Genomic DNA, 55,677 nt, shown 5'->3' with positions numbered 1-55,677 from the left:
CTCCTCGCTCTTTATCGACATCGGGACCACCACAGAGGCGGTCGCGCGCGCCCTGCTCGGGCACCGGGATCTGCGCATCGTCACCAACAACCTCAACGTGGCCAGCATCCTGACCGCCAAGGATGATTTCACCGTCATCATTGCCGGTGGCGAGATCCGCAACCGGGACGGTGGCATCGTCGGGGAGGCGACCCGGGACTTCATCGGCCAGTTTCGCATGGACTATGGGGTCATCGGCATCTCGGGGATCGATCTCGACGGCTCTTTGCTCGATTTCGACTACCACGAGGTAAAGATCGCTCAGGCCATCATCCAATACTCCCGCGAGGTGCTGCTCGCCGCCGACCACACCAAGTTTGGCCGCAACGCCATGGTGAACCTCGGCAATATCAGTCAGGTACATGCCCTCTTTACCGATCAACCCCCGCCTGACAAGCTGGCCCGCATCCTCGCCAGCCATCAGGTCGAGTGCCATCTCTGCTGATCCTCTCTGCCGGGGGCCAGGCCCCTGGCTCTCTCTTCCTCTGATTTTCTCTCCTCATCATCATTGGGTTGACAGGCTGTTGCAGCCTGGCAAACACCGCCCCCATTTCGATCACATTTTTGCGCAATAATGTTCGTTTGATTTTCCTTTGTGCTCTAATATGAGCGAAATCAAACGCTGCTATGCGTTGAATCATAAAAACGAAATGAAGGTGAACATGAACGAGCACTATGATCTGGTCGTCGTCGGCGGCGGCATCAACGGGGTCGGCATCGCCGCCGATGCCGCAGGGAGGGGGCTCAAGGTAGCCCTGTTCGAGGCACACGATCTCGCCTCGGCCACCTCGTCCAACTCGAGCAAGCTGATCCACGGCGGTCTGCGCTATCTCGAGCATTATGAGTTTCGTCTGGTCAAGGAGGCGTTGGCCGAGCGGGAGGTGCTACTCGGCATGGCGCCCCATATCGCCCGCCCAATGCGTTTTCGCCTGCCCCACCGCCCGCACCTGCGTCCGGCCTGGATGATCCGCGCCGGCCTCTTTCTCTACGACAATCTGGCCAAGCGCGATCGCCTCAAGGGGAGTACAGGGCTGCGTTTTGTCCCTGGTGATGGGCTCAAGAGCGAGATCCGCAAGGGATTCGAGTACTCCGATGCCTGGGTCGACGATGCCCGTCTGGTGGTGCTCAACGCCATGCTGGCCCGGGACAAGGGCGCCCGCATCGAGACCCGCACTACCTGCGTCGACGCCCAGCGCCAGGGGCGTGAATGGCGGGTGACGCTGGAGCGGGAAGGGGGGGAGCGCTTCACCGTGACCGCGCGCGCCCTGGTCAATGCCGCCGGCCCCTGGGTCAAGCAGTTCTATGACGATGGACTCCATGAGAAGTCCCCGCGCGGGATCCGTCTCATCAAGGGGAGCCACATGGTGGTCCCGCGGATTCACGAGCGCGACGAGGCCTATATCCTGCAAAACGAGGACAAGCGTATCGTCTTCGTCATCCCCTACCAGCAGGATTTTTCGCTTATCGGCACCACGGATGTGGAGCACAAGGGGAGCCCGCGCGAGGCGCGTATGAGCGATGAGGAGAGCCGTTATCTGTGCGACGTGGTCAATGCCCACTTCACCCGTCAGGTTGCGCCCAAGGACGTGGTCTGGACCTATGCCGGTGTGCGTCCCCTGTGCGATGACGAGTCCGATTCACCCCAGGCGGTCACCCGTGACTACACCCTGGAGGTGAGCGGTGACGAGCAGGAGGCACCGCTCTTGTCGGTGTTTGGTGGCAAGCTCACCACCTATCGCAAACTGGCCCAGGCCGCCTGCCACAAGCTGCAGCCCTGGTTCCCCCGGATGAGCGATGACTGGACCGCGACTACCCGCCTGCCGGGCGGCGAGTTCGACTGCCCGGTGCGCGAACTGGCCCGTGCCTTTGCCCTGGAGTTTGACTGGCTCGACGACCGCAGCGCCCTGCGCATCGCCGAGGCCTATGGCGCCAATGCCCGTCTCTGGCTGGGCCAGCCGCGCGGCGAGGAGTTTGGTGCCGGCCTGTGCGAGGCCGAGGTGCGTTACCTCATCGAGCGAGAGTGGGCCCGCACCCTGGAGGACATCCTCTGGCGCCGCAGCAAGCTGGGCTTGCGTCTCGATGCCAGCCAGCAGGCCCGTCTCGCCCGGTGGCTGGAGGAACATCTCCACGCCTTGCCACGGGCAAGTTAACCCGGGTGGCGGCCGCATGGCCGTCACATTTCCTCTGTACCCTGCAAGCAACCACAACAAGAAGAGTCATAACAATGAAGAAAACATGGATAGCCCTCGCGCTGGGCACTGCGCTTACCTTCCCCGCCCTGGCTGCCGATGAGGGCAAGATTGTCATCGCCCACCGGGGCGCCTCCGGTTACCTGCCCGAGCACACCCTGGAGTCCAAGGCCATGGCCTATGCCATGGGGGTGGATTATCTGGAGCAGGATCTGGTGATGACCAAGGATGACCAGCTGGTGGTGATGCACGATCACTTCCTCGACGGCATCACCGATGTGGCCGAGCGTTTCCCGAAGCGTGCCCGTCCTGACGGCCGCTTCTATGTGGTCGACTTCACCCTGGACGAGATCCGCTCCCTGCGCATGACAGAGCCGTTCCAGGTGGTCGATGGCAAGCAGGTTCCCGTCTACCCGGCGCGCTTCCCCCTCTGGAAGTCCAGCTTCAAGATCCACACCTTCCAGGAAGAGATCGAGATGATTCAGGGGATGAACAAGAGCACCGGCAAGAATGTCGGTATCTATCCCGAGATCAAGGCGCCCTGGCTGTTCCGCCACGAGGGCAAGGATATCTCCAGGGCGGTGCTCAAGGTGCTCAAGGAGTACGGCTACACCGGTAAGGACGACAAGGTCTACCTGCAGTGTTTTGACGCCGACGAGCTCAAGCGCATCAACGGTGAGTTGATGCCGGCCATGGGCATGGATCTCAAGTTGGTACAGCTGATGGCCGAGACCGATTGGAACGAGACCATGGTCTATGACGCCAAGGGCAAGGCGACGCCCTATAACTATGACTGGATGTTCAAACCCGGTGCCATGAAAGAGATAGCCACCTATGCCGAAGGGGTGGGTCCGTGGAAACCCATGATAGTGCCCGAGCCGGGTACCCCGGGTAAGCCCACCTTCACCAACCTGGTCAAGGAGGCCCATGCCAGCGGTCTGAAGGTCCACCCCTATACCTTCCGTCAGGATCAGGGGCAGGTGCCGGCCTATGCCAATGACTTCACCGATCTGCTCAACATCTTCCTCTATCAGGCCGATGTGGACGGTGTGTTTAGCGACTTCCCCGACAAGGCGGTCGAGGTGATTCGAGCCCACAACGGCAAGTAAGCGGCGAGTCACGGATCACGAGGGGCCCGAGGGCCCCTTTTTTGACTGTAAATTTAAGTATACAAAAGTGGTGTTTTGAATTCTGTGAAGAGATTATTTCTGGTCTTGGTAGCGTAAAAAAGAAGCTGTTGAACCATTTTATTGAATTTGATCTTGCCATTCATCGCTTGGTTGTTAATGTGGACTCCGGTTGCGTCGTCGCGAGTGAACGATTGTAATTTAATGTTTACGGTTTTTCGCGGTGGTTTACATGAAAAAGAGAGTCCACTCATGCAAAAAGATCCCCTCAATAACGTCCATATCCACTCCGAGCAGGTGATGATCACCCCGGCCGAGCTTAAGCGCAGGCTGCCCATCTCCGAGCACGCCCTGGCCTTCGTGCAGGGGGCGCGCCAGACCATCTCTGACATCATCCATCGCCGGGATCACCGCCTGCTGGTCATCTGCGGTCCCTGCTCAATTCACGATATGGAGGCCGCCAAGGAGTACGCAACCCGACTCAAGGCCTTGCATGATGCCTATCGTGACTCTCTCTATATTGTGATGCGGGTCTACTTCGAGAAGCCGCGAACCACCGTGGGCTGGAAGGGGTTTATCAATGATCCCAACCTGGATGGTACCTTCGACGTGGAGCTGGGATTGCATCGTGCCCGTGAGCTGCTCTGCTGGCTGGCCGAGCTGGAGCTGCCGCTGGCCACCGAGGCGCTCGACCCCATCAGTCCCCAATACCTGGCCGAACTCTTCTCCTGGTCGGCCATCGGGGCCCGCACCACCGAGTCCCAGACCCACAGGGAGATGGCCTCCGGTCTCTCCATGCCGGTGGGGTTCAAAAATGGCACCGATGGCAATCTCGGCACCGCCATCAACGCCATGCGCTCTGCCGCGACGCCCCACGCCTTCATGGGGATCAACCAGCAGGGGCAGGTGGCCCTGCTGCAGACCCAGGGCAACCCGGATGGCCATGTGATCCTGCGCGGGGGCAAGCATCCCAACTACGACTCGGTCAATGTCTCCCTGGCCGAGGAGGCGATGGCTCAGGCCGGACTGACCCCCGGGCTGGTGGTCGACTGCAGCCATGGCAACTCCAACAAGGATTACCGCTTGCAACCCAGGGTGGCCGATAACGTCATCCATCAGATCCAGGAGGGGAACCGCTCCATCATCGGCCTGATGCTCGAGTCCCATCTCGAGGAGGGGAGCCAATCCTCCGAGCAGCCGCGCGAGTGCATGCGCTACGGAGTCTCGATTACCGATGCCTGCATCGGCTGGGCGACCACCGACGAGCTGCTGGCACGCGCCTACCACGAGCTGGGGGAGGCCCTTAAGTCTCGACGTCAGCCGGTCTGACATTGAATAATGGCCGGGTCGCCACGGGGCGACCTGCTTGCTGATAGAGAAGGGATCATGGCCAAAGAACTGGATGTCCTGCGGGACAAGATTGACGAGGTGGACAGGGAGCTGGTGACCCTGCTGGCCCGCCGCCTGGCGCTGGTGGGGGAGGTAGGAGAGGTCAAGAGCCGCCACGGTCTGCCCATCTATGCCCCGGATCGGGAGGCGGCCATGCTGGCGCGCCGCCGGGAGGAGGCCGAGGCCCACGGGGTGCCCGGGGATCTTGTCGAGGATGTGCTGCGGCGCATCATGCGCGAGTCGTACGCCAGCGAGAAGGAGACCGGTTTCAAGTGCATCAAGCCCGATCTGCGCCACGTGGTGGTGGTGGGAGGGGGCGGCGCCCTGGGCGGGCTGTTTGTACACATGCTGCGTCTCTCTGGCTACCGGGTCGAGGTGCTGGAGAAAGAGGATTGGGCAGATAGCGAAAGCCGGCTTGCCAACGCCGGCATGGTCATGGTCGCGGTGCCCATCGATGTGACAGAGGCGGTGATCGGGCAGCTTGGGCGCCTGCCGGAAGATTGCCTGCTGGTGGATCTCACCAGCGTCAAGCAGGGGCCCATGGCCGCCATGCTGGCGGCCCACCCGGGGCCTGTGCTCGGCCTGCACCCCATGTTTGGTCCCGATGTGGCGAGTCTGGCCAAGCAGGTGATCGTCTGCTGCGCCGGACGTGATCCTCTGGCAAGCGAGTGGCTCTGCCAGCAGATGACTATCTGGGGGGCGCGTCTGGTGGCGGTGAGCGCCGCCGAGCACGACCAGGCCATGACCCTGATCCAGGCCCTGCGCCACTTCGCCACTTTCGCCTATGGCCGTCATCTGGCCGAGGAGGGGGCGGATCTGGAGCAGCTGCTGCGCCTGAGCTCCCCCATCTACCGGTTGGAGCTGGCCATGGTGGGGCGGCTGTTTGCGCAAGACCCGGCACTCTATGCGGACATCATCCTCTCGTCACCGCAAAATCTGGCCATGATCCGTCGCTACTACGAAGAGTTTGGCCGTTCCCTGGCCCTGCTCGAGCAGGGGCAACGGGAGGGATTTGTGGAGGCGTTCAACCGGGTGGCTGATTACTTCGGCGAGCACGCCAGCCAGTTCCTGCGCGAGAGCAAGCAGCTGCTGGCCCAGGCCAACGACAGGCGCCACCTAGGCTAATGGGTTAATCCTGACCCGGGTTGTCCCTCACGGGGAGCCGGATCTCGTAATGCAGCCCCTCGCCGGGGCTGAATACCTGCAGCGATCCCCCGAGATTACTCTCCGCCAGGTTATGAATGCGGCAGGCACTCAGGCCACAGTGGCTCGGATCCCCGCGCTTGGTGGTGAAGAAGGGTTCGAACAGATGGGGCAGCTCCCCGGCCGACATGCCGACACCGTTGTCCCAGTAGTGCAGCCGTAGCTGGTTGTTCTCTTCATCCAGCGTCAACCCAAGCCGCAGCGGGGTGACGGCGGCGTGGGCCAGGCTGTTGCTGATCAGTTCCTGCAGAAGATCGAGAAAGAGCCCCTGAGGGCAGGTGAGCCGGGTGGCGTTGCCCGACACCTGCATCTCGACCTCCTGGTGGTGAAACTCCTCGGCGAACCCGGCAACCAGCATGGCGGCGGCCTCTTGGGGATCGAAGCGGATGCTCTTGGGGGGATCCTGATCCTGGGCCAGCGCCTTGAAGCGATTGATGAGTGTCACCACCCGCTGCAGGCTGTTTTCAACCAGTTGTGCCCCCTCCCGGATCTCGTCGAGCTGTTGTTTGAGCATCTTCTGACCCAGTTTGCCCCCCTCCATGGCCTGGGAGATCTGATCCCCCGCACCATGGATAAAGCTCGAGGCGGTGATACAGATCCCCAGGGGGGTATTGATCTCGTGAGCGATGCCGGCGGTCAGTTGGAACAGGCTCTGGTAGAGCTGAATGCGGGCCTGCTGGCGGTTGAACTCCTTGAGGCGCAGTTGATTGCGGACCCTGGCCATCACCTCGAGTGGGTGAAAGGGCTTGCTGATATAGTCACAGCCGCCGGACTGAAAGGCGGTGTCGAGGGACTCGATATCGCTGCTGGCACTGATGAAGATGACCGGGGTGCCCCACAGGTCGGGACGGCTCTTTATCCGTCGACAGGCCTCGAAGCCATCCATCTCCGGCATGTTGATGTCCATGATGACCAGATCGGGCAGTGACTGCTCCATGCTGCGGATCGCCTGTCGGCCATTGCTGGCGACCCGCACCCCATACCCCTCCTGCTCGAGCAGGTGATGAAGAATGTCGAGATTGATGGGGGCGTCATCAACGATAAGGATGGTACTCATGGATTCTCGTCCTCGGCCAGCCAGTGGGTGAGCCACAGGCTGGCCTGCTCGAAGTCATAGTGGTGGATCAGGCTCTCCAGAGGGGCAAGCTCGGCGGGCCACTCGGCACTGCGCTGTTTGAGTGCCTCTAGCCTTGTCTTGGCGCTGGCGTCCCCGCTTGTCAGCAAGGGAAGCAGTGCCTTAAGTGCCTCCCTGAGGGAGTGGCTGCATTCGCCTGTGCCCTGCGGGGCTCTGGTGGGCAGGATGTGGCGCAGGTCGGCAAGCTCGGCCTCCAGTCGGGGGTAGGCGTCGACGTCGGGGGGGGCATCACTGCGACTTAGCTCTTCCACCTCACCGGCCCAGAGCGCGAGGCGGGTGGCCCCCAGATTGGCGGCCGCGCCCTTGATGCCGTGGGCATAACGGGCCAGGGCCATCCGATCGTCTCCTTCCAGCAGCGCTCTCGCCTGCCCGCTCTCCTGCTCCAGCTGGTCGACAAAACGCTCCAGGCTCTGCAGCCAGCGCCCCTTGTCTCCGCAGAAGCGGGAGAGCGCCTCTTCCTCGGCCAGCAAGGGCAGCGCCATGATCTTGTCGGCCGCCTTAGGTAGCCACTTGGCTATTTTGGCCAGCATCTCCTTCACATCGATGGGCTTGCCGATGTGGTCATTCATGCCGCATTCGAGGCAGCGCTCCACATCCTGGCGCATGGCATTGGCGGTCATGGCGATGATGGGCAGGCTGCGCCAGGCGGGATTGTCCCTGATCCGGCGTGTCGCACTGACCCCGTCAAGCACCGGCATCTGCATATCCATGAGCACCAGATCGAATGTCTCGCGCCCCAGCCAGGCCAGCGCCTCCTCACCATGATTGGCGATCTGCACGCGGGCTCCGTGTGGCTCGAGCAATCCCACGGCGATCTCCTGGTTGGTTGGGTTGTCTTCCACCAATAACAGTCGGGCACCGGCCAGGGTGGGGAGGGGCTGGCTCTCGCTCCCGCTGGGGAGAGGCTGAGGATGGTGAAAGAGATCGGCAAGGCAGTTGAAGAGCACCGAGGGGTTGACCGGTTTGATGATGAGGGCATCGATCTCGTTGTGGCTCTGCAGTGCCAGCTCGCGGCTGTGGGCGGTGACCAGCACCAGTTTGCAGTCGGGGGCGAGGGGGCGGATCTGCTGGCAGGCCTCCAGCCCGTCCATGCCAGGCAGCTGCCAATCCATGAAGACCACCGCAAAGGGCCGACTGCGCACCTGACGAATGGCGCCGTCGCCATCCTCGGCCAGGGTGACAGTCAACCCCATGGCTTGCAGCAGGCTCTGCATGATCTCTCTGGCCAGGGGGTTGTCATCGACCACCAGGGCATGCATGCCGTTGAGTTCATTGAGACTGGTGACATATTGGCGGGCCTTGGCACTTTGCAATCCAAGCCTGAGATCGAAGGAAAAGCAGGAGCCCACTTCGGGAGTGCTGGTGACGCGGATCTCGCCGCCCATCAGCTCGACCAGGTGCTTGGCAATGGTGAGCCCCAGTCCGGTGCCCCCATAGCGGCGGGTGATGCTGCCATCGGCCTGGGAGAAGGACTGGAAGAGGCGGCCGAGCTGCTCCGGGGTCATGCCGATGCCACTGTCACGGATCTCGAAGTGGACCCGAACGTGCTCTTCATCCTGCTCCCTGGGTTGGATACGCAGCACGACATCACCGCGCTCGGTGAACTTGACCGCATTGCCGCAGAGGTTGATCAGGATCTGCCCCAGCCGCAGGGGATCGCCGATCAACGCCTGGGGCATGGTGGGGTCGATATCAAACAGCAGCTCGATCCCCTTCTCCTGTGCCCTCTGTCCCAACATGTTCCCGAGGTTGTCGAGCACCTCGTCGAGCTGGAAGTCGGTCTGCTCCAGTTGGAGGCGCCCGGCCTCGACCTTGGAGAAGTCCAGCACGTCGTTGATGATGCCGAGCAGGGACTTGGCCGCCTGATCTATCTTGCCCACGTAGTGCTGCTGTTTGGGATTGAGATCGCTCATCATCGCCAGCTGGGCCATGCCGATGATGGCATTCATGGGGGTGCGGATCTCGTGGCTCATGTTGGCCAGGAACTCTCCCTTGGCCTGCGAGGCCTCGTCGGCCACATCCTTGGCCTGGCGCAGGGCCTGCTCGAGCGCCTTCTGCTCGGTGATATCGACCAGCAGGCCCACTATCCCCTCTGGCTGATTGTCACTGCCCAGATAGGTGGCTTCATAAATGCTCATCTGATGGGGCTCGCCGGCCGGATCCGGCAGGGTCAGCTCATAGTGGATGGCGGCGGCTTCCTGTAACAGGGGGATGTGGTTGTCGAGGAAGGCATCCCCCACGGGGAAGAGGGCACCCAGTGGCATGCCGATGAGGCTCTCCTGGGCTTGGCCACAGAAGTCGGCGAAGGCGGTATTGACGCCGAGCAGCTGTTGTTGCCGATCCAGATAGTACATGGGGTTGGGGATGGCGTTGAGTACCTGCTGAGTGAAACGAAGTTGCTCTGAGACCCGCTGCTCGGCCCTCATCTGTTGTTGCTGGTTAAGAGTCAGCTTGAGACCCACTTCGAGATCCTTGCAGAGCAGGGTCAGCCACTGTTGGCGCTCTTCGTCCAGGGCTCCCAGCATGCCGAGCTCGAGTAACCCGAGGGGCCTGTCATTACTCCAGAGCGGAAAGAAATGGATCTCGCTCAAGGTGAGGGTTCCCCCCAGCATGGGAAGGGTGCAGTGCTCCTGCAGATCGGTGAGGCGATAGGGGGTGCGATTGTGCAGCAGCCTCAGTTGCAGGCTACCCTCGACCATCTGTTGCTCGGCTCCCCCTCCATAGCCGATGCCGGCACAGCGCACCAGTCGCTCCTGCTCCCACAGGTAGAGACCGGCCAGGGGGACATTGAAGCGGGCAAGCAGGAACTGGATCACCCGGTTACCAAACTCGGCGGCACTCTCACAGCCCCGGCTGGCGTCGGAGAACTCCTTGAGCAGACGGTTGTTATCCAGCTGCCGCCCCACCTCACGCAGGAGCTGGTTCTGGGCCTGGGCCAGGGCGCCCAGCTCCCCCTGATGCCAGCTCTCCTCTTCGGCATGATAGTCATGGGCACTGACTCGCCGGATGAGGCGCTCCTGCATCCTGGCCAGGGGGGAGAGGTACCAGCGCCAGATGATGGCAAAAGCACACAGGGTGGCCAGCAGAAGCAGCAACAGTCCCGCCTGCTGCTGCCGGGCAAAGCTGGCCAGTTGTTGCTCCGCCTGCTGCTGGCGCTGCAGATTGCGTTCGGTCAAGGCCGTATAAAACTCACCGAGAGGCTGCATGATGCGCCACTTCTCGTTGAAGTACTCATCGGAGAAGAGCAGGCGGGTGGCCGTTTGCAGATCCGGTTTGCCATCCGGTGTTCCAATCCCCTGTACGGCATCGAAGGCTCGCCGCTCCATGCCCACCAGGGCATCCGAGGTGTTCAGCGACTGTTTGAGCAGCAGCAATTCCAGGGTCGACAGGCCGGTGCTGTCGAGCGCTTTCTGCAGGCTGGGATAGGCGCGCTCAGCACTTGGGGGCGGGAGGGTAAACCCGGGGATGGCCGCCTGATCCCAGAAGCCAAAACTGTGCCCTTCCTGACGGGGCATCTGACCGTTGCGCACCGCCAGCACATAGTTAAAGAGCTGCCGGAAGCGCACCTCACCGGTGACGGCATAGGCCCTTGCAAATTTGCTCAGATGATCGGAGCTGCTGCGGATCTCCTGGGCCAGCGCCAGTCGGTCGGCCGACTGATAGTAGATCTGGTTCAGGGTGCGCTGCTGATGGTCCAACCGCCACGACAACAAGAGAAGGTAAATGAGCAGGGCACTGATGAGGATGAAGAGCAGAAGTGAAACCGCCTTGATGGAACGCATGGATACTTCTCCGGTGAGGTCCATCAGAGTATAGAAGGGGTCTGTTCGGGCAGTGGGACGGCACGCACTGTTGGGGGCACCGGCGCTTTCGGGCCGGGGAGTCGGAGAAAGGAGTAATGAAGAAAAGGGCGCCTGACGGCGCCCTTTCCTGGTTTAGGCCCGGGTATCGATCAGGTAGGGCTCGGGGCGCCCCTGATAGAGGTCGATGATGCGTTCACCAAGGCTCGATTGGGCCGCGCTGACCGCCTGACTCAGGCGCTCCTGGCGCTGCAACTGCCGGCTGGCCTGATAGATGTCGGCAGGCTCGGGCGCAGGCGACGGGGTGCTGGCGTTGCCGCTCGCTTCCAGATAGCGCTCCATGGCCGCCTTGTTCTGGCGCTGCTCCGTGTAGTCTACCGCCAGGGTGCGCTTGGCTTCTTGCTTGGCGCTGGCCGCAGCCTGTTGCTCGGCCCGCTTGTCGAGGGCCTGATTTTCGGCGCGGTTGCGCTGCTCGGGCGTCAGAGAGGGAACCGGCTGGGGGAGAGGGGTGATCTGCATGGATGTCTCCTTGTGAGGCGTCCATTGTACGATTATTGAGCGCGACAGCCAGCACCAACCCACCCGCCAGCAAGGCCGGGTTCAGCTTGCCAGAAGAAAAAGGGCGCCGTCAGGCGCCCTTGTTGCGTCCATGGCCTTAGTCGAAGAACCAGTAGCCACGGTTGACCAGGCGGGTGAAGAGGGTCAGGAAGCCGGCCTGATCCTCGAGAGTCACCATGTCGCTCTGGGTCACCACATCCCGATCGCACAAGAGGGAAATGGCGGCCGGGTCTTCGCTCGGCAGGCGCCAGGCCTCGCCGTCGATGTAGCAGGTGTCGGTGGCGCCGCTAAACCAGACGCAGCGCAGACCCGGCACCCGGATGGCCGGCTCGCCGGCAGCCAGCAGGTTGGCCACCTCCTCTTCGCTGTAGTCCGGGTCGACCGGCACCACGTCGAGATCGTGCTTGGCGTCGGAGATCATGGCGCCGAACCACTCTTTGAGCAGGGCGTCGTCGTCCAGGGCGTGCTGCATCAGCTCGCGCAGGCGGTGCAGCTCATGGGGCTGGATCTCCCCATGGCGCTCGCGGGCCTTGAGGTCCGGGTCTGTGTAGCGCTCGGTGGCGACCTCGTTGTCGATCAGGTGATCGGCAAACAGGGAGAGCAGATCGCGTGCATCGGGGGCGCGAAAGCCCACCGAGTAGTTCATGGAGGGCTCGACCGCATAGCCCTCATGGGGGAACCCGGGCGGGATGTAGAGGATGTCGCCCGGCTCCAGCACCGCATCGATGATGGCGTCGAACGCCTCGCAGTGGCGCAGGGCGCCGTGGGCGGCGAACTCGCTCAGGGCCAGGGCGTCACCGACCCGCCAGTGGCGGCGGCCCACCCCCTGGGTGATAAAGACGTCGTAGTTGTCGATGTGGGGGCCGACACCGCCCCCCGGGGTGGAGAAGCTCACCATGACGTCGTCAAAGCGCCAACCGGGAATGAACTGGAACGGAATGGCCAGCTCGTTCACCTCGGGGGCCCAGTGGTTGCACGCCTGCACCAGCACGGTCCAGTTCTCCTCGCCCAGGTGGTCATAGGCTTCGAAGGGGCCGTGGGAGGCATCCCACTTGCCGTCGAAGCGGGTCACCAGGCGGGATTCCACCTCCTGCTCCATGGCCAGGCCTGCCAGCTCGTCCGGGGTGATGGGATCGGCAAAGTCCTTGAAACCGCCCTTGATAAGGAGCGGGCGCTTCTGCCAGTAGTGCTCGAGAAAGTGGGCGATGTCGAGATTGAGTTCGTACATGGTGTCTCTTCGGATTGGTCTATGGCAAAGGGGCCCGGCGGGCCCCTTTAGGATAATGGACGCTTACTTGAGCTCGTCCACCAGACGCTGGGCGGCGCCTATGTAGTTGGCCGGGGTCAGCTTCTTGAGCTCCACCTTCACCGCGTCGGGCAGCTCGAGGGTGTCGATAAAGGTGCGCATTCCCTCGGCGTCGACGCGGCGGCCACGGGTCAGCTCTTTGAGCTTCTCGTAGGGTTTCTCGATGCCGTAGCGGCGCATCACGGTCTGGATCGGCTCGGCCAGCACTTCCCAGTTGGCGTCCAGGTCGGCGGCCATGGCGGCGCCGTTGGCTTCCAGCTTGGAGATCCCCTTGAGGGTCGCCTGGTAGGCAATCAGGGAGTAGCCCACGGCCACGCCCAGGTTGCGCAGTACGGTCGAGTCGGTGAGATCGCGTTGCCAGCGGGAGATGGGCAGCTTGGAGGCCAGATGCTGGAACACGGCGTTGGCCAGGCCCAGATTGCCCTCGGAGTTCTCGAAGTCGATCGGGTTGACCTTGTGCGGCATGGTGGAGGAGCCGATCTCGCCCGCCACGGTGCGCTGCTTGAAGTGGCCCAGGGAGATGTAGCCCCACACGTCGCGATCGAAGTCGATGAGGATGGTATTAAAGCGTGCCAGGGCGTCAAACAGCTCGGCGATGTAGTCGTGGGGCTCGATCTGGGTGGTGTAGGGGTTCCAGGTCAGGCCCAGAGAAGTAACGAACTCCTCGGAGAACTGGTGCCAGTCAACGAGCGGATAGGCACTGATGTGGGCGTTGTAGTTACCCACGGCGCCGTTGATCTTGCCGAGGAGCTCGACCGCCATGATCTGCTTGAGCTGGCGCTCCAGGCGATAGGCGACGTTGGCCATTTCCTTGCCCATGGTGCTCGGGGTGGCCGGCTGACCGTGGGTGCGCGACAGCAGCGGCAGGTCACGGTATTCGTGTGCCAGGCGCTTGATCTCGCCAATCAGCTTCTCGCAATAGGGCTTGATGACGGTCTCGCGGGCGGTCTTGAGCATCAGGCCGTGGGAGTTGTTGTTGATGTCTTCGGAGGTGCAGGCGAAGTGGATGAACTCGGAGACCGCCTCCAGCTCCGGCAGCTGCGACACTTTTTCCTTCAGGAAGTACTCGACCGCCTTCACATCGTGATTGGTGGTGCGCTCGATCTCCTTGATGCGGGCGGCATCAGCCTCACAAAAGCCACTGACGATCCCGTCGAGCAGTGCGTTGGCATCGCGGCTGAAGGCGGGTACTTCCGGAATCCCGGCGTGACTGGCCAGCTTCTGCAGCCAGCGCACTTCCACTTCAACGCGAAAACGCAGCAGGCCGTATTCGGAGAAGAGGGGGCGCAGCTCGGCCGCCTTGTCGCCGTAACGGCCATCGATGGGGGAAACAGCAGTCAGCGCTGACAGTTCCATGTGGTGAACTCCTGATGGTTTGTGTGGGGGGAAATCAGTATCGCTTGGCGAGCTCCACCATCTTCTTGCGGGCGAAGATGATCTGGCTGCGGCTACCGCCGACCTGGCGCCACAGCACCACGGCGCGGATACCGGCCAGCAGCAGGGCGCGCACCTTGTGCTGCACCATGGGCTGCTGCAGATACAGCGGGGTGCCTGCCACCTGGATGCGCGGGCCTATCGGGCTGATAAGGTCACTGTAGATGCTCGCCATGTTGGAGACGATCTGCTCGTCGAGCAGATCGAAATGTTGCAGCTGTCGGTCGATCTGGCCGATCCGCTCGCTCAGCATACCCAGCAGATCCTTGCGTTTGGCCAGCTTGCGCTCCAGGGCGATCAGGCTGACCACGTAACGGGTCAGCTCGGCATTCTTCTGGCTGCCGTCGGCGCCGAGTTGCTCGACCAGGGCGCGGTAGCCGTCGCGAATGGCCAGATGGGTGTTGTTATAGACCTCGAGTGGCTGGCTCGGATTGGTCACCAGAATGCTGGAGAGGCTCTCGCGCAGGGAGGCCTCGTCGCAGGCGCCGTTACGGGCCACCTGTTGCACCAGGGCGGCCGCCTGGCAGATGCCGGCGAACGCCATGGTTCTATCTTGATACTTGTCGCTCACGTGTCGTCCCTTGTGGTGATGTGGTCAGGGGTGGCGGAAACGCTGCTCGATGACGCCGCCACCGAGACACTCTTCCCCGTCGTAGAAGACGGCAGACTGGCCCGGGGTGACGGCGGCCACCGGCTCATCGAAGGTGACGCGGATGGTCAGATCGTCGATGGGCTCGATGAGGCAGGGGATGTCCTGCTGGCGATAGCGGGTCTTGACGGTGGCACGGCGGGGCTCGCGGATCGGGGTGCGATCGACCCAGTGCAACTGGCTCGCGATGAGGCCGTCGGAGTAGAGGCGCGGGTGCTCCCCTTGCGCCACCACCAGCGTGTTGCGCGCCACCTCTTTGTCGACCACGTACCAGGGCTCGTCGCCGGCGTCTTTCAGGCCGCCGATGCCCAATCCCTTGCGCTGACCCAGGGTATGGTACATGAGCCCCTGATGCTCGCCGATGATCTTGCCATCCACGGTTTCAATGGGGCCCGGCCTGGCCGGCAGATACTGGGCCAGGAAGTCCTTGAACTTGCGCTCGCCGATGAAGCAGATCCCGGTGGAATCCTTCTTCTTGGCGGTGACCAATCCCAGCTCTTCGGCGATGCGGCGCACCTCGGGCTTTTCCAGGTCGCCGACCGGGAACAGGCTCTGGCCGACCTGGGCCTCGCTCAAGGTGTAGAGGAAGTAGCTCTGATCCTTGTTGCCGTCGAGGCCGCGCAGCAGGCGCGGGCGGCCTGTGCTGTCGTCACGGCGCACATAGTGGCCGGTGGCGATGTAGGTGGCCCCCAGCTCTTCGGCGGCAAACTCCAGGAACGCCTTGAACTTAATCTCCTTGTTGCACAGGATGTCCGGGTTCGGCGTGCGACCGGCCTTGTACTCCTCGAGGAAGTGCTCGAAAACGTTGTCCCAGTATTCGGCGGCGAAGTTGATGGTGTGCAGTTCGATGCCGAGCTTGTCGCAGACGGCCTTGGCATCAGCCAAATCCTGGGCGGCAGAGCAGTACTCGTCCGTGTCGTCCTCTTCCCAGTTCTTCATGAACAGGCCTTCGACCTGGTAGCCCTGCTGCTTGAGCAGGTAGGCCGAGACGGAAGAGTCCACGCCGCCGGACATGCCGACGATCACCTTGATTTGGCTGTTGTCTGTCATCAGTAATGGAAATCCTTGAAATTAACGGGGCGCATTCTATCAGAATTTGACGCCCCGGGTCATATCGCGCTGAGTTTCGCTGCCGGGCTACAGATGAGCCTGTAGCGCCTGCAGGGGCAGGCGGGTGCCGGCCAGATAGTTCTCGACGGTCTGCCACACCAGAGGGCTGCGCAGGGCTCCGCGGTGGGCGGCGAGCTCGCCGATACTCCACCAGTGACAGGCGAGCACATCCCCGTCGGGATCCTCTGGATGGTGGTTGCCGGGCGGGTTTTCAAGCTCGAAGATAAATGCAAAGCGCACGAAGGTGGCGGCGCCGTCGCGGGGACGAAACAGGCTGGCCCCGAGCCAGGCGCCCGGGCTGGCCACCAGGCCGCTCTCCTCGCGCAGCTCCCGGCACACTGCCTCTATCAGGGTCTCTCCCTCTTCCACATGACCGGCGGGCTGGTTGAAGCGGCGCTCGCCTTCTATCTCTTCCTCTACCATCAGAAAGCGCCCCTGCCAGTGGACCAGGGCGGCGACCGTGAGCCGGGTCTCCATGGCTTACTCTCCTTGCTTGTGGCGAGCCGGGCGACGGGCCGTGCCACGCCCTTTGCCGGCCGGACGGTTTGCCCGGCTCGCCGGGTGGTGCTCGCGGGTCCTGGTCTTGGTCGGCTGCCGTGGCGCTGTGGCGCGCGGGGGTAATTCGGGGGCCGGCAGGGTGCGATATTCACCCGGCGCCAGATTGTCCAGGGTCCACTGACCGATGGCGTAGCGGATGAGGCGTAAGGTCGGATGGCCGATGTGGGCGGTCATGCGCCGCACCTGGCGGTTGCGCCCCTCGACGATGGTGATCTCGAGCCAGCTGGTGGGGATCGCCTTGCGCTCGCGGATGGGGGGCGTGCGCTCCCACACGGCGGGTGGCGCCATGCGGCGCACCCGGGCCGGCAGGGTGGGGCCGTCGTTGAGGGTCACCCCGGCGCACAGGGCCTGGATCGCCTCGTCCGTGGGCTCCCCCTCCACCTGCACCCAGTAGGTCTTGGGCTGCTTCTCCCCCGGTTGGGTGAGGCGTGCCTGCAGGAGGCCGTCGCTTGTGAGCAGCAAGAGCCCCTCGCTGTCTCTGTCGAGCCGGCCGGCGGCATAGATGCCGGGCTCCTTGATGTAATCCTTGAGGGTCTCGCGACCCGCCTCGTCGGTGAACTGGCACAGCACCATGTAGGGCTTGTTGAAGAGCACTATGCTACGCGCCTCGGGGGAGGGGCGTGGCCTGGTGTCATCGGGACGGCGAGACCGGGGAGGGCGCAAGGGGGTCATAAAAGCGATTACCTGCGGGCGGTAGTTGGATGGCGCGCAGTGTAGCAGATGCCCTTTCCCCACGGCCAATGGCGGCTAATCCGATGAGTCATAAAGCCCTGGTGAGCCATTTCTTTTCAGGGTGGGACGGGCTAAGATGGCCCCGCTCTACTTACACAATGATAACAATCGGATGTTAGGAGATGCCGATGGAAAGCAAAGTAGTTATCCCCTCCCAGGGCCAGAAGATCACCGTCGCCGCCGGCGGCAAGCTGAATGTGCCGAACAACCCCATCATCCCCTACATCGAGGGTGACGGCATCGGTGTCGATGTGACCCCGGCCATGCTCAAGGTGGTCGATGCCGCCGTCGAGAAGGCCTACCAGGGCGAGCGCAAAATCGCCTGGATGGAGATCTTCACCGGTGAGAAATCCACCCACGTCTATGGCGAAGGCGTCTGGCTGCCGGCCGAGACCCTGGAGTTCATCCGCGAATACTGCGTGGCCATCAAGGGCCCCCTGACCACCCCGGTCGGCGGCGGCATTCGCTCCCTCAACGTGGCCCTGCGCCAGGAGCTGGATCTCTACGTCTGCCTGCGTCCGGTTCGTTACTACGAAGGGACCCCGAGCCCGGTCAAGCGTCCGGATCTGACCGACATGGTGATCTTCCGCGAGAACGCCGAAGACATCTACGCCGGTATCGAGTGGAAGGCCGACAGCGACGAAGCCAAGAAGGTGATTGCCTTCCTGCAAAACGAGATGGGCGTGAAGAAGATTCGCTTCCCCGAGTCCTGCGGCATCGGCATCAAGCCCATGTCCAAGGCCGGTACCGAGCGCCTGGTCCGTGCCGCCATCGAGTACGCCATCGACAATGATCGCGACTCCGTGACCCTGGTACACAAGGGCAACATCATGAAGTTCACCGAAGGTGCCTTCAAGGATTGGGGCTACGCCCTGGCCCAGAAAGAGTACGATGCCCAGCTTATCGACGGCGGCCCCTGGTGCTCCTTCAAGAACCCGAAAACCGGCAAGACCATCGTCGTCAAGGATGTCATCGCCGACGCCTTCCTGCAGCAGATCCTGCTGCGTCCGGCCGAGTATGACGTCATCGCCTGTATGAACCTCAACGGTGACTACATCTCCGACGCCCTGGCGGCCCAGGTCGGCGGCATCGGCATCGCCCCGGGTGCCAACATCGGTGACGGTGTGGCCCTGTTCGAAGCGACCCACGGCACCGCGCCGAAATACGCAGGTCAAGACAAGGTCAACCCGGGCTCGCTCATCCTCTCTGCCGAGATGATGCTGCGCCACCTGGGCTGGGTTGAGGCGGCCGACCTCATCGTCAAGGGGATGGAAGCGGCGATCCGCAACAAGACCGTCACCTATGACTTCGAGCGTCTGATGGAAGGGGCCACGTTGCGCTCCTGCTCCCAGTTCGCCCAGGACATGATCGACCAGATGTAAGTCTGTGAAGATGCAAAAGGCCAGCCCCACGGGGCTGGCCTTTTTTATGGGCGCCTGGCGTCAGACGCTGCGCGCGCTCAGGTCGCCGGGGCGAAGCGGCCGAGCAGGGCGGCGCTGGCGTCGCTCACGCCTGTCAGTTGCACCTCGGTGCCGGCAGCCTCGAAGCGGCGGCGCACCGTGGCCAGGGCCTCGGCGGCGCTGAGATCCCAGAAGTGGGCATCACTGACATCGATCACCACCCGCTCCAGGGATTCACCGGTGTCAAAGCCGGCGCAGAACTGCTCTGTGCTGGCGAAGAAGACCTGGCCGTGCACCCGATAGGTGCGGGTGGCGCCGTGGCGCTCGCTGTCGCTGTGTACCAGCAGGGTGCGCGCCACCTTGTGGGCGAAGAAGAGGCAGGCCAGCAGCACCCCGGTCAGCACCCCGAGGGCCAGGTTGTGGGTCACCACCACCACGGCCACCGTGCTCAGCATCACCAGGTTGGTGGCCAGGGGCGTCTTGTGCATGCGCAGCACCGAGCCCCAGGAGAAGGTGCCGATGGATACCATGATCATCACCGCCACCAGGGCCGCCATGGGGATCTGGCGGATCCACTCGTCCAGGAACACCACCATGACGATGAGCAGGGCTCCTGCCACCAGGGTAGAGAGGCGGCCGCGGCCACCGGATTTCACGTTGATGACCGACTGGCCGATCATGGCGCAGCCCGCCATGCCACCCATCAGGCCGGCGGCGATGTTGGCCAGCCCCTGGCCCTTGCACTCGCGGTGGCGATCGCTGCGGGTGGCGGTCATCTCGTCGACGATGGCAGCGGTCATCAGGGATTCGAGCAGCCCCACCACGGCCAGGGCGGCGGAGTAGGGGAAGATGATGGCCAGGGTCTCGAGATTGAGGGGCACCTCGGGCCACATGAAGACCGGCAGGGTGTCCGGCAGGGCGCCCATGTCACCGACCGTGCGCACCTCGAGGCCGAGACCGACGCTCACCGCGGTGAGCAGCACGATGCACAGCAGCGGCGAGGGGAGCAGGGTACCGATGCGCGGCAGGCGCGGGAACAGGTAGATGATGCCAAGCCCGGCTGCGGTCATGGCGTAGACCTGCCAGCTGACGTTGGTCAGTTCCGGCAACTGGGCCATGAAGATGAGGATGGCCAGGGCGTTGACAAAACCGGTCACCACAGAGCGCGAGACGAAGCGCATCAGGGCGGCGAGGCGCAGGTAGCCGGCCAGGATCTGCAGCAGGCCGGTGAGCAGGGTGGCGGCCATCAGGTATTGCAGGCCGTGCTCGCGCACCAGGGTCACCATCAGCAGGGCCATGGCGCCGGTGGCGGCGGAGATCATGGCCGGGCGGCCGCCGGTGAAGGCGATGATGACGGCGATGCAGAAGGAGGCGTAGAGCCCCACCTTGGGATCGACGCCGGCGATGATGGAGAAGGCGATGGCCTCCGGGATCAGGGCCAGGGCCACGACCGTACCCGACAGCAGATCCCCCCTGACATTACCGAACCACTCTTGTTTGATGCGCTCACGCATGGGTTGTGTAGCTCCTTGTGGCGCCCTTGGCGCTCGTTATTGTGATGGTGCGCTGGCCGCGCGGCGCGCGACTCTAACAAAGGGGAGGGGCAGGGGCAAGGCGACAGGCGAATGTGGTGATGGTGGATTGATCGTTTCAATATTTCTTGTATAGTTGAATGGTTGACGCGAATCGAGGATCTCACATGTCACAACCCATGCCTTCCGAGAGCGCCGTCAGGGTGCTCGAATCCCTCGCCTCGCCGGTGCGGCTGGCCGCCTGGCGAGAGCTGGTGCGGGCCGGCCTCGATGGCATGGTGGCCGGAGAGTTGGCCACGGCGCTCGAGGTGGCCCCCAACACCCTCTCGTTTCACTTGAAGGCCATGCTGGGCGCCAACTTGCTGAGCGTCGAGCAGGAGGGGCGGTTCTTGCGTTATCGCGCCAACATCCCCCTGATGCTCGGGCTCATCGGTTATCTCACCGAGGAGTGCTGCGCCGGTCACCCCGAGGCGTGCGAGGCCTTGCGCGCCGATGCCGGCTGCTCCCCGGCCGTGCTGCCCCCCACCTGTTGCAACAAGGAGTGATCTGATGGCGATCCAACTCTTCGATCCGGCGCTCTGCTGCGCCAGTGGCGTCTGCGGCACCGAGGTCGACCCGGCCCTGGTCACCTTCGCCGCCGATCTGGCCTGGCTGCGCGAGCAAGGGGTGGCCTTTGAGCGCTACAACCTGGCCCAGCAGCCCATGATGTTTGCCGACACCCCGGCGGTGAGCGCCTTCCTGGCCCTGGCGGGCGAGGAGGGGCTGCCGCTCACTCTGGTCGATGGTCAGGTGGTGCTGACCGGTCGCTACCCGAGCCGGCGCGAGCTGGCCCGCTTCGCCGGCCTGGCCGCCCCTTCCCCGATCAAGGGGATCGTCAAACCCTGTCAGCCCGGCAGCGGCTGCTGCTAAGGAGAGACCATGTCGGCCTTTTTGCACGATGCGCCCCCCTATCTCTTCTTCACCGGCAAGGGCGGGGTGGGCAAGACCTCGCTTGCCTGTGCCAGCGCCATCGCCCTGGCCGGGCGCGGGCGGCGGGTGCTGCTGGTGAGCACGGATCCCGCCAGCAACGTGGCGCAGGTGTTCGAGACCCCCATCGGCAACCGGATCACGACCATAGGAGTGGTGCCGGGGCTGTGCGCCCTCGAGATCGATCCCCAGGCCGCCGCGCGCGACTATCGCGAGCGGATCGTCGGCCCGGTGCGCGGTCGTCTGCCCGAGGCGGTGGTGCACCGCATCGAGGAGCAGCTCTCCGGCGCCTGCACCACCGAGATCGCCGCCTTCGATGAGTTCACCGCCCTGCTCACCGACCCGGCCCTGCGCGCCGAGTACGACCACATACTGTTTGACACGGCGCCGACCGGCCACACCCTGCGCCTGCTGCAACTGCCCGGCGCCTGGAGCGAGTTTCTCGAGCAGGGCAAGGGGGATGCCTCCTGCCTAGGCCCCCTGGCCGGCCTCGACAAGCAGCGCCATCGCTACCGCGCCGCCGTGGAAGCCCTGTGTGACGGAATGCAGACACGCCTGGTGCTGGTGGCCCGCGCCCAGGGGGCGACCCTGCGCGAGGTGGCCCGCACCGGCAAGGAGCTGGCGGCCCTGGGTATCACCCATCCCCATCTGGTGCTCAACGGCCTCTTCCCCGAGGCGGCCATCGCCGGGGATCCCCTGGCCGCGGCCCTGTGGCGGCGCGAGCAAGAGGCCCTCGCCCAGCTGCCGGGGGATCTCGCCACCCTGCCCCAGAGCCGGCTGCCGCTGCTCGACACCAACCTGGTCGGGGTCGATGCCCTGCGCGCCCTGCTGGCAGGGCAGGGGAGTGGCGCGTCGGCAGCGGTCGAGGTGGCGCCCTCACCCCTGCCGCCCTTGAGCTCGCTGGTGGACTCCCTCGAGGGGGAGGGGCATGGCCTCATCATGCTGATGGGCAAGGGCGGGGTGGGCAAGACCACCCTGGCCGCCGCCGTCGCCCTGGAGCTGGCGCGCCGTGGCCATCGGGTGCACCTGTCGACCTCGGATCCGGCGGCGCACCTGAGCGAGACCCTGGCCGAGGCGTCACAGACGCTGACGGTCAGCCGAATCGATCCCGAGGCAGAGACGATCCGTTATCGCGAGCAGGTATTGGCGAGCAAGGGGGGCGGTCTCGATGCCGCCGGCCGCGCCCTGCTGGAAGAGGATTTGCGCTCCCCCTGCACCGCCGAGATCGCCGTGTTCCAGGCGTTTTCACGCATCATCCGCGAGGCGGGGCGCCAGCTCGTGGTGATGGACACGGCCCCGACCGGCCATACCCTGCTGCTGCTTGACGCCACCGGTGCCTACCACAGGGAGGTGGCCCGCCAGATGGGCAGCAAGGGGCTGCACTTCACCACTCCCATGATGCAGTTGCAGGACCCGGCGCGCACCAAGGTGCTGATCGTGACCCTGCCCGAGCCCACCCCTGTGCTGGAGGCGGCCGCCCTGCAGGCCGACCTGCGCCGCGCCGGCATCGAGCCCTGGGGCTGGCTGGTCAATCAGGTGCTACCGGACACGGTGAGCGCGCCCCTGCTGCGGCTGCGTGCATGCGCCCAGCGGCCGCAACTGGCGGCGGTCACGGCCCAGAGCCTGCGCGCGGCCAGCGTGCCGCTGCAGGTGGTCGAGCCGGTTGGCAGCGCAGCCCTGCTTGCCCTTACTCAACCCTAAGTCCAAGGGTGGCCCGGGTGGCCACCCCCCAATCCGGAGTCTCTATGTTTCACCCCTCTGCCAGCCCCATCGGCTTCTTCGAACGCTACCTTACCGCCTGGGTAGCCCTCTGCATCCTGGTCGGCATCGCCCTGGGCCAGGGGCTGCCCGGTCTCTTCAAGACCATCGGTGCCCTCGAGGTGGCCCGGGTCAACCTGCCGGTCGGCCTGCTCATCTGGGTGATGATCATCCCCATGCTCATCAAGATCGACTTCGCGGCCCTGCACCAGGTGCGCGAGCACGTGAGGGGGATCGGGGTGACGCTCGTCATCAACTGGCTGGTCAAGCCCTTCTCCATGGCCTTGCTGGGCTGGATCTTCATTCGCGGCCTGTTTGCCGATCTGCTGCCGGCGGATCAACTGGACAGCTATGTGGCGGGGCTGATTCTGCTTGCCGCCGCCCCCTGCACCGCCATGGTGTTTGTCTGGAGCCGGCTGGTGAACGGCAACCCCTACTTCACCCTCTCCCAGGTGGCGCTCAACGATCTCATCATGGTGGTGGCCTTTGCCCCTCTGGTGGCGCTGCTGCTCGGTGTCTCCAGCATCACTGTGCCGTGGGATACCCTGCTCACCTCTGTGCTGCTCTATATCGTGGTGCCGGTGATCCTGGCCCAGTGGCTGCGCCGGCGCGCCCTGGCCCGTGGCACCCTCGAGCCTCTGCTGAGCCGGATCCAGCCCTGGAGCATGGCTGCCCTGCTGCTCACCCTGGTGCTGTTGTTTGCCTTCCAGGGGGAGCAGATCCTGGCCCAGCCCCTGGTGATTGCGCTGCTGGCCGTGCCTATCCTAATTCAGGTCTTCTTCAATGCAGGGCTCGCCTACTGGCTTAACCGCGCCGTCGGTGAGCAGCACGCGGTGGCCGGCCCCTCGGCCCTCATCGGGGCGTCGAACTTCTTCGAGCTGGCGGTGGCTGCGGCCATCAGCCTGTTTGGTTTCCACTCCGGGGCGGCGCTCGCCACCGTGGTCGGCGTCCTCATCGAGGTGCCGGTCATGCTGCTGGTGGTGCGCATCGTCAACCGGAGTCAATCCTGGTATCAACAATCACAAGGAGCTCATTGATGAGCATCACCATCTATCACAACCCCGAGTGCGGCACCTCCCGCAACACCCTCGAGATGATCCGCAACAGCGGCGTCGAGCCGACCGTCATCCACTATCTGGAGACCCCGCCCGATCGTGCCACCCTGGTGGGGCTGATCGCCGCCATGGGGATCCCGGTGCGTGCCCTGCTGCGCCAGAACGTCCCCCCCTTCGAGGCGCTCGGGCTGGCCGAGGATCGTTTCAGCGATGACGAGTTGATCGACGCCATGCTGGCCCACCCCCTCCTCATCAACCGCCCGATCGTGGTCACTGCGCTCGGGACGCGTCTGTGCCGCCCCTCCGAGCGGGTGCTCGATATTCTGCCCTCTCAGCAAAAAGGGGCCTTCGCCAAGGAGGACGGGGAGCAGGTGGTCGATGCGCACGGCAAGCGGATCGTAGAGGGGGAATGATCAGCCACCGTTCATGGGTTTGGGGGTAAGATGGAGCCATCTGTCAACCGAGGACAACGACGATGAGAAGAGGGAGTCTGGCCCTGCTGGTGGCCGCCATGCTGGCTCAGCCGGCCCACGCCGACTGGGACAAGATCAAATCCGCCGCCGCCGATCTGGGCAGTGCCCTGAGCGAGACCGGCAAGGAGACATGGCAGAGCGTTTCGGACTTTTCCAAACAGACCTGGGACTCCCTCTCTGCCTGGGGCTCAGATGCCTATAACCAGGCCGGGGAGTGGACCGCCCAGAGTGCCGCCAAGGGCAAGGAGTGGCTGACGGTGGCGGACAAGAAGCTCGACGAGATGCTCGAGCCCACCACGCCCGAGCAGGCTCGTACGGCCCTCGACACCATGGCCGACACCGCCCTGGTGCGCCTCTTTAACGAGCAGCCCTCGGCCAAGCTCCTGTTTGACAGCGCCTACGGCTATGCGGTCTTCGACTCGCGCAAGTTCTCCCTGATGTTGCACACCAATCAGGGGGCCGGGGTGGCGGTCAACCGCAAGAGCGGCCAGCACACCTATATGAAGATGTTCGGCGCCGGGCTCGCCGCCGGCTTTGGCGGCAAGTTCTACCAGCAGGTGATCCTGTTCGAGAGCCGCGAGACCTTCGAGCGTTTCGTCACCCAGGGGTGGGAGGCGACCTCCGAGGTGGGGGTGGTGGCCGGCAAGGAGAGTGCCGAACTCAAGGCCAAGTACAACGGCGGCATGGCCATCTACCAGATCGGGGAGAAGGGGTTGCTGCTCGATGCCAACATCTCGGGCTCCAAATATTGGGTGGACAAGGATCTCACCCCCTAAGCAGGAGGGCGGCCATGGCCGCCCTCCCTTTTTGCACCGAGCCTGTTGCCATCGCCCTCGACGCTACTGCATCAGCGCCTCCAGGGCATCGGCCAGGGGGGTGACCAGCGTGAGGGGCAGGGAGGGTCTGACCGGACGGCGCAGCAGCCGCTCCTCGAGTTGGAACAGCCCCGAGATGGCACCGTAGCCGAGCCAGGGGATGGGCTCGGCTTCCCAGCGTCTGAGGTGGGTGGTGAGAGAGCCGCGATAGGCCCAGGGCTGGGTGGCAAGCGAGCCGTCGCCGCCCAGGATCAGCTCGCTCAAGGTGTCGGCGAAGAGCAGGCTGGCGCCCACCCCTTCTCCCCCGTAGCCGCCGAGGGTGGCGAGCCCGAGGCGGGGGTCGAACAGAGCGTGGGGGCGAAAGCGCCGTGCCATCCCCAGGGTTCCCCCCCAGCCATGGGTGATGGCCACCCCGGCGAGATGGGGGAAGAGGGCGAGCAGCAGATCCGCGCGCAGATCGAACTCATCCCCCTTGGGCGCATCCCCCAGGTGCCGAGGCGTGAAGGGAAAGCGGGTCCTGACTCGGCCCCCGAAACGGTAACCGCCACGGGCACCAAACACCAGGCGCCCATCGGCGCTGCGCTGGCCATAGGTGACAAGGCGTGAGGCGTCGGCAAAGGTCTCATGGCGGTGCAGGCCAATGCGTTGCCACTGGGACTCGCTCAGGGGCTCGGTGGCGAGCAGCAGGCTCTGCACCGGCAGGGTGGCCCCTTGATCGAGCCCAAGCAGCCGCTGGTATCCCTCCAGTGCCGAGACGATCACCCCGGCGCGTACCGTATGTTCCTTGAGATGCACGCTCCCCGGAGAGAGGCGTAGCACCGGACTCTGCTCATAGAGGGAGATGCCGGCCGCCTCCACCGCCCTTGCCAGGCCCCGCACCAGCTTGAGGGGATGGACCCGGGCGCAGTGAGGGGTGTAGAGGGCGAGATCCCCGTCCGGCAGCTCGAGCGCCTCTCGCGCCTGAGCCCCCTCGAGGCGCCGCACATCCTCCTCCCCGAAACCGGCCTGGCGCAGGGTGGCCAGCTCCTCCTCGAGGCGCAGTCGCTGCTCGGGGTAGCGGGCGGCCATATGCAGGTTGCCCCCGTGCTCGAGGTCGCACGCGATCCCGAGCCCTGCGAGCTCGGTCGCCGCCCTGGCCACGGTACCTGTGATGAGACGCCGGGTCTGTTCACGCCGCTCTCCATCGAGCATGGCCAGATAATTCAGATCGCCCGAGAAGCCGCCCATGAGCCAGCCCCCGTTGCGCCCCGAGGCGCCTTCGCCGGCAATCCCGGCCTCCAGCAGGGCGATGCGCAGGGAGGGATCCCGTCGTTTAAGGAGCAGGGCGCTCCACAGGCCCGAGTAACCGGCACCCAGGATGGCGATATCCACGTCGAGATCCCGGGTGAGAGGGGGACGAGGGGTGAGGGGCTCCCCCAGGGTGTGGGCCCAGAGGGTGTCTGTCAGGGTATGGGGCATGCAGCGAACTCCGTTTCGACTGTTTGCATCAGCCTACTGGGAGGGGAGACCCGGACCAAGTAAAAAAAAGCAGGTCCGCACCGTGCGGACCTGCTTGGCACACTTGGATGGTGCTTACAGCACCTTGGCGATGGCGTCGCAGAGGGGATCGATGTTGGCGCGGGTGATGCCGGCCACGCTGATCCGGCCGGAGCCGACGATGTAGATGGCAAACTCTTCCTTCAGGCGAGCCACCTGCTCCTTGGAGAGACCGGAGAAGGAGAACATGCCGTTCTGACGAGCGATGAAGGAGAAGTCCTCGCTCACGCCGCGCTCGGCCAGCTTGGCCACCAGCAGTTCGCGCATCTCGCGGATGCGCTCGCGCATCTCGGCCACTTCGCTGACCCACAGCGCGTAGAGGGCGGGATCATTGACCACGGCGGTCACCACGGCGGCACCGTGAGAGGGCGGGTTGGAGTAGTTGGCGCGGATGACGGTCTTGACCTGGGTGAAGGCGGTGTCGGCCACGGCCTTGTTGGCGGCAACCAGGGTGAAGGCGCCGACCCGCTCGTTGTAGAGACCGAAGTTCTTGGAGAAGGAGCTGGCCACCAGCAGCTCGCCGTGGGAGCGGGCGAAGATGCACAGCCCCTCGGCGTCCTCTTCGATGCCGCGGGCGAAGCCCTGGTAGGCGAAGTCGAACAGGGGCAGCCAGCCGGCGGCGGCGCTCTGCTCGGCCAGGGCCTCCCACTGGGCGGTGGTGGGATCGATGCCGGTCGGGTTGTGGCAGCAGCCGTGCAGCAGCACCACGTCACCGCGCTCGACCTCGCGCAGGGAGGCCTGCATGGCGGCAAAGTCGAGATCCTTGCTGGCGGGGTCGTAGTACTTGTACCACTTCACCTCGAGCCCGGCGGCCTGGAACACGCTGACGTGGTTGGCCCAGGTGGGGTCGGAGATCCAGACCGTCTTGGCGAGCTGGTTGCGCGCGATGAACTCGGCGGCGATGCGCAGGGCACCGGTGCCGCCCGGTGCCTGGGCTGTCTTGGCGCGGCCCGAGGTGATGAGCTCGGCCCCCTTGCCAAACAGCAGTCCCTGCACGATGCGGGCGTACTCCTGGTTGCCCTCGATGCCGAGGTAGTTTTTGGTCTTCTCGTCGGTCAGCAGTTTCTGCTCGGCCTGCTTGACGCACTTGAGGATGGGGGTGGCTCCCGATTCGTCCTTGTAGATGCCGACACCCAGATTGATCTTGTGCTCACGCTCGTCGCTGCGAAACGCTTCGGTGAGGCCAAGAATGGGGTCTGCGGGGGCGGCTACAACCTTTTCAAACATGATGATCCCTGTAATTCCGTTGTGGTAGTGGGGGCGGTCCTTGGAGGCAAACAGAGGCGCCCGCCCCAACTGCCGTGCGGACGCCTCGGTCGCTTCTTTATACCACTGCCGAAGTAGGGGGAAAAGCGCTGTACGGCGCCCGTGCGTGGGGCGCCTTGAAACTAATCCCGTTTAGCCGACGGCGTCCCAGTGACGGGCCAGGGCGAGCAGCTCGGCAGGCAGGGTGAGCCCCTGCTCGATGAGGGGGGTGAGTCGCGCCAGCAGGGGGCGTGGCAGGCGGCTGGGCTCCCAGCTGGCGCCCTCCAGCGGCTTGCCGTAGTGGCGCAGGTGTGCGCTCAGATCGGTGGGTAGCCAGCAGGTCAGTGGACGGCCGGTGCGTTCGGCCAGGGTGCGGGTGCGCTCGATCCCGGCCGGATCGAGATCGGTGAGGTGGCTCCAGCTCACGGCGGCGGGCAGGGCGGCGCACAGGTGTTCCATCAGATCCTGTCCAGCCGGAGGCAACCAGGCGAGCAGGGTGGCCGGCGGCAGGGGCAGGGTGGTGAAGACGCCGGTTCTGTCCGTGGTGATGAGGCGCGCCATGGGCTCCCCGTTGCTGATGAGCTTGCCCAAGCCTGGCAGGGTGCGCTCGGGCAGGGCGATCTCGCCCAGGGTCTCGAGCAGGGGGGCGCCATCGACCAGGCGCCCTCCCGCGAAGAAGAGGCTCAAGGGGAGGGAGGCGCGCAGGCGCACCACCCTGTCCTGGCTGGTCTCGACCCCCCGCTCGGCCAGACGAACCTGCTCGTCAGGGGTAAAGAGGGGATGACGCCCCTGGCGCCGATAGAGGGCGGCCAGCAGGCGCAGATTGACCGGGGTGGGGAGGGTGAGCCCCTGCTCGTGGAGCCACTCCTCCGGATCCTGAGGGGCCTGCTCGAGTTGCCCCAGGGCCAGGGCACGGGTGAGGTAGCGCCGGCCCGCTTCGGTCAGCCCATAACGGTGGGGCGAGTGGGTCAGCAGCAGTCCGTTTTCCAGCATCAGGCTCACCAGTGGCTGCAGGTTGCGCGAGCGGATCAGCACCGAGGGCTGAGTCATCAGCTGCTCGGCCACCTCCTTGAGCATGCCGGAAGAGAAGTCGATGTTGGTCATAGTCCCTCCAAACCAGCGCACTACTCTACTGGCCCCTCTTCGGGACGCAAGGGGGAGGGGACTGGCGCGTGATCCGGCGCCGATTTGTGGCCGCCGCACCTTCCCCGTACAATCCCTTTTTTCCCCATTTCGGAGTCCGTATGTTTCGTGAACTGGTCCGCCACCCCGACTTTTTGCTGATCGACAAGGGGCCCGGGATCGGCATGCACGAGGAGGACGGCGCCCCCGGCATCGTCACCCTGGTGCGCGAGGCGACCGGGCTCGAGCTCTACCCGGTGCACCGGCTCGACAAGATGACCTCGGGGCTGCTGTTGCTGGCCCGCCACCCACAGGCCAACCGCGCCCTGAGCCAGGGCTTTGCCGAGCGGCGCATGAAAAAGCAGTACCTGGCCCTCTCCGATCGGCGCCCCTTGAAGAAGCAGGGGCTCATCAGGGGGGACATGAAGAAGGGGCGCGGCGGCAGCTGGATGTTGACCCGCACCCTGGATAATCCCGCCATCAGCCGTTTCGACTCGACCCTGGTGCGCGAGGGGCTGCGGCTGTTTCGCATCCGCCCCGAGACCGGCAAGACCCACCAGATCCGGGTCGCCCTGAAAAGCGTCGGCGCCCCCATCCTCGGCGACGAGCGCTACGGCGGCACCCCCGCCGATCGCGGCTATCTGCACGCCTGGCGCCTGGGGTTCGAGCACGGCGGTGAAACCTTTGACTTCGTCTCTTCCCCCGAGTGGGGGGCGCTCTTCGTGCTGCCCGAGACCCGCGCCGCCATCGAGGCTCTCGCCCCGTGAACCTGATCCTGGCCGACTATGACGGCACCCTGACGGCGGGGGACAGCCATGGGGCTCTGCTGCGCCATATCCTCCTCCGTCGTCGCTGGCCCCTGCTCCTGGTGCTGTTGCTCAGCCCCCTGCTCTTGCTGCTCGGGCTGCTTTCCCGCCCCAAGGCGGTGTGGCTGCTCTGGTGGTGCGCGACCCTGGGGGGTGACGGGTGGAGCTGGCGGTGCTGGGTGGCGGATTATGCCCGGCGCGAGGCGTCGCTCTTTAGCGAGGCCAGGGAGTTGCTCGTCCGAGAGGGAGAGAGGGTCTGGGTGGTGAGCGCCTCACCGCGCGCCCTGGTGCGGCGCAGGCTCCATCACCAACTGGGCGGCCTTCGGGTGGGACGGGTGCTGGGTAGTCGCATGAGGTTTTCTCTCGGGGCCATAGTGCCACGCCACTACAGCTTCGGGGCGGCCAAACGGGATCTGCTGCCGGGAATGGAGAGTGGCTGCGCCGAGCTGGCGCTCTCCGATGCCCTCTCGGATCTCCCCCTGCTCGCCCTGGGGCGGCAGGCCTGGCTCATCAACCCCTCGCCGAGGCGATTGGCGCAGGGACGTGAACGCTTGCCTGAGTTGATGGCCCGTCACTGGCACTGAGCACCCCTGTCAGCTTTTGCTGACAGGGAGGACGGTCCGAGTGGCCTTTCGTTGCCGCAAGTAACATCTTCTTTACATCCTGTCGCAGTTTGCCTCATCCAGAGTGGTGAGCTCTCCCCTTCCTTTTCCCTGTGTTGACGGTCTAATGAAACAAACCGTTAACATTGGGACAAGGAGCCACCCATGACTGAGTACAACCCCCTGGGAACCGACGGGTTCGAGTATGTGGAATACACGGCCCCCTCGACCGCCGGCATCGATGCCCTGAAGCAGCTGTTTGCCTCTCTGGGCTTTGCCGAAGTCGCCAAGCATCGCAACAAGCAGTGCTGGCTCTATCGCCAGGGCGACATCAACTTCGTCATCAATGCCGAGCCCCACTCCCAGGCCGAGGCCTTCGCCGAGCAGCACGGACCGAGCGTGTGCGGCATGGCGTTTCGGGTGGCCGATGCGGGCAAGGCCCAGCGCCATGCCCTGGCCCAGGGGGCCAAGCCGTTTGTTGGCAAGATAGGGCCGATGGAGCTCAACATCCCGGCCATCTACGGGATCGGCGAGAGCACCCTGGCCTTTGTGGATCGCTACGGGGAGAAGGGCTCCATCTACGAGGTGGATTTTGTCTTCTACCCGGATTGGCAGGCGCGCATGGCCGCTGTGGATGCGGGGCTGACCGAGATCGACCACCTGACCCACAACGTCTATCGCGGCAACATGGACTTGTGGGCCCAGTTCTACGAGCGAGTCGGCAACTTTCGCGAGATCCGCTACTTCGACATCGAGGGCAAGCTGACGGGCCTGCATTCGCGCGCCATGACGGCTCCGTGCGGCAAGATCCGCATCCCCATCAACGAGTCGGCGGACGACAAGTCCCAGATCGAGGAGTACCTGCGTCAGTACAAGGGAGAGGGGATCCAGCACATCGCCCTCGGCACTCGCGACATCTACCACACCATTCGCACCCTGCGCGGCCGTGGCACCGGTTTTATGCCGACCCCGGAGACCTACTACGAGCAGGTGGACGAGCGGGTGGCGGGCCACGGTGAGCCCCTGAATGCCTTGCGTGAGCTGCGCATCCTCATCGACGGGGCACCCGAGAAGGATGGCATCCTGTTGCAGATCTTCACCGACACCGTCATCGGTCCGGTCTTCTTCGAGATTATCCAGCGCAAGGGTAACGAGGGATTCGGTGAGGGCAACTTCAAGGCCCTGTTTGAATCGATTGAGCTGGACCAGATTCGCCGCGGGGTATTGAGCGATGCGTAAATGGATTAGTTTCCCCCACCGTGAGGGGGTCTGCTCGCGCCAGGCCCACGCCGACTTCCCCGAGGAGGGGATCTACGAGCGGGAGCTGGGGCGCGGCGGTTTCTTCGGGCCCGCCTCCCACATCCACCATCGCCACGCCCCGACCGACTGGGTGAGCTGGGAGGGGCCACTGCGCCCGCGCCTGCTCGACCTCAATGGTCTCAAGGAAGAGAGCAGCGCCCTCTCTCCCTGGGTGGTGCCGGATATCCTCAGCAACCCCCACTGCAAGATGCGAGTGTGGCGCCTCGCCGAGCCCATGCCGTTTCTGGTGCGTAACGCCGACGGGGATGAGCTGCTCTTCATCCACGAAGGCGCGGGAGAGCTCTTTTGCGACTATGGGCACTTAAGCTTCTCGGAAGGGGACTACCTGCTGATCCCGCGCGGCACCATGTGGCGTCTCGAGCCGAGCGCCCCCCTGTTTGTGCTGATGATCGAGGCGACCAACGACAGCTTCCAGCTGCCGGAGAAGGGGCTGGTGGGCAACCACGCCATCTTCGACCCCGCCGCCCTCGGGGTGCCGGCCATCGACGACGCCTTCCTCGCCCAGCAGAGCGAGGAGCCCTGGTCGCTGCAAATAAAGCGCCACAGCCAGGTTTCGGTGGTCACCTGGCCCTTCAACCCGCTCGACGCCATCGGTTGGCACGGGGATCTCTGCGTGGTGCGCCTCAACTGGCGCGACATCCGTCCCCTGATGAGCCACCGTTATCACCTGCCGCCGTCGGCCCACACCACCTTCGTGGCGAGCCGCTTCGTGGTCTGCACCTTCGTGCCGCGCCCCATCGAGAGCGATCCGGGGGCCCTCAAGGTGCCCTTCTACCACAACAACGATGACTTCGATGAGGTGCTCTTCTACCACGCGGGGGATTTCTTCAGCCGCGACAACATCGAGAAGGGCATGCTCACCTTCCACCCGGCCGGCTTCACCCATGGCCCCCATCCCAAGGCCTTCGCCGCGGGCCAGGCCTATGCCAAGAAGTTCACCGACGAGGTGGCCGTGATGCTCGACACCCGGGATGCCCTGATGCTGGGCGAGGTGTGCGAGCGGGTAGAAAACCGGGAATACGTCAACAGCTGGCAGCGCCAGAGCAAGGAGCAATGAATGAAACTGGCGACACTGAAGAATGGCCGTCGTGATGGGGAGCTGGTGGTGGTGAGCCGGGATCTGCGCCGTGCCTGCCGGGTGGGTGCGATCGCCCCCACCCTGCAGGCGGCCCTCGACGACTGGGCCGCCCTGGCCCCGCGTCTGGAGCAGGTCTATCGCGCCCTGTGTGACGATGCCGTGGCCGATGCCTTTGCGTTTGACCAGGCCCAGTGCCTCTCCCCCCTGCCGCGCGCCTACCAGTGGGCGGACGGCAGCGCCTATGTCAACCATGTGGAGCTGGTGCGAAAGGCTCGCGGCGCCGAGATGCCCGAGAGTTTCTGGCACGATCCCCTGATGTACCAGGGGGGGAGCGACAGCTTCATCGCCCCGCGCGATCCCATCCTGATGGCCGATGAGGCCTGGGGCATCGACTTCGAGTCCGAGGTGGCGGTCATTACCGACGATGTGCCCATGGGGGTGAGCGAGGCGGCGGCCCTCGGCCACATCAAGCTGTTGATGCTGGTTAACGACGTGAGCCTGAGAAACCTCATTCCCGGAGAGCTCGCCAAGGGGTTTGGCTTCTTCCAGTCCAAGCCGTCGAGCGCCTTCTCGCCGGTGGCGGTGACGCCCGATGAGCTGGGGGACGCCTGGCAGGGGGGCAAGGTGCACCTCAAGCTCGAGACCTGGCTCAACGACGCCCTGTTTGGCGCCCCTGATGCCGGTGTCGACATGACCTTCGGGTTTTCCACTCTGGTGGCTCATGCGGCCCATACCCGGCCGCTCGGAGCCGGCGCCATCATCGGCTCGGGGACTGTCTCCAACTACGATCGCAGCGCCGGTGCGTCGTGTATCGCCGAGCGGAGAATGCTCGAGATCATGGATTCGGGTGCGCCCGCTACGCCCTTCCTGCGCTTTGGTGATAGAGTGGTCATCACGATGCGAAACGAGTCCGGTGGGGAGATCTTCGGACGCATCGAGCAGGAGGTGCGGCCTTACGAGCCGCGCTAGGGCGGGGTAGCCCGTGACATTGAGGTATCTTATGTTGAAGCTGTATGGATATTGGCGCTCGTCGGCCTCGTTTCGGGTGCGGATCGTGTTGGGACTCAAGGGCATAGTCTATGAACAGATCCCGGTAAACCTGAGGAGCGGTGAGCAGGGAGAGAAGAGCTACCGCCGTCTCAATCCCCAGGGGCTGGTCCCCTTTCTGGTGGACGGGGAGTGGGGGCTGGGTCAGTCGGTGGCCATCATGGAATATCTGGACGAGACCTATCCGGCTTATCCTCTGCTCCCCTCGTCTCCCCAGGAGCGGGCCCGGGTGCGCCAGATCGTCGGCATGATCGCCTGTGATGTGCACCCTCTCAATAACCTGCGCGTGCTCAACTACCTGGAGAGCGAATTCGGCGTGCGGCAACAGCAGCAAGAGACCTGGTACCTGCACTGGATCCGCGAGACCTTCCGGGCCCTGGAGCAGATGCTGTCGGCCTGCAGCGGCATCTACTGTGTGGGTGACGAGGTGACCCTGGCAGATTGCATGCTGGTGCCCCAGATCTACAACGCCCGCCGCTACAACATGGATATCTCGGTGTTTCCCAATATCCAGCGGATCCATGACAACTGCATGGCCCTGCAGGCGTTTGCCGACGCCGCCCCCGAGCGGCAGCCGGACGCCCAGTAACGAGCCGTCTGTCACGGGAGCGGGGCCTTGGGCCCCGCTGTTTTATCTCACATTCCCACCGTTCGCCCCTTGCCAGTGTGCTCCTCTCTTTGTAACGTCGTTGCGCCAGCAAGGAGGGATCTATGCGTTTTATCGATTTACGAAGTGATACGGTCACCCAACCCACCGACGACATGCGTCGGGTGATGCTTCACGCCCAGGTGGGAGATGATGTCTACGGGGAGGATCCCACCGTCAACCGGCTGGAAGCCTATGCGGCCGGGCTGCTCGGCAAAGAGGCAGCCCTGTTCGTGCCAAGTGGCACCATGTCCAATCTGCTCGGCGTCATGAGCCACTGCCAGCGCGGCGAGGCGGCGCTGGTCGGCCATCATGCCCATATCTACCGCTACGAGGCGGGTGGCAGCGCCGTGCTCGGCTCTGTGGTGCTGCAGGCTATCCCCATGCAGGCAGACGGTCAGCTGCCCCTGGAGGCCCTGCAGGCTGCGGTGGCCCCCGACGATGCCCACTTCGCCCAGGCGCGTCTGGTGTGCCTCGAGAACACCCACAACGGTCGCGTACTGTCGGCGGACTATCTCGCCGAGGTGACCTCCTGGGCCAAAGGGCAGGGGCTCTCGCTGCATCTGGACGGGGCTCGCCTGTTCAATGCGGCCGTCGCCTGTGGCCGCTCGGCCCGCGAGATAGCCGCTCCCTTCGATTCAGTCTCCATCTGCCTCTCCAAGGGGCTGGGTGCTCCGGTCGGCTCCGTGCTGGTGGGGTCGCAGGCGCTGATCGCCCGGGCGCGTCGCCTGCGCAAGATGGTCGGTGGCGGCATGCGCCAGGCCGGGGTGCTGGCGGCGGCCGGACTGTTTGCCCTGGAACACCATGTGGAGCGCCTGGCGGATGATCACCGCCGCGCCGCACGCTTGGCCGAAGGGTTGTCGGCCATTCCTGGTATCCGGGTGGAGAGTGCCCAGACCAATATGCTGTTCTTGCATATGGACGGGCGCGAGCTGGCCGAGGTGGGCCCCTTCATGCGCGAGCGTGGCATCCTCTGCTCGGGGTATGGGCTGATGCGGTTGGTGACCCATCTGCAGATCAGCGATGACGATGTGGAGGAGGTGATCGACGCCTTCGCCGAGCTGATGGGCAGTCGTTGAGGGAAAAGGATGAGGGCGCCGTTGGCGCCCTCACTTATTGCTGGCTGGCCAGCATGGCCTCGTCGGTGACGTCGTAGATCATGATGGCGATGTGGCTCACCTGGCCGCCGAAGTCGGCCAGAGGCACCAGGGTCAGGTTCTGGTACATGTGCGGCGCGGCCCCTGTGATGGGTCGGTAGTTGGAGAAGCGCAGCAGGTAGGGCTTTTGCTCCCAGGTACTGAAGGCGCGGTTGTTGAGCTTGAAGACCATGTTGGCCTTGCGCTCGAGCCATTTTCTATCCACCTCGGGGAAGAGATCGAACAGGTTGCCGTCGCGCACCTCATGGGTAAAGCGGCCGCTGTGGCTCTCCATAAAGCCGTTCCACACCTGGATCTTGAAGTCGCGGTCCAGCACCACCAGCCCCACGTCCAGATTCTGGACTATGTTCATCAACCAGTGAAATTCCCTGATATCCATGGGCACTCCTACAGCATGTGCATGATCTTGTTGTTCATGGTGGTGATCGAATCCTCGGTGAAGAGCAGCAGCAGGTCACACTGGACCGCATACCCCTCTACCCGATAGTTGATCTCGATGGCCAGGGTGCGACGCCAACGGCTCTGGTTGGTGTGGATGAGCTCCTTGATCGGTCTGTGTTGCCCCAGTATGACGGGGTGCCCCTGGCTGAAGGGGGTATCGAGCTGCTCGGCATAGCCGCGCAAGAAGGCGCCGATCAGCACGTTGGCGGTGTCCATCAGCAGCTCCAGTTCGGCGCTGCGATCCAGCGGGCCCTCCATCTTCATCAGACGGGCGAGATCGTTGAAGCTGGAGTCGTGAAACAGAAGCAGTGCCTCACCGGCGATCCCGGCACCGATAAATCCCTGGCAGACGGCGGAGAGGGTGTCCTGATCGGCGGCGGCATTGAGGGCCATGTGCAGCTCGGAGACCTCGAGCACGTTGACGTTGGGGATGGGCAAAACCACGAAGGCGTCGAGCAGGCGTGCCAGCAGGTCGGCCGCCTGTCCCATGGCCACATTGGCGATCTCCTGATAGGCGTCACGGGTCTCGCTGCCGAGCAGCAAGCCGCTGCCGGTGTTCTCGGCGGAGCTTTCGGTCGGCCGGGTCAGGATGGGCGCGGGAGCTTGTCCTCCCGGCTGCCACAGACCGTGGTGGCGCAGCAGGGCCGCGATCTGCTCGGCGGTGGCCGGCTTCTTGATGAAGTCGATGGCCCCCAGACTCATCACTTTCTGGTGCGCCTCGGGCTGAATATCCCCCGAGACCACGATCACCTTGGACTTGATCCCCTCGCGTTTGAGGGTCTCGAGCACACCGTAACCGTCGAGCTCGGGCATGGTGAGATCGAGGAAGATCACCTCTCCGTGTCCCATCAAGGCCTGCTCTACCCCGGCGACACCGTGCTCGGCAAAGTGAACTGTGACCGGCCAGTCCGGGGGAAGCGCCCGGGCCATTTGCTTGCGGGCAAACCCCGAGTCATCACAAATCAATACATTCATCGTCATCCCTGATTGGCTGAGAGGGGTTCGTTATATAGTGTGACCAGCCATCGTCAGGGCGCAACCCAAATCAGACCGGTTGGTTGTAGCGCAGGGCCTGCTTGTGGATGAACTCCTGCAGCAGACGCACACGCAGCGGGGCGAAGTCGGGATTGTTCACCAGCAGGTGGAAGGCTCGCTCACCGGCACGCCAGTCGGGTAACACAGGGACCAGTTGACCACGCTTGAGCTGACTCTGCGCCGAATGGCGCGGGGCGTTGATGATACCCAGATGATTACAGGCGGCCAGCACAGCCGCCTGAGACTGGCTGACCGAGAGCCGCCCCGGCTGGTTGATGTCTATCGCCTCGCCATCGAGATGACGCAGTTGCCAGGTGGAGTAGGGCCAGCAGTAGATGAGCGCATGCTCGGCCAGTTGCCGAGGATGGCTGGGGGTGCCGTGTTGCTCCAGATAGAGAGGGGAGGCATAGAGGGCATACTGGATTTTGCCGAGGCTGCGGGCATGGGCCACCCGCTTGGGCAGGTCACCGCTAAAGAGCACCAGGTCCCACTGGTTATCGAAGAGCTGCTGGTGATCGTTGGTCTGCTCCAGCTCGAAGCGGATCTGGGGGTAGGCCCGACTGAATTCGGCCAGCAGATCGATGAGCAGGGTATTGGAGACCGAGATAGGGGCGGCGAGCTTGATAAGGCCGCCCAGCTCCTGCTTGTGTCCACGGATCTCGCCCGTGGCCTGCTCCAGTTGCTGCAAAGGGCCACACAGGCGCTGATAGTAGTGCTGTCCCTCTTCAGTCAGGCGCAACTTGCGTGTCGAGCGGTGTAGTAGCGCTGTGCCCAACTGCTCTTCCAGCTGGCTGATGCGACGACTGATGGTGGCGGTCGGAATATTCAGGGCGGCGGCGGCATGGGAGAAGCCCCCTTCCTGAATGACTTTGACGAACAGATAAAACTCTTCGATGTGCTTCATGGGCAACAACTGTCAAATGCACCAAACGGCTGAATCTAGGGGCTCATGCCCCCCTTGGCAAGTATTAACTGGCTCTTAATTGATCTGGGGAAGGGTGCGCTGATAGTCGCGCAGCAGCCTGAGAAAGGCATCCGGCTCCCGATCCAGACTCCCTTCCGGGAGCAGCAGATCGAGGCCGGTGAGGGTGCGCAGGCGGGCCATGCGATTGGCAAACATGGCCACGACTCCGTGATAGTGACGCCCGTTGGACGAGCGATAATGGCTCTCTTCAAACAGCTCCTCTGCCAGCGGTTGGCAGGTGCCATTGCTACAGCCCTGCTCCTGATGGATCAGGGTGACGAGCAGGGCGCGTTGCTCGGTTAGCAGATGGACGGCCAACCTGGGTGTGACCCACGTCAAAAATTCGTCATAATTGCGAATGCGTATGCCAATGTATGGCAAAGGGTGCCATGCAAGACCTCTTCTGACCGATGGGCGATCAAAACGCTGAATATTTCTCCATTTGAGCACCCAGCCGCCCCATTTGTGGTGATATTGCAGACAATCGTGACACAAGGAGAGGCTCACTCTGGGCTCAAGGAGTTTGAGAAGGCCGATAAATGTGCAGCAAATTCCTGTCAGTAACAGACTGATAACCGCCACAACAAGTTGTTCTTCGAGGAAAAAAAGTATAAAAATCATAATGCTGGTAACGAGCAGACCGAGCAGGGTCAAAGAGATCCCGTTTCGCTTCGTCAGGGGGGAAATGTGTAGTGTCGTCATGGCAGACCTCTTTCTACCAGATATCTAAACACTAATGCGTGATCTCCCCGTATGCCAGGCGAGGGAGCCATCCCGCTGTGCTGGCGCCGACCTAGATGACACTTCCATGATGCCGTTTGACGAAAGAAGTTTGACCACGCTGGACCTGCTGCACACGCCGATCTGGATCTATGACATCCAGCAGCACCATATTTTTTGGGCCAATCGGGCGGCACTCTCGGTCTGGGAGGCCGACTCCCTGGCCGAGCTGCAAGAGCGTGACTTCTCCCGTGATATGGCCCCCGCCGTGGATCTCCTGTTACAGCGTTATCTGCGGGAGTTTCAGAGTGGTCGCAGTTTCTGCGAGTGGTGGAGCATCTCCCCAAAGGGGATCAGCAAGAAGGTCTATCTGCGCCTCTCCGGTATCGAGATTGCCGAGCGTCTGATGATGATTGGCGAGGCGGTGCTCGATGCCGATACCCTGAGCCATGAGGCCGCCATGGTGCAGGGGGATACCCTCGCCTGCCTGTTTGACGACAGGGGGCATCTCATCAGCGGTAACCACTATTTTCAGAAGTGCTTCGGTACCCGGATCCGCAGACTGAACCAGGTCTATGGGGGGGATGACGAGCACTTCTACCGCCGCTTGCGCCTGCATGAGGAGCTGGTGTGCGAGGGGGAGGGGCGAACCCTCAAGGGGATGCGCTGGTTTCAGTACCAGTTTCGTTATGTTCAGCAGCGCTCCCAGATCCTGCTCACCCTGCGTGACATTACTGCCCGCAAGCTCGAGGAGCTGGAGCACCGCCACCTCGCTCGCCACGACTACATGACAGGTCTGCTCAATCGCTACGGGTTGATGAAGTCACTGGAGGTCAACTGCAGCATGGGGGCTCGCTTTGCCCTGCTGTTTATGGATCTCGATAACTTCAAGCTGGTCAATGACAACTTCGGCCACCGTGCCGGAGATCGGCTTTTGGAGCGCGTGGCCGGCCGCCTCAAGGAGATCTGCCCCTCCGATGTCGAGCTGGCTCGTCTCGGGGGAGACGAGTTCACGGCACTGGTGCCGCTGGGGAGCGATACCGAGCGGGCGCACCGCTTTGCCGACCTGATGCTGGAGCAGATGGCCAGGCCTTTTACCCTCAATGGACTACCCGAGGTCACGATTGGCGGGAGCATCGGCATCGCGCTCTATCCCGATGATGCGGATGACGGAGACAACCTCATCACCCGTGCCGATATGGCCATGTACCAGGCCAAGCATCTCGGTCGTTTCACCTGGCAGCGTTTTACGCCCAATCTGCAGCACGCCCTGCACCGCAAGCTGACCGTCAAACAGTTTTTGGCCAAGGCCGCGGGACGCGGAGAGCTCTCCCTGGTCTTTCAGCCCAAGGTCGACTTGATCGCCGCACGGGTGATCGGCTGTGAGGTGTTGTTACGTTGGCACAGCCCCATTCTGGGTCAGGTCTCGCCGGCCGAGTTTATCCCCCTGGCCGAGGAGATGGGGTTGATCCGGGAGCTGGGTGAGTGGGTGCTGAGCTCGGCCCTGACCCAGATGGCCAGTTGGCGTGAGCGTTTCGGTCTCGCCGTGCCCCTCGCTGTCAACCTCTCGGGTATGCAGATCTCGTCCGAGCTGCCGGCCTGGGTTGCGGCCGAGCTGGCGCGTCACGCCGTCTCTCCCCATTTGTTGACTCTGGAGCTGACTGAAACCGTGTTGATGGTGGACATGGAGGGGAGTCGCAAGGTATTCGAAGCGCTGGGCGAGCTGGGTATCAACATCTCCATCGATGATTTCGGGACCGGTTACTCTTCGCTGGCCTATCTCAATTGCCTCCCCATCAACGAGATCAAGCTGGATCGCTCCTTCGTGGTAGGACTCAACTTACCCGTGATCCGGGCCACGGTCGCCATGGCGGCGGGCTTGGGATTGGACATCATCGCGGAGGGGGTAGAGACCGACGAGGAGCTGGTGGCCCTCAAGGCTCAGGGGTGCCACCGTATTCAGGGTTACCTCATCAGCCATCCGCTGACGGCGGCCGAGCTGGAGGCGAGGGGCTTTGTGATAGAGAGCGAGACAGGTTGCTTCACAATTGAGTCTTGTATCGAACATTAAGTCTGCTTTTTGTCACAATACTGGTTTTTTGTGTCGGAATGTCACCTTGTTTTGTTCATTATCATTACTCATCTGTGATTAAAATTGGTAGGCTACTTACTCCTTTATTAGTATCACACCGTCATGGAGTAAGGATCGATGCAACACATCGAGGTTAGTTCTCCCTCATCCTCCCCCAAGGGGTGGCTGAACCGTTTTCTCAATGGCATTGAGCGAGCCGGTAACAAGCTGCCAGACCCGGCCATGCTGTTTCTCTACGCATTGGCACTGGTCTGGGTCGCATCTGCGATCCTCTCCCAATTTCACTTTGATCTGGTCAATCCGCGTACCGGTGAGGCCGTGGTGGTCAACAATCTGTTGACCGGGTCGGCCCTGGCCGATTTCCTGGCCAACATGGTGACGACCTTCACCGGTTTTGCCCCCCTCGGTATCGTGCTGGTCGCCATGCTGGGCGTCGGTGTCGCCGAGCAATCGGGCTTTATCGATACCGGGCTCAAGAAGCTGCTTCGTGTGACCCCGGCACGTCTGCTGACCCCCATGCTGATCCTGGTCGCCATCGTCAGCCACACGGCGGCGGATGCGGGCTATGTACTGGTGATCCCCATCGGCGGCATCATCTTCCATGCGGCCGGGCGTCACCCTCTGGCCGGGATTGCGGCGGCTTTTGCCGGCGTCTCCGGTGGTTTTGCGGCCAACTTCCTCCCCTCGGGTGGGGATGCGTTGCTGCAGGGCTTTACCCAGACCTCGGCACAGTTGCTCGACCCCAACTACATGGTCAACACCCTCTGTAACATCATCTTCACCGGCGCCTCCTCCCTGTTGATCATCCTGGTCGGATGGTACGTCACCGAGCGGATCGTCGAGCCGCGTCTGCAAGCGGTGAAGCTCGATGAGGATCTCGAGAGCGGTGCCGACATGGGACGCTTTAGTGAGCAGGAGAGCCGCGCCTTTAACCGTGCCGGTCTGGCCATGTTGATCGGCCTGCTGGCCCTGGCGGCGGCCCTTTGGCCGGCCGACTCGCCCCTGCGAGCGGCAGATGGCTCTCTGACCACCTTCGCCGCCCCCGTGATGAAGTCCATCGTCCCCCTCATCTTCCTGCTCTTTATCCTGCCCGGTATCGTCTATGGCTTTGCTGCCGGCACCTTCAAGCAGAGCAAGGACGTGATCGATGCCATGTCGGCCACCATGAACAAGATGGGCTCCTACATGGTGATGGCCTTCTTCTGTGCACTCTTCATCAAGGCCTTCGGTGACTCCAACCTGGGGACCTTGCTGGCGCTGGCCGGTGCCGAGGTGTTGCAGGCCATGGCGCTGCCCGGACAGGTGACCATAGTCGGCATGATCCTGCTGACCGCCTGCGTCAACCTGGTGGTGGGCTCGGCGTCGGCCAAGTGGGCACTCATCAGCCCGATCCTGGTCCCTATGTTGATGGCGGTAGGCATCTCCCCCGAGTTGACCCAGGCGGCCTATCGGGTGGGTGACTCCTCCACCAATATCATTACTCCCCTGATGGTCTTCTTCCCCCTGGTGGTGGTCTACTGCCAGCGTTATGTGAAGAGCACCGGGATCGGCACCCTGGTCTCCATGATGCTGCCCTATTCCATCGCCTTCCTGGTGAGCTGGACCCTGTTCCTGCTGACCTATTGGGCTCTGGGGTTCCCATTGGGATTACAGGCGCCCTACACCTATCCCGCCCCTTAAGGGGAAAGACGGGGAGGCTTGGGCCTCCCCGTTTCTTTGGGGTAGAGTGGCATGAAACTGTCTGGAGGCATCCATGAATCCCGTCGTCGATCTCATCCTCAACCATAGATCCATTCGCAAATTCACCTCCGAGAGGGTGCCACAGGTCCAGCTCGACGCTATCCTGGCCGCGGCCCAGAGCGCCTCAAGCTCGAGCTTTCTGCAGGTCACCACTATCTTGCGAGTCACGGACCCCGCTCTGCGTGCCCACCTGGCAGTGTTGGCCGGCGAGCAGCCCTATGTGGCCGAGGCGGCCGAGTTTTTGGTCTTCTGTGTCGATTACCATCGCCACAGGGTCGTGGCCCCCGATGCCATGACCGGTTTCACGGAGCAGTTGCTGATCGGGGCCATCGATGGGGCCATCATGGCCCAGAATGCACTGCTGGCGGCTCAGTCCATGGGGCTGGGTGGAGTCTATATCGGTGGGCTTCGCAATCACCCCGACCAGGTGGTCGAGGCGTTGGCCCTGCCCCAGGACGTCTTTCCCCTGTTTGGTCTCTGTCTGGGTCATCCGGCCCAGACACCCGAGCGTAAACCGCGACTGCCCCGGGATCTGGTGGTCTATGAGAACCGCTATCCCGAGCGGCTCGACGAGGCGTTGCTGACCCGATACGATGCGCAGATGCTCGCCTATTATCAACATCGAAGCAGCAACCAGAAGCATCAGGGCTGGAGCGGCCAGATCCGCCGCATCCTGGGCAAGGAGTCACGCCCCTTTATGCTGGCGAGTTTGCAAAAGCAGGGTTTTTTGCTCAAGTGACTCAAGAAGAGGGAGGTTGGAGCCGATGGAGATAAGGGTCTTCTCTCCCCCTGGGTCAGACCGGGCTACCGAAAGCAGACTTCATGTTGTAGGATCAAATGATTAGGACAAGGGCTGAACGAGGAACGTCATGATTTTAACCTTGGTACTGCTGTCGATAGGCGCGCTGCTGTTTCTGGTGATCGCCTATAACGTGGTACAGCAGTACAAACAGAAGGTCGAGTCCGACAAGCGTGCCACCATCGCCCGTCACAAGGCTATCGCCGACGAGACCGAGGCGGTTCTGCTCAATGTCAATCTGCTGCCCTTCTCCAAGGCGCTGGTGCTGATCCTGCAGCACCGCATTCTGGATGCCTATCGCGCCATCGCACAGGTCTCTCCCGGCCATGCCCAGATAAAGCAGCGGATCGCCGATACCCAGAATCAGATCAACAACGTGCAAGAGAACTACCGCACCCCGGATGAGGCATTTCGCGCCCCCGACTCAGACCGACAAGCGATCCAGATGTTGCAGACGGTCAAGAAGATGAGGGCGGTGTTGAGGGTGGAACACAACAAGGGGAAGATAGACCCCCAAGGATTTGCCCAAGAGGATCGCCGTCTCGAGCTGATGCAGCTCAAGGTCAATATCGCCAACCTGACCCAGAGAGCACGTGAGGCCCAGTCGAGCGGTCAGTTTGGCTCTTGCCGTCAGATGTTGCTCAAGGGGCTGACGGTGCTGGGAAATGTCGCCGACAAGGATGCCTACCTGATTGCCCGGGAAGAGGATATGCGCCAGGCGATCCAGGATCTCGACAGCATGCTGCAGAGCGAGAGCCAAAAAGAGCTGCAAAATATCAAGGACAAGGAGGCCGATGAGCTCGATGTCCTGTTTCAACCCAAGAAAAAGTGGTAACTCATGTCTCATCCGCTCGATTCCATTCTGGGGCCGCAAGGCCCCTTCGTTTCTCTGCTGCTTTCACAACTTGCCGAGCTGGGAGTGGAGACAGGGTATCCGGTCGATCACCTCTGCTATCGAGCCGCCGACAACCAGGAGTACCTGCGCCTGAGAGCCCTGCTCGAGCAGGCGGGTGAGCTACTGGTTGAGGGAATGATCGGGGGCAGGCCCATCGCCACCTATCGCTATCATCAGCCGGTTGTGAGCGGGGTGGTGAGTGTACCCTGTATCGAATTGGCGGCGCCCAAACCGGGGCGCTCCCACCAGGCGGGGCTCGAACACATCGAGATGGTGATCCCCTCTCTCGAAGCGTTCATGGCCGCCCATCCCCATTGTGTATTTCGTACCGACAACCAGCATGACCTGCGCAATCCCGATATCGCCCTGACCCTGGGAGGAGGGCAGGTAAAGTTTCACCTGCGTACCCTGGAGGCGGTGATCGCCGAGGAGGTCAGTCGGGGAGAGGTGTGCCAGGTTCCCGGGGACTACTGGGGCTGAGTCTGCTTGTAACGGGTAGCCTCACTGACCGAGTGCCGGCCCAGAGAGAGGCTAATCCCCAGGGTGAGTAGCAATACCATCACCATGCCGATGACCATGCCCGTGAGGCCGGCCCACTCCCAGAAGGGGTGCAGGTAAAGGCCCCCCAGGCTGGCTCCCAGGTAGTAGGCGATGAGATAGAGAGAGGAGGCGATGGCGCGGTGCTCCCTCACATGTTGTCCCACCCAGCTGCTGGCGCTGGCATGGGTCAGGAAGAAGCCGAAGCTGGCCACCAGCAGCCCCCCCAGGATCCCCGCCAGAGAGCCCAATAGCAGGAGTAGAGCGCCACTTATCATGATGATGATGCCGCCGGCCATGGTGTGCGCCGTGCCCAGATAACGGTTGATGCGTCCGCTGAGGGACGAGGCCAGGGTACCGCTCAGATAGGTGAGAAAGAGCAAACCAAGCCACTGGGTGGGTACAGAGAAGGGGGGCTGACTCAGCAGAAAGGTGAGGTAGCTGTATTGGTTGAGAAAGACCATGAAGTTGAGGCCGCCGATGAGATAGGCCCCTACCAGTAGCGGCGAGCCCAGATGTTGGCGAAGGGCCATGACCAGCTCTCCCGGTTGCGCCATGGCGGGGCGAAAACCCTGTTGGGGAGGCAACAGCCAGCAGACCAGCGGCAGCAGCAGCAGGCTGATGAGGCCGATCCCGAGAAAAGCCTGGTGCCAGCCTCCCAGTGCGCCGGCCAGCATGCCTGCCACCACTCGTCCGGCTATGCCACCCAGAGAGTTGGCGGCGATGTAGATCCCCACCGCGCTGATCAGTGCCCGTTTACTGAACTCCTCCCCCATATAGGCCACCGCCGTGGCCGGCAATCCCGCCAGCAGAACCCCTTGCAGGAATCGCAGCAACAACAGGCCGGTGAAGTGAGTGATCTGAGACAGCCATAGCGAGAGGAGGATGGCCCCCAGCAGTGATCCCAGCATCACGATGCGCCGGCCGTGACGATCGGCGATGCGCGCCATGGGTAGCAGACCCAGTGCCAGTCCGGCTGTTGTGGCCGAGAGGGCCGCGCCGGCCTCAAGGGGAGGAATCGCAAACTGGGCGGCCAGCAGCGGAAGCAGGGGGTGGGCTTGATAGAGATTGAGAAACACCAGAAACGATCCCAGCCCCAGAGCCAGGGTGGCGCGCCACCAGTGCAGAGTTCCTTGGTCGATCATGGGATGCCTCCTGTCGATGAGCACAGGGTAGTGGGCACGTGGTTATAAAAATAATATATTTAAATGATGTTAATCATCACTGGATGTGATGGATGGATCTGAAACAGCTCACCTATCTGGTCGCCGTAGCCGACACCGGCTCCTTCACGGCGGCTGCCCGGCGCCACCATGTGGCGCAATCGGCCATCAGCATGGCCATCGCCCGGCTGGAGCAGCGCCTCGAGCTCAAGCTGTTCGAACGCCAGGAGCGACGGATTCGCATCACCCCGGAGGGGGAGGTGCTGCTGGCTCATGCCAGGCGATTGCTCCAGCAGGCGGAGCGCGCCGAGCGGGAGATGGAGGAGCTCAAGAGTCTGGTGCGGGGTGAGGTGCGTATCGGGATCCCCTTTATGATGGGCTCCTACTTCTTCCCGCCGATCCTGATGGCGTTCAAGCACCGCTATCCTGGCCTGCGCATCGAGGTGGATGAGGCGGGGACCCGGGAGCTGTTGTCGCGCATGGCGACCGGAGAGCTGGACCTGGCGATCCTGATCGCCTCAGACCTGCCCGGCGAGCTGATGGGGGCCCGCCTGGTGCGTGAGGAGATGGTCGCCGTGGTGGGGGAAGAGCATCCCTGGCGTGGCAAGTCGGGCATTACCCTCGGCACCTTCTTCGAAGAGGAGTTGGCCCTCTTTCGCCAGGGCTTCTATCACAGGGAGCACATGGAGAGTCTCGCCACAGAGGCGGGCGTGATCCCGAGGATTGCCTTTGAGAGTAACCTGATCCCCTTGCACAAGGCGGTGGTGAGACAGGGGTTTGCGGTGAGCACCTTACTGAGAATGGCCATCGAGGAGGATGATGATCTCTTCGCCGTCCCGTTCACCCCCCCCATCTATCTGGATCTGTGTGTGGCCTGGCACCGCGATGAAACCCTGTCGAGGGCCAATCGCGCCTTGCGTGACTTCCTGCTGGAGCAGTGTGAGCTGGCCTGACAACACGTAACGAGGCCCCGCAGGGCCTCGCCAAATGGGGTGTGATCGCCTCACTTTTTCAGCATGTGATCGAGCTTGTTTGCCTTGGTCGAGAGGTAGAACTCGTTGTAGGGATTGCGACCCTCTTGCAGGGGCACCCGCTCGGCAACCTTGATGCCGAAGGACTCCATCGCCTTCACCTTGCGCGGGTTGTTGGTCATCAGACGCAGGGCGTGAACGCCAAGCTGCTCGAGCATGTCGGCGCAGATACGATAGTCGCGCTGATCGGCGGCAAAACCGAGTGCCACATTCGCCTCGACCGTATCGGCACCCTGATCTTGCAGATGATAGGCCCGGATCTTGTTGAGCAGACCGATGCCTCGCCCCTCCTGGCGCACGTAAAGCAGTACGCCGCGCCCCTCTTTGGCGATATTTTGCAAGGCCGCCTGAAGCTGGAAGCCACAGTCACAGCGCAGGCTGAAGAGCGCGTCGCCGGTGAGACACTCCGAGTGGATCCGTCCCAGCACCGGGCTGTCGGTGGTGATGTCCCCCATCACCAGGGCGACGTGATCTTTATCGGTACCCGCCTCCTGGAATCCAACCATGGTGAAGATACCCCAGGGGGTGGGAAGTTTGGATTGAGCGATCAGGGTGACGCTGCTCACGGGGACTCCTTTACAACAATCGAGACCTAAGAGGGGGCACAGTGTAACGTGACCCAGTCCCCTGAGCTACCCTGACAACCCGCTGGTTGGGGTGGGGAGCGGGGTGGAAAGGACAAAAATGCAGCGATTAATCCATGGCGGGCACTTTGCGTCTCCCCCCGACTCCCTCACTTCCGATATACTCCCCCTCCAATCATGGTTAACCGCTTGTGGCGGTGTAATTGAGGAGGATGTATGCCAGTTCCGGCTCCCGTAATGACGATTGATGGCCCCAGTGGGGCAGGCAAGGGAACCCTGTGCCAGTTGCTCGCCGAGCGCCTGGGATGGCATCTGCTCGATTCCGGCGCCATCTATCGGGTGCTGGCGCTTGCTGCCCTGCATCACGATGTTGAGCTCGATTCCGAAGAGGCGCTGGTACCGCTGGCTGCCCACCTCGACATCCAGTTTGTGGTAGAGGAGGGGCAGGTGCGTGCGGTGCTGGAAGGGGAAGATGTTTCCCGCACCATCCGCACCGAAGAGGTGGGGAATGCCGCCAGCAAGGTCGCCGCCTTCCCGCGGGTTCGCGAGGCTCTCCTGCGCCGTCAGCGAGCGTTTCGTCAAGGGCCCGGCCTCATCGCCGATGGTCGTGACATGGGCACCGTGGTCTTTACCGATGCCGAGGTGAAGATATTCCTCGATGCCAGTGCCGAGGAGCGTGCCAACCGACGCTATAAGCAGTTGCAAGATAAGGGCTTTGATGTTAGCTTTGAGCGTCTTTTGACCGAGATTAAAGAGCGTGACGATCGCGACCGCAACCGCGCTGTCGCACCGCTGCGCCCGGCAGAGGACGCTCTGGTGGTGGATTCCACCAGCATGACCATCGACGAGGTTGTCGAGCAGGTCATGTCCTATGCTGTCAGTAAATTAGGTGATGTCGGTTCGCGCTGACATCGGTTGTCTGTTTCATGGATGGAACAGATTAGTAAAAACAGCCCCGCTTGAGCCGGAATGCCGAGTGGATGTTTATTTTTGTGACATAAACAATGACTGAATCTTTTGCTCAACTCTTTGAAGAGTCCCTGAAAGCCGTAGAAACCCGTCAGGGCTCTATCGTTAAGGGTACCGTAGTTGCCATCGAGAACGGTTTCGTTCTGGTTGACGCCGGTCTGAAATCCGAATCTGCCATCCCGGCAGAAGAGTTCAAGAACGCCATGGGCGAGCTGGAAATCAACGTGGGCGACCTCGTTGACGTAGCGCTGGACTCTATCGAAGATGGTTTCGGCGAAACCAAGCTGTCCCGTGAAAAAGCCAAGCGCCACGAAGCCTGGCTGCAGCTGGAGAAGGCCTACGAAGAGCAGGCCACCGTTATCGGTGTTATCAACGGCAAGGTCAAGGGTGGTTTCACCGTTGAACTGAACGGCATCCGTGCCTTCCTGCCGGGTTCTCTGGTTGACGTGCGTCCGATCCGTGACACCGCTCACCTGGAAAACAAAGAGCTGGAATTCAAGGTCATCAAGCTGGACCAGAAGCGCAACAACGTTGTCGTTTCCCGTCGTGCCGTGATCGAGACCGAGAACACCTCCGAGCGCGAAAGCCTGCTGGCCAACCTGCAAGAAGGCCAGGAAGTCAAGGGTATCGTTAAGAACCTGACCGACTACGGTGCCTTCGTTGATCTGGGCGGCGTTGACGGCCTGCTGCACATCACCGACATGGCCTGGAAGCGCGTCAAGCATCCGTCCGAGATCGTGAACGTCGGCGACGAAATCACTGTCAAGGTACTGAAGTTCGACCGCGAGCGTACCCGTGTATCCCTGGGTCTGAAGCAACTGGGCGAAGATCCGTGGGTTGCTATCGCCAAGCGTTACCCGGAGAACACCCGTCTGACCGGTCGTGTGACCAACCTGACCGACTACGGCTGCTTCGTTGAGATCGAAGAAGGCGTTGAAGGCCTGGTACACGTTTCCGAGATGGACTGGACCAACAAGAACATCCACCCCTCCAAGGTTGTTAACGTTGGTGACGTGGTTGAAGTAATGGTTCTGGACATCGACGAAGAGCGTCGTCGTATCTCCCTGGGTCTGAAGCAGTGCAAGTCCAACCCGTGGCAGCTGTTTGCAGAAACCCACGCCAAGGGTGACCGCGTATCCGGTAAGATCAAGTCCATCACCGACTTCGGTATCTTCATCGGTCTGGAAGGTGGTATCGACGGTCTGGTTCACCTGTCCGACATCTCCTGGAACAACCAGGGCGACGAAGCCGTTCGCGAGTTCAAGAAGGGCGACGAGATCGAAGCCGTTGTTCTGCAGGTTGACCCGGAGCGTGAGCGTATCTCCCTGGGCGTGAAGCAGATCGAAGAAGACCCGTTCAACAAGTACCTGTCTGATAACAAGAAAGGTGCTATCGTGAAGGGTAAGGTAATCGAAGTTGATGCCAAGGGTGCAGTGATCGAGCTGGCCGACGGTGTTGAAGGTTACCTGCGTGCTTCCGACGCTTCCCGTGACCGTGTAGAGGACGCGACTCTGGTTCTGTCCGCCGGTGATGAAGTTGAAGCCAAGTTCATGGGCGTTGATCGTAAGAACCGCACCGTAAGCCTGTCTGTCCGTGCCAAGGACGAGGCCGAGGAGCGCGTTGCTATCGACAACCTGAACCAGCAGCAAGACGATGCCGTGTTCAGCAACGCCATGGCTGAGGCTTTCAAAGCCGCCAAGGGTGAGTAATCCTTGAGCCATGAAGAGGGCGGCATTGCGCCGCCCTTTTTTGTCTCAATGTCTCGCGAATGATTGAGGAAAGGAGAGTAAATTCCATGACCAAGTCAGACCTCATCGAACAGTTGGCCGCCAGCCGTATGCAAATGCCCGCCAAGGATGTTGAGGCCGCCGTGAAGGAGATCCTCGAGCAGATGGCGTCGACCCTGCAGAAGGGGGATCGCATCGAGATCCGTGGTTTTGGCAGCTTCTCCCTTCATTACCGTGCACCCAGAGTGGGGCGTAATCCCAAGACGGGTGACAAGGTTGAGCTCTCCGGCAAATATGTTCCTCACTTCAAGCCGGGCAAGGAGCTACGCGAGCGGGTTAATGCCGCAGACTAGGATGTTGCAGAAACGGCATACTCGGGTATGCCTTTTTTCTTTTGGCTTCCTACCGCCCCCTTTTCCCTTCCCATCGTGTATTCGCGCTAGTCTCTTACTGCTTTTTTGGGGATAATCATCAGGTTAACCGCAAGCAATAGGGGATGCTTATGAAACGTATCGTGGCCCTGGTCGTCCTGGCCCTGGTGTTTGTCGTGGCCCTCGCCCTGGGCTCTCAAAATGGTCAGGTTGTTCAATTTAACTATCTGATTGCCCAAGGGGAATTCTCTCTTGCCTCCCTGCTTGGCCTCTTCTTCGGGATCGGTTTTGTGGCCGGTTGGGCCGTCTTTGCCATCTTGTTGCTGCGTCTTAAGATCCAGAACCGAGCCCTCAACCGCAGCGTGCGTCGTCAATCCCGTGAGCTCGATGCCATGAAGGCGCCCGAGGCGGCCAAGGAATAACGCCTCTCGATGCTAGAGTTACTCTTCCTGCTGCTGCCTATCGCCGCCGGATATGGCTGGTACATGGGGCGCAGGAGTGTCCGCCAGGATACCCAGAAGCAGAGCAATCAATTCTCCCGCCAGTATGTGGCGGGCCTGAACTACATCCTGTCGGATCAGTCTGACAAGGCAGTCGATCTCTTCATTCAGCTACTCGAGGTGGATGATGAGACCATAGAGACCCACCTCTCTCTCGGTAACCTGTTTCGTCAGCGTGGCGAGGTGGATCGGGCCATCAAGATCCACCAGAACCTCATTACTCGCCAACTTACCATGGAGCAGCGTCAATTGGCTTTGCAGGAGTTGGCGCGTGACTTCCTGGCCGCCGGCCTGCTCGATCGGGCCGAGAAATTGTGGCTCGAGCTCACCGAGGACAGCGACTTCGAAGAGACCGCCCTGGCCCAGTTGCAGCTTATCTATCAGCAATTGCGTGATTGGGAGAAGGCCATCGAGGTCAGTGAGCGGCTGCAGAAATTTCAGGGCAAGAAGCCGGCCCCCGCCATTGCTCACTACCATTGTGAGCTGGGGGACATGGCCCTGCGTGAGGGCGATCGCAAACTGGCGCAGAGCCGCTTTCGCAAGGCACTCTCGGTGGAGCCGGCCTGTGTGCGGGCCTCCCTCGCCCTGGGATGGCTGGTGATGGGGGAGGGGGAGTTCGCCCAGGCCGTCCGCGAGTTTGAGCGGGTGCTCGAGCAGGATGTGGATTTTGTCGGTGAGGCCATCTCTCCCCTGTGTGAAAGCCTGGAGAAGAGCGGACAGGCTGAGCGGATCCCCGAGTTGTTGGCTCACGCCCAGGAGGCGCGGGCCGGTTTCTCCGTCACCCTGCGTCTGGCCGATTACGTCGAGCAGCACAACGGTCGCGAGGCGGCCTCCGAATTGGTGCTGCGTCAGCTCAGACGAACCCCCTCCATGCGTGGCTTCTATCACCTGATGGAGCTTCAGCTGCGCGGTGCCGAGGAGGGACAGGCCAAGGAGAGCCTCGCCATGCTCAAGAGCCTGGTGGGGGAGCAGATCAAGATAAAGGCGACCCACAAGTGTCGCCAGTGTGGCTTTGCCAGCCACTCCCTCTTCTGGCAGTGCCCGTCGTGCCGCCAGTGGGGCACCATCAAACCGGTCCGGGGTCTGGACGGGGAATAACGTTAATCAAGCTAACAAGACAGGAAGAGACATGAGCGAGCCCAAAGTAGTGGTGGCGCTGGATTTTGCGCGCGAAGAAGAGGCCCTGGCCCTGGTTGATCAACTCAGCCCGTCGGCATGCCGCCTCAAGGTGGGCAAGGAGATGTTTACTCTGTTTGGCCCCCAGTTTGTTCGCCAACTGGTCGCCAGAGGCTTCGATGTGTTTCTGGATCTGAAGTTCCACGACATCCCCAATACGGTGGCAAAGGCCGTGGCAGCCAGTGCCGAACTGGGTGTCTGGATGGTCAATGTGCATGCCAGTGGTGGACGTCGCATGATGGAAGCGGCCAAGGCAGCCCTGGCTCCCTATGGGGAGAAGGCCCCGCTGCTCATCGCGGTGACTGTATTGACCAGTATGGAGCAGAGCGATCTCAATGAATTGGGCGTTCGGCTCACCCCTGCCGAGCAGGTGTTGCACCTGGCCCGTCTGACCAAGGCGGCCGGCCTGGATGGCGTGGTCTGCTCGGCCCAGGAGGCCAGCTTGCTCAAGGCCGAGTGTGGTGCCGACTTCAAACTGGTGACTCCGGGAATTCGTCCCGCAGGCAGCGAGCAGGGGGATCAGCGCCGCATCATGACGCCAGCACAGGCGGTGGCAGCGGGGGCCGACTATCTGGTGGTGGGACGTCCCATCACTCAGGCCGACACCCCTGCCAGTGTGTTGCAGGCGATCAACGCCGAGCTCGGCTGAGAAGGCCCAGCAAGAGACCGGCCATTGCGCCAATAAGATGGGACTCTACGTGGACCCGGGCGCCGATCAGTGCGGCACTCGGGCCACCCGAGTCTCCACCCTGCCAGTCGATGTAGAGCTTTAGCAGCAAGCCAATCAGCAGCAGGCCGGCGCTGCGACGACGCCCCAGCTCTTGTACTACCCCCCAGGCAAAGAGGCCGTGGAGGGCTCCCGAGAGCCCCATGTACCATTGGGTCTGAGGGCACCAGAGCCAGATCCCCAGGGTGACCCCGAGGGCACAGAGTCCCAATACGGTGAGCAGGCACCTTGAGTTCAACTCGTCATGAAAAATCTGCGCCAGGAGCCAGAGTCCGACCAGGTTGAGCGACAGATGCCAGCCATTGGTGTGAACGAGGTTGCCTGTTATGATGCGCCACCACTGCCCATGGGCGATGGCCTCACGCTGAAACGAGAGGGCATCGCTTGGTACGCTCAGCCAGAGCAGCAGCAATAACAGCGAGAGCCCGGCAGCTGCCGGCCATCCGGAAATCTTTGTGAACACGAGTGATCCCACATCAACCCACACCAGCCGCTACTGTACTCATTGTGGCCGCGCACTCAAGGCCTGTCTGTGTGCCACGTTGCCCCGTATCGCCAACCCGACGCCATTAATGGTGTTGCAGCACCCCAAGGAGCGTCTGCATCCCAAGGGGACGGCCCATCTGTTGGCCGGGGCTCTGGAGCTGGCTGAGCTGAGGGTGGGCAGTCAGTGGCAGGAGGATGAGGCGGTGCAGCAGTTTGTCAGCCATCCCCCTTGCTACCTGCTGTGGCCCGGTGAGGGGGCGCTCACCCTCGACGAGTTGCCACGGGAGAGGGGGGCGCGCTTTGTGCTCCTCGATGGCACCTGGCGCAAGTGCTATCGCATGCTGATGGAAAATCCGGCCCTGGCGGCGTTGCCCCGGGTGGCATTGACGCCACGCAGTGGCCACTATCATATTCGCAAGGCACCCTTCGCCGGTGCCTTGTCGACCCTGGAGGCGGGGTATCACCTCTTGTGCGAATGGGAGCAAGAGCCCGGGCGTTACGCCCCCCTGTGGGACCTGTTCGTTCGTTTCAACCAGCAATGGCTTACCTTTAGCCAAGTCAACCGAGGAGCGTGACATGAGTATCGCCGTGGTCGTATTCAGCGGAGGCCAGGACAGCACGACCTGTCTGGTACAGGCCCTGCAGCATTATGATGAGGTCCATGCCATCACCTTTGACTATGGCCAGCGTCATGTCGCCGAGATCGAGGTGGCCAGAGCACTGGCCGAGCGCCTGGGGGTCAAGGCCCACAAGGTGATGGATGTTTCCCTGCTCGGTGAACTGGCCCTCTCGTCCCTGACTCGCGATGAGATCCCGGTCAGCCGTGAGCTGCAAGAGAACGGCTTGCCCAACACCTTTGTACCGGGTCGCAACATACTGTTTCTCACCCTGGCGGCCATCTATGCCTATCAGGTGGGAGCCGAGGCGGTCATTACCGGCGTCTGCGAGACCGATTTTTCCGGCTATCCCGATTGCCGGGACGAGTTTGTCCAGGCACTCAACCGGGCCGTGGTGCTGGGGATGGACAGGCCGGTTCGCTTTGAGACGCCGCTTATGTGGCTCGACAAGGCCGAGACTTGGGCACTGGCCGACCGTTGTGGCCACCTTGACACTGTGCGTCACCACACCCTGACCTGCTATAACGGCATTCAGGGGGATGGTTGCGGTGAGTGTCCCGCCTGCCTGCTGCGCGCTCGTGGCCTGCAAGAGTACCTTGAGCAGGGTGAGGCCGTGCGTGCCCGCCTCGCCACCAAGCTGGCGCCGGCATCGTAAGTCGGCCCTTTCACCGAATTAGACAGAATGTGATGATTCACTACCCGATCAACGAAATTTTCCAAACCATCCAGGGGGAGGGGGTCTATACCGGCCTTCCCGCTATCTTCGTACGCCTGCAAGGCTGCCCGGTGGGCTGCCCCTGGTGCGACACCCGCCATACCTGGGTGGTCGACCCCGAGCGTCAGGTGCCGAGCCGCCAGGTGCTGGATCGCTCCAACGAGTCCGATGCCTGGAGCGCCATGAGTGCAGCCGAGATCCGCGAGAGCTTCCAGCGCCTCGATTACACGGCTCGCCACGTGGTGATCACGGGGGGTGAACCCTGTCTCTATGACCTGCGCGAGCTCTCGGTACTCTTGTTGGCCGAAGGATTTACGGTGCAGGTCGAGACCAGTGGTACCCATGAGATCCAGGTGCATGACGAGGCTTGGGTCACCGTCTCTCCCAAACTGGGGATGAAGGGGGGGCTGGAGGTATTACCGCAGGCCCTCGCCCGTGCCAACGAGATTAAGCACCCGGTGGCGACCGAGCATCATATCGAGGAGCTCGACGCCCTGCTTCACTTTGCGACCCTGCGCCCCGATGTGCAGATAGGATTACAGCCCATTAGTCAGAAGAAGCATGCGACCGAATTGGCCATGAGGGTGTGTATCGAGCGTCA

General features: G+C 62.7%; 54 protein-coding genes (2 of these 54 running past the window's edge). 34 read left to right on the top strand and 20 right to left on the bottom strand.

What is annotated here, in order from left to right; all coding sequences use genetic code 11:
- The 5 genes from AB5Y48_RS05265 to tyrA all read left to right on the top strand — a co-directional run.
- On the top strand, nt 1-484 hold the 3' portion of the coding sequence (locus AB5Y48_RS05265) for a DeoR/GlpR family transcriptional regulator (protein WP_050665849.1). The gene continues 275 nt to the left of window position 1, outside the view; the window shows 484 of its 759 coding nt (coding positions 276-759); the start codon falls outside the window, past its left edge; it ends in the stop codon at nt 482-484.
- A 217-nt stretch (nt 485-701) separates the two neighbouring features.
- Nucleotides 702-2,189 carry a glycerol-3-phosphate dehydrogenase gene (gene glpD, locus AB5Y48_RS05260; protein WP_368163936.1) on the top strand — a complete coding sequence of 496 codons (1,488 nt, stop codon included), beginning with the start codon at nt 702-704 and terminating at the stop codon, nt 2,187-2,189.
- Between the two features lie 74 nt (nt 2,190-2,263).
- Entirely contained in the window at nt 2,264-3,337 is a 1,074-nt protein-coding gene (glpQ, locus tag AB5Y48_RS05255; RefSeq protein WP_050665851.1) for a glycerophosphodiester phosphodiesterase, read from the top strand.
- Between the two features lie 270 nt (nt 3,338-3,607).
- Nucleotides 3,608-4,684, top strand: a complete 1,077-nt coding sequence (locus tag AB5Y48_RS05250) for a 3-deoxy-7-phosphoheptulonate synthase (protein ID WP_050665852.1) — start codon at nt 3,608-3,610, stop codon at nt 4,682-4,684.
- A gap of 57 nt (nt 4,685-4,741) precedes the next feature.
- Complete coding sequence (gene tyrA, locus AB5Y48_RS05245; protein WP_368163933.1) at nt 4,742-5,869, top strand: bifunctional chorismate mutase/prephenate dehydrogenase; 1,128 nt, start codon at nt 4,742-4,744, stop codon at nt 5,867-5,869.
- A 4-nt stretch (nt 5,870-5,873) separates the two neighbouring features.
- Here the strand turns inward: tyrA and AB5Y48_RS05240 are convergent, their stop codons facing one another.
- From AB5Y48_RS05240 to AB5Y48_RS05200, 9 genes are all read right to left on the bottom strand, one after another.
- Complete coding sequence (locus AB5Y48_RS05240; protein WP_368163931.1) at nt 5,874-7,004, bottom strand: response regulator; 1,131 nt, start codon at nt 7,002-7,004, stop codon at nt 5,874-5,876.
- Complete coding sequence (locus AB5Y48_RS05235; protein WP_368163929.1) at nt 7,001-10,864, bottom strand: response regulator; 3,864 nt, start codon at nt 10,862-10,864, stop codon at nt 7,001-7,003. The genes AB5Y48_RS05240 and AB5Y48_RS05235 overlap by 4 nt, the downstream gene beginning before the upstream one ends.
- A 153-nt stretch (nt 10,865-11,017) precedes the next feature.
- Entirely contained in the window at nt 11,018-11,401 is a 384-nt protein-coding gene (locus AB5Y48_RS05230; protein ID WP_050665856.1) for a hypothetical protein, read from the bottom strand.
- Nucleotides 11,402-11,537: 136 nt separating this feature from the next.
- A complete protein-coding gene (locus AB5Y48_RS05225) occupies nt 11,538-12,668 on the bottom strand; it encodes a cupin domain-containing protein (protein WP_224159909.1) in 1,131 nt (376 codons plus the stop codon).
- 63 nt (nt 12,669-12,731) lie between these two features.
- Nucleotides 12,732-14,102 carry an adenylosuccinate lyase gene (gene purB / locus AB5Y48_RS05220; RefSeq protein ID WP_050665858.1) on the bottom strand — a complete coding sequence of 457 codons (1,371 nt, stop codon included), beginning with the start codon at nt 14,100-14,102 and terminating at the stop codon, nt 12,732-12,734.
- A 34-nt stretch (nt 14,103-14,136) separates the two neighbouring features.
- Nucleotides 14,137-14,751: a high frequency lysogenization protein HflD gene (hflD, locus tag AB5Y48_RS05215; protein WP_050665859.1), complete on the bottom strand. Its 615-nt coding sequence runs from the start codon at nt 14,749-14,751 to the stop codon at nt 14,137-14,139.
- A gap of 24 nt (nt 14,752-14,775) precedes the next feature.
- Nucleotides 14,776-15,879 (bottom strand): tRNA 2-thiouridine(34) synthase MnmA, encoded by a 1,104-nt coding sequence (gene mnmA / locus AB5Y48_RS05210; RefSeq protein ID WP_050665860.1) that lies wholly within the window; start codon nt 15,877-15,879, stop codon nt 14,776-14,778.
- Between the two features lie 87 nt (nt 15,880-15,966).
- Nucleotides 15,967-16,416, bottom strand: a complete 450-nt coding sequence (locus AB5Y48_RS05205) for an NUDIX domain-containing protein (RefSeq protein ID WP_368163925.1) — start codon at nt 16,414-16,416, stop codon at nt 15,967-15,969.
- 3 nt (nt 16,417-16,419) lie between these two features.
- Nucleotides 16,420-17,169, bottom strand: coding sequence for a pseudouridine synthase (locus AB5Y48_RS05200; RefSeq protein WP_060585499.1), 750 nt, complete (start codon nt 17,167-17,169; stop codon nt 16,420-16,422).
- A gap of 188 nt (nt 17,170-17,357) precedes the next feature.
- On the opposite strand from AB5Y48_RS05200, the gene icd reads away from it, so the two are divergent.
- A complete protein-coding gene (gene icd, locus AB5Y48_RS05195; protein WP_050665862.1) occupies nt 17,358-18,611 on the top strand; it encodes an NADP-dependent isocitrate dehydrogenase in 1,254 nt (417 codons plus the stop codon).
- Between the two features lie 77 nt (nt 18,612-18,688).
- Here the strand turns inward: icd and AB5Y48_RS05190 are convergent, their stop codons facing one another.
- The gene (locus AB5Y48_RS05190) at nt 18,689-20,143 is read right to left on the bottom strand and encodes a SulP family inorganic anion transporter (protein WP_368163923.1); all 1,455 of its coding nucleotides are present in this window, start codon (nt 20,141-20,143) and stop codon (nt 18,689-18,691) included.
- A gap of 197 nt (nt 20,144-20,340) precedes the next feature.
- Here AB5Y48_RS05190 and AB5Y48_RS05185 point away from each other — a divergent pair, with 197 nt between their 5' ends.
- The 6 genes from AB5Y48_RS05185 to AB5Y48_RS05160 all read left to right on the top strand — a co-directional run bounded on the left by AB5Y48_RS05185 (nt 20,341) and on the right by AB5Y48_RS05160 (nt 25,189).
- Nucleotides 20,341-20,706, top strand: coding sequence for an ArsR/SmtB family transcription factor (locus tag AB5Y48_RS05185; protein WP_368163983.1), 366 nt, complete (start codon nt 20,341-20,343; stop codon nt 20,704-20,706).
- Between the two features lies 1 nt (nt 20,707).
- Nucleotides 20,708-21,070, top strand: a complete 363-nt coding sequence (gene arsD / locus AB5Y48_RS05180; RefSeq protein WP_136614660.1) for an arsenite efflux transporter metallochaperone ArsD — start codon at nt 20,708-20,710, stop codon at nt 21,068-21,070.
- A 9-nt stretch (nt 21,071-21,079) separates the two neighbouring features.
- Nucleotides 21,080-22,828: an arsenical pump-driving ATPase gene (gene arsA / locus AB5Y48_RS05175; protein ID WP_368163921.1), complete on the top strand. Its 1,749-nt coding sequence runs from the start codon at nt 21,080-21,082 to the stop codon at nt 22,826-22,828.
- A 44-nt stretch (nt 22,829-22,872) separates the two neighbouring features.
- Complete coding sequence (gene arsB / locus AB5Y48_RS05170; protein WP_368163919.1) at nt 22,873-23,922, top strand: ACR3 family arsenite efflux transporter; 1,050 nt, start codon at nt 22,873-22,875, stop codon at nt 23,920-23,922.
- On the top strand, nt 23,919-24,353 hold the full coding sequence (gene arsC / locus AB5Y48_RS05165; protein WP_197273654.1) for a glutaredoxin-dependent arsenate reductase: 435 nt from the start codon (nt 23,919-23,921) through the stop codon (nt 24,351-24,353). The genes arsB and arsC overlap by 4 nt, the downstream gene beginning before the upstream one ends.
- Nucleotides 24,354-24,415: 62 nt before the next feature.
- Nucleotides 24,416-25,189, top strand: a complete 774-nt coding sequence (locus AB5Y48_RS05160) for a hypothetical protein (protein WP_050665868.1) — start codon at nt 24,416-24,418, stop codon at nt 25,187-25,189.
- Between the two features lie 63 nt (nt 25,190-25,252).
- Here the strand turns inward: AB5Y48_RS05160 and AB5Y48_RS05155 are convergent, their stop codons facing one another.
- The 3 genes from AB5Y48_RS05155 to AB5Y48_RS05145 form a co-directional block, all read right to left on the bottom strand.
- Nucleotides 25,253-26,686 (bottom strand): NAD(P)/FAD-dependent oxidoreductase, encoded by a 1,434-nt coding sequence (locus tag AB5Y48_RS05155; RefSeq protein WP_368163918.1) that lies wholly within the window; start codon nt 26,684-26,686, stop codon nt 25,253-25,255.
- Nucleotides 26,687-26,800: 114 nt separating this feature from the next.
- The gene (locus AB5Y48_RS05150; protein WP_368163916.1) at nt 26,801-27,991 is read right to left on the bottom strand and encodes an amino acid aminotransferase; all 1,191 of its coding nucleotides are present in this window, start codon (nt 27,989-27,991) and stop codon (nt 26,801-26,803) included.
- 171 nt (nt 27,992-28,162) lie between these two features.
- A complete protein-coding gene (locus AB5Y48_RS05145) occupies nt 28,163-29,113 on the bottom strand; it encodes a hypothetical protein (protein ID WP_368163914.1) in 951 nt (316 codons plus the stop codon).
- A gap of 140 nt (nt 29,114-29,253) precedes the next feature.
- On the opposite strand from AB5Y48_RS05145, the gene AB5Y48_RS05140 reads away from it, so the two are divergent.
- The 7 genes from AB5Y48_RS05140 to ltaE all read left to right on the top strand — a co-directional run bounded on the left by AB5Y48_RS05140 (nt 29,254) and on the right by ltaE (nt 35,709).
- Nucleotides 29,254-29,898, top strand: a complete 645-nt coding sequence (locus AB5Y48_RS05140; RefSeq protein ID WP_050665872.1) for a TIGR01621 family pseudouridine synthase — start codon at nt 29,254-29,256, stop codon at nt 29,896-29,898.
- Entirely contained in the window at nt 29,895-30,521 is a 627-nt protein-coding gene (locus AB5Y48_RS05135) for a haloacid dehalogenase-like hydrolase (protein ID WP_368163912.1), read from the top strand. The genes AB5Y48_RS05140 and AB5Y48_RS05135 overlap by 4 nt, the downstream gene beginning before the upstream one ends.
- Before the next feature lie 183 nt (nt 30,522-30,704).
- Nucleotides 30,705-31,778: a 4-hydroxyphenylpyruvate dioxygenase gene (hppD, locus tag AB5Y48_RS05130; protein WP_050665874.1), complete on the top strand. Its 1,074-nt coding sequence runs from the start codon at nt 30,705-30,707 to the stop codon at nt 31,776-31,778.
- The gene (locus AB5Y48_RS05125; RefSeq protein WP_050665875.1) at nt 31,771-32,916 is read left to right on the top strand and encodes a homogentisate 1,2-dioxygenase; all 1,146 of its coding nucleotides are present in this window, start codon (nt 31,771-31,773) and stop codon (nt 32,914-32,916) included. Before hppD ends, AB5Y48_RS05125 begins: the two co-directional genes overlap by 8 nt.
- Complete coding sequence (locus tag AB5Y48_RS05120; RefSeq protein WP_050665876.1) at nt 32,917-33,906, top strand: fumarylacetoacetate hydrolase family protein; 990 nt, start codon at nt 32,917-32,919, stop codon at nt 33,904-33,906.
- Nucleotides 33,907-33,937: 31 nt separating this feature from the next.
- Nucleotides 33,938-34,573, top strand: a complete 636-nt coding sequence (gene maiA / locus AB5Y48_RS05115) for a maleylacetoacetate isomerase (protein WP_050665877.1) — start codon at nt 33,938-33,940, stop codon at nt 34,571-34,573.
- Nucleotides 34,574-34,695: 122 nt separating this feature from the next.
- Complete coding sequence (gene ltaE, locus AB5Y48_RS05110; protein ID WP_050665878.1) at nt 34,696-35,709, top strand: low-specificity L-threonine aldolase; 1,014 nt, start codon at nt 34,696-34,698, stop codon at nt 35,707-35,709.
- Nucleotides 35,710-35,743: 34 nt separating this feature from the next.
- Here the strand turns inward: ltaE and AB5Y48_RS05105 are convergent, their stop codons facing one another.
- The 4 genes from AB5Y48_RS05105 to AB5Y48_RS05090 all read right to left on the bottom strand — a co-directional run bounded on the left by AB5Y48_RS05105 (nt 35,744) and on the right by AB5Y48_RS05090 (nt 38,848).
- Entirely contained in the window at nt 35,744-36,166 is a 423-nt protein-coding gene (locus AB5Y48_RS05105; RefSeq protein WP_050665879.1) for a PAS domain-containing protein, read from the bottom strand.
- An 8-nt stretch (nt 36,167-36,174) separates the two neighbouring features.
- A complete protein-coding gene (locus AB5Y48_RS05100; RefSeq protein ID WP_368163910.1) occupies nt 36,175-37,203 on the bottom strand; it encodes a response regulator in 1,029 nt (342 codons plus the stop codon).
- Between the two features lie 70 nt (nt 37,204-37,273).
- Complete coding sequence (locus AB5Y48_RS05095) at nt 37,274-38,167, bottom strand: LysR family transcriptional regulator (protein ID WP_060585542.1); 894 nt, start codon at nt 38,165-38,167, stop codon at nt 37,274-37,276.
- Nucleotides 38,168-38,242: 75 nt separating this feature from the next.
- Complete coding sequence (locus AB5Y48_RS05090; RefSeq protein ID WP_224163288.1) at nt 38,243-38,848, bottom strand: DUF2982 domain-containing protein; 606 nt, start codon at nt 38,846-38,848, stop codon at nt 38,243-38,245.
- Nucleotides 38,849-39,068: 220 nt separating this feature from the next.
- On the opposite strand from AB5Y48_RS05090, the gene AB5Y48_RS05085 reads away from it, so the two are divergent.
- The 5 genes from AB5Y48_RS05085 to AB5Y48_RS05065 all read left to right on the top strand — a co-directional run bounded on the left by AB5Y48_RS05085 (nt 39,069) and on the right by AB5Y48_RS05065 (nt 44,953).
- Nucleotides 39,069-41,018: a bifunctional diguanylate cyclase/phosphodiesterase gene (locus AB5Y48_RS05085; protein ID WP_050666003.1), complete on the top strand. Its 1,950-nt coding sequence runs from the start codon at nt 39,069-39,071 to the stop codon at nt 41,016-41,018.
- Nucleotides 41,019-41,156: 138 nt separating this feature from the next.
- Entirely contained in the window at nt 41,157-42,719 is a 1,563-nt protein-coding gene (locus AB5Y48_RS05080; RefSeq protein WP_224163264.1) for an AbgT family transporter, read from the top strand.
- Between the two features lie 73 nt (nt 42,720-42,792).
- The gene (nfsA, locus tag AB5Y48_RS05075) at nt 42,793-43,518 is read left to right on the top strand and encodes an oxygen-insensitive NADPH nitroreductase (protein WP_368163908.1); all 726 of its coding nucleotides are present in this window, start codon (nt 42,793-42,795) and stop codon (nt 43,516-43,518) included.
- Nucleotides 43,519-43,648: 130 nt separating this feature from the next.
- A complete protein-coding gene (locus tag AB5Y48_RS05070) occupies nt 43,649-44,413 on the top strand; it encodes a DNA repair protein (protein WP_136613783.1) in 765 nt (254 codons plus the stop codon).
- A 3-nt stretch (nt 44,414-44,416) separates the two neighbouring features.
- Complete coding sequence (locus tag AB5Y48_RS05065) at nt 44,417-44,953, top strand: VOC family protein (RefSeq protein ID WP_060585548.1); 537 nt, start codon at nt 44,417-44,419, stop codon at nt 44,951-44,953.
- On the opposite strand, the gene AB5Y48_RS05060 is transcribed toward AB5Y48_RS05065, so the two are convergent.
- Nucleotides 44,941-46,155: an MFS transporter gene (locus AB5Y48_RS05060; protein WP_050665887.1), complete on the bottom strand. Its 1,215-nt coding sequence runs from the start codon at nt 46,153-46,155 to the stop codon at nt 44,941-44,943. The two genes, AB5Y48_RS05065 and AB5Y48_RS05060, sit on opposite strands and share 13 nt — an antisense overlap.
- 92 nt (nt 46,156-46,247) lie before the next feature.
- Here AB5Y48_RS05060 and AB5Y48_RS05055 point away from each other — a divergent pair, with 92 nt between their 5' ends.
- Nucleotides 46,248-47,126, top strand: a complete 879-nt coding sequence (locus AB5Y48_RS05055; protein ID WP_368163906.1) for a LysR family transcriptional regulator — start codon at nt 46,248-46,250, stop codon at nt 47,124-47,126.
- Between the two features lie 50 nt (nt 47,127-47,176).
- Here the strand turns inward: AB5Y48_RS05055 and ribA are convergent, their stop codons facing one another.
- Nucleotides 47,177-47,770, bottom strand: coding sequence for a GTP cyclohydrolase II (gene ribA / locus AB5Y48_RS05050; RefSeq protein WP_050665889.1), 594 nt, complete (start codon nt 47,768-47,770; stop codon nt 47,177-47,179).
- Between the two features lie 234 nt (nt 47,771-48,004).
- Here ribA and cmk point away from each other — a divergent pair, with 234 nt between their 5' ends.
- From cmk to pyrF, 6 genes are all read left to right on the top strand, one after another.
- Complete coding sequence (cmk, locus tag AB5Y48_RS05045; RefSeq protein WP_050665890.1) at nt 48,005-48,697, top strand: (d)CMP kinase; 693 nt, start codon at nt 48,005-48,007, stop codon at nt 48,695-48,697.
- 95 nt (nt 48,698-48,792) lie between these two features.
- Entirely contained in the window at nt 48,793-50,466 is a 1,674-nt protein-coding gene (gene rpsA / locus AB5Y48_RS05040) for a 30S ribosomal protein S1 (protein WP_050665891.1), read from the top strand.
- A gap of 86 nt (nt 50,467-50,552) precedes the next feature.
- Entirely contained in the window at nt 50,553-50,837 is a 285-nt protein-coding gene (gene ihfB / locus AB5Y48_RS05035; RefSeq protein WP_050665892.1) for an integration host factor subunit beta, read from the top strand.
- 149 nt (nt 50,838-50,986) lie between these two features.
- The gene (locus AB5Y48_RS05030; protein ID WP_050665893.1) at nt 50,987-51,277 is read left to right on the top strand and encodes a LapA family protein; all 291 of its coding nucleotides are present in this window, start codon (nt 50,987-50,989) and stop codon (nt 51,275-51,277) included.
- A gap of 9 nt (nt 51,278-51,286) precedes the next feature.
- On the top strand, nt 51,287-52,453 hold the full coding sequence (lapB, locus tag AB5Y48_RS05025; RefSeq protein WP_136613780.1) for a lipopolysaccharide assembly protein LapB: 1,167 nt from the start codon (nt 51,287-51,289) through the stop codon (nt 52,451-52,453).
- Between the two features lie 31 nt (nt 52,454-52,484).
- Nucleotides 52,485-53,180 carry an orotidine-5'-phosphate decarboxylase gene (pyrF, locus tag AB5Y48_RS05020; protein WP_050665895.1) on the top strand — a complete coding sequence of 232 codons (696 nt, stop codon included), beginning with the start codon at nt 52,485-52,487 and terminating at the stop codon, nt 53,178-53,180.
- Here pyrF and rrtA read toward each other — a convergent pair.
- The gene (rrtA, locus tag AB5Y48_RS05015) at nt 53,161-53,721 is read right to left on the bottom strand and encodes a rhombosortase (protein ID WP_368163904.1); all 561 of its coding nucleotides are present in this window, start codon (nt 53,719-53,721) and stop codon (nt 53,161-53,163) included. The genes pyrF and rrtA overlap by 20 nt on opposite strands.
- Between rrtA and AB5Y48_RS05010 the strand changes: the two genes are divergently transcribed.
- The 3 genes in view from AB5Y48_RS05010 to queE are tightly spaced (at most 35 nt apart) and all read left to right on the top strand, a layout consistent with a single transcriptional unit that may run on beyond the window.
- Nucleotides 53,714-54,319 (top strand): tRNA-uridine aminocarboxypropyltransferase, encoded by a 606-nt coding sequence (locus AB5Y48_RS05010; protein WP_368163902.1) that lies wholly within the window; start codon nt 53,714-53,716, stop codon nt 54,317-54,319. The two genes, rrtA and AB5Y48_RS05010, sit on opposite strands and share 8 nt — an antisense overlap.
- 1 nt (nt 54,320) lies before the next feature.
- A complete protein-coding gene (gene queC, locus AB5Y48_RS05005) occupies nt 54,321-55,016 on the top strand; it encodes a 7-cyano-7-deazaguanine synthase QueC (protein WP_050665897.1) in 696 nt (231 codons plus the stop codon).
- 35 nt (nt 55,017-55,051) lie between these two features.
- Nucleotides 55,052-55,677: the 5' portion of a 7-carboxy-7-deazaguanine synthase QueE gene (gene queE / locus AB5Y48_RS05000; RefSeq protein ID WP_050666005.1), read on the top strand. Its footprint extends 46 nt past the window's final position; the window shows 626 of its 672 coding nt (coding positions 1-626); the start codon lies at nt 55,052-55,054; its stop codon lies beyond the right edge, outside the window.

Origin of the sequence: Aeromonas sp. R6-2 (genome assembly GCF_040908155.1) — a bacterium.
GTDB lineage: Bacteria > Pseudomonadota > Gammaproteobacteria > Enterobacterales > Aeromonadaceae > Aeromonas > Aeromonas schubertii.
Note: the sequence above shows the minus strand (reverse complement) of the source record. Positions and strands in the feature narration are given on the sequence as shown.

What these genes read in the sequence shown, in the direction of transcription:
- glpD (WP_368163936.1), top strand. Translation starts at nt 702, where the DNA reads ATGAACGAGCACTATGATCTGGTCGTCGTCGGCGGCGGCATCAACGGG.
- glpQ (WP_050665851.1), top strand. Translation starts at nt 2,264, where the DNA reads ATGAAGAAAACATGGATAGCCCTCGCGCTGGGCACTGCGCTTACCTTC.
- AB5Y48_RS05250 (WP_050665852.1), top strand. Translation starts at nt 3,608, where the DNA reads ATGCAAAAAGATCCCCTCAATAACGTCCATATCCACTCCGAGCAGGTG.
- tyrA (WP_368163933.1), top strand. Translation starts at nt 4,742, where the DNA reads ATGGCCAAAGAACTGGATGTCCTGCGGGACAAGATTGACGAGGTGGAC.
- AB5Y48_RS05240 (WP_368163931.1), bottom strand. Translation starts at nt 7,004, where the DNA reads ATGAGTACCATCCTTATCGTTGATGACGCCCCCATCAATCTCGACATT.
- AB5Y48_RS05235 (WP_368163929.1), bottom strand. Translation starts at nt 10,864, where the DNA reads ATGCGTTCCATCAAGGCGGTTTCACTTCTGCTCTTCATCCTCATCAGT.
- AB5Y48_RS05230 (WP_050665856.1), bottom strand. Translation starts at nt 11,401, where the DNA reads ATGCAGATCACCCCTCTCCCCCAGCCGGTTCCCTCTCTGACGCCCGAG.
- AB5Y48_RS05225 (WP_224159909.1), bottom strand. Translation starts at nt 12,668, where the DNA reads ATGTACGAACTCAATCTCGACATCGCCCACTTTCTCGAGCACTACTGG.
- purB (WP_050665858.1), bottom strand. Translation starts at nt 14,102, where the DNA reads ATGGAACTGTCAGCGCTGACTGCTGTTTCCCCCATCGATGGCCGTTAC.
- mnmA (WP_050665860.1), bottom strand. Translation starts at nt 15,879, where the DNA reads ATGACAGACAACAGCCAAATCAAGGTGATCGTCGGCATGTCCGGCGGC.
- AB5Y48_RS05205 (WP_368163925.1), bottom strand. Translation starts at nt 16,416, where the DNA reads ATGGAGACCCGGCTCACGGTCGCCGCCCTGGTCCACTGGCAGGGGCGC.
- AB5Y48_RS05200 (WP_060585499.1), bottom strand. Translation starts at nt 17,169, where the DNA reads ATGACCCCCTTGCGCCCTCCCCGGTCTCGCCGTCCCGATGACACCAGG.
- icd (WP_050665862.1), top strand. Translation starts at nt 17,358, where the DNA reads ATGGAAAGCAAAGTAGTTATCCCCTCCCAGGGCCAGAAGATCACCGTC.
- AB5Y48_RS05190 (WP_368163923.1), bottom strand. Translation starts at nt 20,143, where the DNA reads ATGCGTGAGCGCATCAAACAAGAGTGGTTCGGTAATGTCAGGGGGGAT.
- AB5Y48_RS05185 (WP_368163983.1), top strand. Translation starts at nt 20,341, where the DNA reads ATGCCTTCCGAGAGCGCCGTCAGGGTGCTCGAATCCCTCGCCTCGCCG.
- arsA (WP_368163921.1), top strand. Translation starts at nt 21,080, where the DNA reads ATGTCGGCCTTTTTGCACGATGCGCCCCCCTATCTCTTCTTCACCGGC.
- arsB (WP_368163919.1), top strand. Translation starts at nt 22,873, where the DNA reads ATGTTTCACCCCTCTGCCAGCCCCATCGGCTTCTTCGAACGCTACCTT.
- AB5Y48_RS05160 (WP_050665868.1), top strand. Translation starts at nt 24,416, where the DNA reads ATGAGAAGAGGGAGTCTGGCCCTGCTGGTGGCCGCCATGCTGGCTCAG.
- AB5Y48_RS05155 (WP_368163918.1), bottom strand. Translation starts at nt 26,686, where the DNA reads ATGCCCCATACCCTGACAGACACCCTCTGGGCCCACACCCTGGGGGAG.
- AB5Y48_RS05150 (WP_368163916.1), bottom strand. Translation starts at nt 27,991, where the DNA reads ATGTTTGAAAAGGTTGTAGCCGCCCCCGCAGACCCCATTCTTGGCCTC.
- AB5Y48_RS05145 (WP_368163914.1), bottom strand. Translation starts at nt 29,113, where the DNA reads ATGACCAACATCGACTTCTCTTCCGGCATGCTCAAGGAGGTGGCCGAG.
- AB5Y48_RS05140 (WP_050665872.1), top strand. Translation starts at nt 29,254, where the DNA reads ATGTTTCGTGAACTGGTCCGCCACCCCGACTTTTTGCTGATCGACAAG.
- hppD (WP_050665874.1), top strand. Translation starts at nt 30,705, where the DNA reads ATGACTGAGTACAACCCCCTGGGAACCGACGGGTTCGAGTATGTGGAA.
- AB5Y48_RS05125 (WP_050665875.1), top strand. Translation starts at nt 31,771, where the DNA reads ATGCGTAAATGGATTAGTTTCCCCCACCGTGAGGGGGTCTGCTCGCGC.
- AB5Y48_RS05120 (WP_050665876.1), top strand. Translation starts at nt 32,917, where the DNA reads ATGAAACTGGCGACACTGAAGAATGGCCGTCGTGATGGGGAGCTGGTG.
- maiA (WP_050665877.1), top strand. Translation starts at nt 33,938, where the DNA reads ATGTTGAAGCTGTATGGATATTGGCGCTCGTCGGCCTCGTTTCGGGTG.
- ltaE (WP_050665878.1), top strand. Translation starts at nt 34,696, where the DNA reads ATGCGTTTTATCGATTTACGAAGTGATACGGTCACCCAACCCACCGAC.
- AB5Y48_RS05105 (WP_050665879.1), bottom strand. Translation starts at nt 36,166, where the DNA reads ATGGATATCAGGGAATTTCACTGGTTGATGAACATAGTCCAGAATCTG.
- AB5Y48_RS05100 (WP_368163910.1), bottom strand. Translation starts at nt 37,203, where the DNA reads ATGAATGTATTGATTTGTGATGACTCGGGGTTTGCCCGCAAGCAAATG.
- AB5Y48_RS05095 (WP_060585542.1), bottom strand. Translation starts at nt 38,167, where the DNA reads ATGAAGCACATCGAAGAGTTTTATCTGTTCGTCAAAGTCATTCAGGAA.
- AB5Y48_RS05090 (WP_224163288.1), bottom strand. Translation starts at nt 38,848, where the DNA reads ATGATTTTTATACTTTTTTTCCTCGAAGAACAACTTGTTGTGGCGGTT.
- AB5Y48_RS05080 (WP_224163264.1), top strand. Translation starts at nt 41,157, where the DNA reads ATGCAACACATCGAGGTTAGTTCTCCCTCATCCTCCCCCAAGGGGTGG.
- nfsA (WP_368163908.1), top strand. Translation starts at nt 42,793, where the DNA reads ATGAATCCCGTCGTCGATCTCATCCTCAACCATAGATCCATTCGCAAA.
- AB5Y48_RS05070 (WP_136613783.1), top strand. Translation starts at nt 43,649, where the DNA reads ATGATTTTAACCTTGGTACTGCTGTCGATAGGCGCGCTGCTGTTTCTG.
- AB5Y48_RS05065 (WP_060585548.1), top strand. Translation starts at nt 44,417, where the DNA reads ATGTCTCATCCGCTCGATTCCATTCTGGGGCCGCAAGGCCCCTTCGTT.
- AB5Y48_RS05060 (WP_050665887.1), bottom strand. Translation starts at nt 46,155, where the DNA reads ATGATCGACCAAGGAACTCTGCACTGGTGGCGCGCCACCCTGGCTCTG.
- AB5Y48_RS05055 (WP_368163906.1), top strand. Translation starts at nt 46,248, where the DNA reads ATGGATCTGAAACAGCTCACCTATCTGGTCGCCGTAGCCGACACCGGC.
- cmk (WP_050665890.1), top strand. Translation starts at nt 48,005, where the DNA reads ATGCCAGTTCCGGCTCCCGTAATGACGATTGATGGCCCCAGTGGGGCA.
- rpsA (WP_050665891.1), top strand. Translation starts at nt 48,793, where the DNA reads ATGACTGAATCTTTTGCTCAACTCTTTGAAGAGTCCCTGAAAGCCGTA.
- ihfB (WP_050665892.1), top strand. Translation starts at nt 50,553, where the DNA reads ATGACCAAGTCAGACCTCATCGAACAGTTGGCCGCCAGCCGTATGCAA.
- AB5Y48_RS05030 (WP_050665893.1), top strand. Translation starts at nt 50,987, where the DNA reads ATGAAACGTATCGTGGCCCTGGTCGTCCTGGCCCTGGTGTTTGTCGTG.
- lapB (WP_136613780.1), top strand. Translation starts at nt 51,287, where the DNA reads ATGCTAGAGTTACTCTTCCTGCTGCTGCCTATCGCCGCCGGATATGGC.
- pyrF (WP_050665895.1), top strand. Translation starts at nt 52,485, where the DNA reads ATGAGCGAGCCCAAAGTAGTGGTGGCGCTGGATTTTGCGCGCGAAGAA.
- queC (WP_050665897.1), top strand. Translation starts at nt 54,321, where the DNA reads ATGAGTATCGCCGTGGTCGTATTCAGCGGAGGCCAGGACAGCACGACC.